This is a genomic window from Arthrobacter sp. Bi83 (genome assembly GCF_918698095.1).
GTDB lineage: Bacteria > Actinomycetota > Actinomycetes > Actinomycetales > Micrococcaceae > Arthrobacter.
In genome coordinates, this window is sequence record NZ_CAKKLY010000011.1 from 1 (window position 1) to 56,506 (window position 56,506).

Consider the following 56,506-nt stretch of genomic DNA (forward strand, 5'->3'; position numbering starts at 1 on the left):
GGCACACCAACGGCATGACCTTCACGGTGTCCGACGCGGACGGCGGGGTGCTGCACAGCGCCACCTTCTTCTCGGTGGGCGGCGGATTCATCGTCCGCGAGGGCGAGGAGGACGCGGCCCAGCAGGAACTTGAGGAGTCCAAGAAGGAGCTTCCGCTGCCGTTCCGGACCGCCGCGGAACTGCTGGGCCGGTGCCAGTCCAAGGGACTCTCGATCGGCGAGATCATGCTGGTCAACGAGCGCGCGTCCCGCCCCGAAGCTGAAATCCGCGAAGGGCTTCTTCACATCTACTCGGTGATGGAGGGCTGCGTGGAGACCAGCCTCAAGCGCGAGGGGCTGCTGCCCGGCGGGCTGAAGGTCCGCCGTCGTGCCCCTGACTGGCACGAGCGGCTCCTGAAGGAAAGCCGGGACCATGACCCCGGCTTCCGGGACCCGAAGTACTGGCAGGAATGGGTCAACCTGATTGCCCTGGCCGTGAACGAGGAAAACGCCTCCGGCGGCAGGGTGGTGACCGCGCCCACGAACGGGGCCGCGGGCATCATCCCGGCTGTGCTGTACTACGCGCTGCACTTCGCCCCGGGCATGGACCAGGCCACCCAGCAGGACCGCGACGACGTCGTGGTGAAGTTCCTGCTGACCGCCGGCGCCATCGGGGTGCTGTACAAGGAACAGGCCTCCATTTCCGGGGCGGAAGTGGGTTGCCAGGGCGAGGTGGGATCGGCGTCGTCGATGGCCGCCGCGGGCCTGGCCGAGGTCATGGGCGGCACGCCGGCGCAGGTGGAGAACGCCGCGGAAATCGCCATGGAGCACAACCTGGGCCTGACCTGCGACCCGATCGGCGGGCTCGTGCAGGTGCCCTGCATCGAGCGCAACGCGATCGCGGCAGCGAAGGCCATCAACGCCGCCAAGATGGCGCTCTGGGGCGACGGCTCGCACCGGGTGTCCCTCGACGAAGTGATCGTGACCATGCGGGAGACCGGCAAGGACATGAGCTCCAAATACAAGGAAACGGCCATGGGCGGCCTCGCCGTCAACGTGGTGGAGTGCTGAGCAGTTAGTTGTTGACGGCTGCCCAGAGGTTCAGGCTCGCGGCGAAGACTACCCACGACAGGTAGGGCAGCATCAGCAATCCGGCGGCGCGGCTGATCGGGCCGAAGCACAGCACTGTCGCGGCCACAGCCAGGGCGAGGGCGAGGATGATCGCCAGTGCCAGCCAGAGCGCGGCCGTGCCTAGCGCCGGATAGAGACCGAAGAACACGGGCGTCCATGCCAGGTTCAGGGCCAGCTGAACGCCGTACACGGTGAGCGCTGTCCGGGTTGCGGGGATCTGAGTTCCGGTTGACCGGGCCGGGGGAGCCTGGCGGCGCCAGACGAGCCACGCGGCCACCGCCATGGCGGTGTAGAGCAGCGTCCACACGGGTCCGAACACCCAGTTGGGTGGGGACCACGGCGCCTTGCTGGCCGAGGCGTACCAGCCGTCGACGTTGGTGATGGTGGCCTGTGAACCGAGGAGGGCCACCAGCGCGGAGCCAGCCAGGAACAGCAGGAGCGCGGCCAGCTGGACGGTTGTTCCCCTGCGGCCGTGCGGATCGCGGCGCTCGGGGGCAACCGGTCCGTGGTCTTTCGTCGCCATGGTTCAACACTTGCCACGGGAAGAGCCAGAGTCAAGGGAGCCTTCGCCCGAGGATTCGGCCGCACCAGCCGCACCCGCCGCATCCGGGCAGCGCCGCACCGTTCGAGCACTCCACAGTGTCAGTCCCGGGTGCCACCATTGAGCTATGTTGAGCACTGGCGGCGGCGGATATGTTCCCGACTTTCTGCGGGTCTCTGTCGAACTGCCCGCACCCGCCGGTTCCACCATCCTCCTGGACTACACGCACATCTCCATCCGGCTTCGAGCTGCGCGCAGACTGGCCGTAGTGGCCGCCGTCAATATCAACGGGAGCGAACTCGTGCCGCTGGCCCGTGAGGGAATCTGGCATTTTGACACCAGGGTTCCGCGGAACGTGCAGGCCGGCCCCGAGGTTTACCAGAATAATGACCTGGACCGCGGGCATCTGGTCCGGCGCCTTGACCCCGTGTGGGGCGATGAAACCACGGCGCGGACGGCCAACCAGGACACGTTCACCTACTCCAACGCCGCTCCCCAGGCCTCGGACTTCAACCAGGGAGTGGAACTGTGGCGGGGCCTTGAGGACCATGTGCTCAACCACGCGGAACAGTACGACGCCAGGATCAGCGTTTTCACCGGCCCGGTCCTGGCAGATGACGATCTGCCGTACAGGGGAGTGCAGATACCCCGTAAATTCTGGAAGATCGCCGTCTGGACCACGGAGGGACAGCTGGCCGCCGCGGGATTCCTGCTCGATCAGTCGCCCCTGCTGGGAAAGGAGGAGCTGGCCCGGGCCATCACGGAACGGCTGCTGGCGGACGAGCCCCCGCCCCTTGGGCCCTTCCGGACCTTCCAGGTGCCCGTGCGGCAGATTTCAGCGTTGTCCGGAATGCCGCTCACGCAGCTGGAAGACGCCGACCGCTTCATTGCCAGTCCGAATGGGCCACGCCCGGACAGCAATGCGATGTTGCTCACGGACACGGCGCAAATACGGCTCTGAGCAGGGCGGCGCCCGGGTGTATCAAGCCCGCAGCCAGACACGGCGGATAGACTTGAGGCTGCCTCACCGGGCACCAGCTGCAGACACGTACGCGAAGATTGGACACGGCACACTTGCGAGAATTCACTGCCCGCTTTGCCTCCTCCGAGGAGGTCGCCAACTGGGATTCCCACGTCACCGCGAATCCGAACGGCGGAAACCTGCTGCAGTCGGAGGCCTTCGCCGACGTCAAACAGCACTTCGGCTGGAAACCCCTCCACCTCGTCTACGAAACAGCCGACTACACGAGCTACAACCTGGTCCTGGAAAAGACCTTTCCGGTGCTGGGTAAACTCTGGTACCTCATCAAGGGGCCCGACGTGGCCGACGTCGAGGATATTTCCGGTATCGCCAGGGCCAACGCGGACTTCGTCAAGAGGGCGCGGCTCGGCGTTTTCGCCATCAAGATCGAACCGGACATCGTGCTCACCGACTCAGCCCGTCAGGCCATCGAAGGGGCGGGGCTGGTCAAGACCCACAACCTGCAGCCCAACGACTCCACCGCGCTCCTGGATATTTCCCCCGAAGAGAACCAGCTGCTCCGGAACCTGCACTCACGTGGCCGCAACGCGGTACGCCGCGCCCTGCGTGAGGGCGTCGAGGTGCGGAACGTGGAGCCCACCGAGGAGAATTTCCGCGCCATGTACGGGCTGATGACCACGACGGTCGAGGCGAAGTCCCAGGTCCGGGTCCGGGAGTACGAGTACTACAGCCAGTTCTGGACCAATTTCATCAAGCGCGGCCAGGGCAGGCTCCTGTTCGTCTACGAGAACGGCGCGCCCTCAGTGGGCGCCTTCGTGATCAACTACGGCCGCAAGGGCACCTACAAGGACGGCGGCTCCCTCCAGAAACGCAGCCAGTACGGCGATTCGCACCTGGTGCAGTGGACAGCGATCAATCAGGTCAAGGAACTTGGCTGCACGGAATACGACTTCTGCGGCACCCCGCCGAGTGACAAGCTCAAGGACAAGTCCAACCCGTTCCACGGACTCGGCCTGTTCAAGACCAGCTTCAGCAAGACCGTCACCGACTTCGTGGGCTGCTACGACCAGGTCATCAGCCCACTGAAATACAGGGCGTGGATGGCCGCGGGCGAGCGGGTGGCGCGGCAGGTGTATACCCGCCGGACCGGACAGCAATTTTACTAAGACAGCCAATTATGCCCAGATCAGCGGCACTGCACGGAGGGAGGCCGGAATGACCAAACAACCCCGCGGAGCCAACAGGCCGCATACCGACGGACTGCCCAAGACGGAACCGCTCTCGCCTTCCCAGCTGCACCAGAATGCGGCGGCCAAGCGCATGCTCCGCCGGCTGGTCCAGGGGGAAAACCCGCCGACGGCGCCGCTGAGCATCGTGGACCGGCTCGCCGGGAGCCCCTACGCCAACCCGATGATCCAGGTCAGCGGCGTTGACACCTCGGCCCGGAAGACCATGGACTTCGCCCTGCACCTGGCCGAATCAATGTTCCGGTATGGGGCCGGTGCCCTCGAAGTGGAGACCAGCATCATCGCGGTCACTGCGGCGCTGGGCCTGAAGAACATCGAAGTGGACATCACCAACCAGTCGGTGGCCATCAACTACGCGCCCAAGGAACAGACGCCCATCGCCCTTCTGCGGGTGGTCCGCTCGTGGACCAACAACTACGCGGGGCTGGCCAAGGTCCACCAGCTGGTGACTGACATCGTGGCCGGCGGCGTCGGCAGGGACGAGGCTATCCGCCGGCTCGACGAGATCATCCGCAGCCCCAAGCCTTTTCCCCGCTGGATGGTCACGGTGGCGTTCGGCGTCTTTTCCGCGGTTTTCGTCGGGGTGCTGGGCGGCGGACCGGGAGCGTCCGCCATTGCCTTCGGCTCGAACCTGCTGATCAGCCTGCTGGCACGGCAGCTGGGCCGGTGGCGGGTGCCTGACTTCTTCATCACGGCCGCCTGTTCCTTCGTGGTCACCTTTGTCGCGCTGCTCCTGTGGCGGTTCGGCCCCTTGGCAGGGATCCAGATCGCGCCGGCCATCGTGGTGGTGGGCGGCATCCTGCTGTTGCTGCCCACCGGGCGCCTCGTGTCTTCGGTCCAGGATGCGATCAATGGCTTCCCCGTCACGGCGGCCGGCCGGTTCCTGTCCACCATGCTGACTTTCGGCGCGCTTGTTGCCGGGATTGCCGTCGCGTTTGTGGTCGGTGACATGACCGGCATGGAGACGATCAATGTGACCGAGACGTTCCCTCCCGCGTATGTGTTGTGGGTACAGGTCGTCTTGGTGGCGATTGCCGTCGTGGCCATCGGCATCACGGAGCAGACGGCCTGGAAGCTGCTGCTCCCGACGGCGGCCGTGGGCGTGGTGGGCCACCTTGTCCTTATCTGGGGAGAAGCCATCGGCATTGGTCCCCGTTTTGCCCCGGCGCTGGCAGCCGTGGTCATTGGGCTGCTGGCCCGCGTGGTGGCGCTGAAAATGGGCGCACCCCAGCTGGTGGTCGCCGTTCCGGCGGCACTGATTCTCCTGCCCGGGCTCACCATCTTCCGCTCGATGTATGTGCTGACGATTGAGGAATCGGAGATCCTGCTCGGTGCCGGCGGCATGCTCAACGCCGGGGCGATTGTGCTCGGCGTTGCCGGCGGGATTGTGCTCGGCGACACCTTGGCCAGGCCGCTGACCCGGAGCCTGGCGAGCAACGAACGACGGCGGGCACGGCGCCGCTAGCGCCGCTAGATCTTCCCGATCGGCAGCTTTTTCTCGGCCTGGAAGTCGTCCTCCACCCGGCCCTTGGCCCAGTAGCCGGACAGAGACACCTGGCTGCGCTCCAGCCCGCGTTCCCGGAACAGCACCTCTCGCAGGCCCTTCATGTAGCCCCGTTCGCCGTGCGCAAAGACATCCACCCGGCCGTCGGGCCACTGGGCATTCCGCACGGCGTTGACCAGCAGTTCGCTGCCCCCGGCGGGGACGCCTTCGCGTGGAAGCCAGACCAGCTGGAGGGCCGCGGGGGCGGCAATCGCCTGGATGTCGGCGTCGGACTCCACCTCCAGGAACGCGAGCCCGCGGGCGTCCGACGGCAGGGATTCGATGACGGCGGCCACCGCGGGCAGAGCCGCCTCGTCGCCGGCCAGCAGATGCCAGTCGGCCGCGGGATCCGGGTTGTAGCCGCCTCCCGGGCCGGTGAAGATGATGCTGTCGCCGGACTGGGCGGAAGCGGCCCAGGGACCTGCCAGCCCTTCGTCACCGTGGATGACGAAGTCGATGGCCAGCTCACGTGCAGCCTCGTCCACCCACCGGACCGTGTAGGTCCGGGTGTGTGGCCACTGCTCCCGCGGCATCGTTTCGCGGACGGCCCACAGATCCAGCGGCTGCGGATATTCCACGCCCGGCTGCGGGAAGGCAATCTTGACGTACCTGTCCACGAAGCCGTTGTTCACATAATCCGCGAACCCGTCGCCGCCCGCCACAATCCGCACCATGTGCGCGGAAAGCTGCTCGCGCCTGATGACGGTCAGGTTGATCTGGGGGCGGGATTTCCGCGTGGCGGACGTCGCGGCTGGAACAGAAGTCATGAAAGTAAGCCTAGGCTAAGTAGCCTGCCCGGCTGCATCGGGGCGTCACAGAACGGGCAGTTCCCAGTCAACTCCGCCGTCGCCCTGCTCCTGCAATAATTCATTGGCCCGGCTGAAGGGCCTGGAGCCGAAAAACCCGCGGGATGCAGACAACGGGCTGGGGTGGACGCTGGCCACCACCGGGGTGTCGCCGAGCAGGGGGCGCACGCCTTCGGCGTCCTTTCCCCAAAGCACCGCTACCAGCGGGAGCCTGCCGCCATCAGCCGTCCGACGCGCAAGCACGGCGGTGACCGCCGCCGTCGTGATGGATTCCCAGCCTTTTCCGCGGTGTGAGCCGGCGGCGCCCCCGCGCACGCTCAGGACCCTGTTGAGCAGCAGCACGCCCTGGCCGGCCCACGCACCGAGGTCGCCGTGGACCCTTGCCGGAAGCCCCAGGTCGGATTCAAGTTCCTTGTAGATGTTCGCCAGGCTGCGGGGGATGGGCCGTGTCCGGCCGTCCACGGAGAAGGCCAGGCCCACTGCGTGGCCCGGCGTGGGGTACGGATCCTGGCCCACAATCAGCACCCGCACATCCGCCAGAGGCTGGCGGAAAGCCCTGAAGACGTTCGACGGCGTCGGCAGCACCGCATGCCCCGCCGCCACCTCACCGGCCAGGAAGGACAGCACCGACCTCAGCTCACCCTCCACCGCGGCCAGCGCCCCGGCCCAGTCAGGAGCCATAAGTTCAATCAGGGGCATCCCGGCCATCTCGGCGAAGCCAAGGGTCTCCGTCTCGGTTGCCCCCAGCTCAAACAAGGGTTCAGGTTCAGTCACAGCACCCATTCTCCCAGCAGCCGCCCTCTGCGCCACCCACGTCACACGGCGTAAATGACAACGCTGTTATTCGTCCGTAACATGGGTGGTGGACTTTTACCGGATTCAGCGAAGGAGGATGCAGTGGCGGAGCCGTTGCAGGACCATCTCGCAGAACAGCATGCGGCGCCGAACCCGCAGGCGGACCAGGCGCAGAACACCGGACCGCGGCGCGGCTCGCTGCTGGATGACTTCCAGTTACGGGACTCGCCGCTGAGTGAGCGTGAGCAGCAGATGCTGGCGCTGGAACGGCAGTGGTGGAAGTACGCCGGCGCCAAGGAACAGGCCATCCGCGAACTGTTCGACCTCTCAGCGACGCACTACTACCAGATCCTCAATGCACTGATCGATACTGAGACTGGGCTGGCCCACGACCCCATGCTGGTGAAGAGATTGCGTAGACTACGTACGTCACGTCAGCGGGCCCGCACTGCACGCCGCCTGGGGTCTGACGCGTAATCGTTAGTGCCGAACCGCCGGCAGAAGACCAACAAGGACGTCGCTTTACCATGACCAATTATGCTCGGGACGAATTCGACAGGGTCCCTGAAGCCTCTTCCCGGCAGGGCGTACACCGTGCCGTTTCGGCGCCGTCCCGCCCGCGTTTGTGGCCCATCCTGAGCGTGGGGATCGGCGCCCTTGCCGTCGGCCTGGTCGCGTTCCTCCTGCTGCCGCAACTTGGGTTCCAGGCCGCTGCTAGCCCGTCGTCAGCCAACGCCGCAGGCGCCCCGTCGTCGACGCCGTCAGCGACTTCCTCAGCCAAGCCGTCCACGGCGGTGAAGGCGTCCGGCGCCTCGAACGCCGCTTCGCCCTCCGCCACCCCGTCATCATCGCCCTCTGCCACAGCTCCTGCAGCGGCCCAGGCTCTCGGGTCAACTGTGGACAAAACCCTCCCCGTTTCGGTCTACAACGGCACGCTGACGTCCGGACTCGCGGGCCGGGTGGGCGCCACGGTCCAGGCCGACGGCTGGGCCCTGGGCCAGGTGGCCAACTGGCAGGGCGCGCCCCAGCAGCAGTCGGTCATCTTCTACTCAGATGCGGCGCACAAGGCCAGCGCCGAGGCCATCGGGGCCCTGCTGAACATCACGACGTTCGTGGAAAGTGCAGAGTTCCAGACCCCCGTTGCCGTGGTGCTCGGCCCCGGATTCCAGTGACGATTTGAGTTACGCCTGAATAACTATTGCCTCCGGTTCCGGCTGTATGCCTGCCTCCTGGCGGGCCCCAGTGGATAGAGTGATTTCAGGCTTCGAAGCGTAATTCATGGCACACGCTGAGGTGGGCCTTACGGAAGCAATCTGAAAGTGTGGAGATCATGGCATTGGGAACCGTGAAGTGGTTCAACGCCGAAAAGGGCTACGGCTTCATTACAGTTGACGGCTCGGGCGATGACGTCTTCGTGCACTGGTCTGCCATTCAGGGTGATGGCTACCGCGCGCTCGATGAGGGCCAGCGCGTTGAACTTGAGGTCGGCGAAGGCGAAAAAGGCCCCCAGGCGGAAAGCGTCCGGCCCGCATAGTGGTGTTCCCCGCCGCCCGCAGCCTTGCCCCCGTGACAGCCCGACGGCGGACCGGCAGCTGGCCATCCGCCCGCGCCGCCGCCTGGGGTGCTGCAGCCGTTGTGGCGCTGAGTGCGTGCTCCGGATCAGCCGGAAATGCCCGGACAGCATCTGTCGAGGCCAGCGGCGATGGCACCTTGCGGATCGGGCTGATCCTGGACAACACCGGCGGCCAGGCGTTCCTGAATGGTGCACAGCTGGCGGCCGCCAAACTCGCCATCCAAGAGATCAACGCCGCCGGCGGCCACAAGGGCAAGCCCGTGGAGCTGCTGCCGGAAAAAGTCAGCGCTGACACCGCCGCCCAGGCGCGGGAACTCGTGGACGCGAAAGCGGACGTGGCGATCGGCCCCACCGATTCGAGCCACGCTCCGGCCGCCATCGACGTGCTGTCCAAGGCAAAGGTGGCGCTCATTTCACCCGCCAACACTGCCTGGCAGCTGAACACCTACAAGAGCGGCGGATACTACTTCCGTACCGCGGCCGCCGACATTGCGCAGGCAGCCGTGCTGGTGAAGCTGGCCAAGGACGGCGGCGCCAAGAGCATCGCTGTGGTCCACGAGGACGGCGCCTATGGCACGGAAGTGTCGGCGGCCGTGGCGGCAGCCGCGAAGAGCGCAGGGCTGGATCCTGTGACAGTGGCTGGCTTCAAACCGGGCGACTCCCAGAAAGCGGCAGCGGCTGCCCGCGATGCCGCCCCGGACGCCGTCGTCGTGGTTGCCCGTGAAGATGCACAGGGCGCCATTGCCGAACTCAACAATGCCGGGCTGTCAGGAAAGAAGCTGGTCCTGGCCGACGGCGCCTTCAAGCAGTACGGTTCGGACCTTGCCTCCAAGGCGCTGGACGGGGCCCACGGGATCGTCCCCGGAGTCTTCCCCTCCGCGCACCTGCAGGGTGAACTCGTGGCGGTGGACGCAGGCCTCAAGGACATGACCTACGCCGCGGAAACCTACGACGCGGTGAACCTTGCGGCCCTTGCCGCTGCCGCCGCCGATGACGACGCCGGTGCATCGGTGGCCGCGAAGCTGATCTCCGTCTCGGGAGGCGCCTCCGGCGCGGCAACACAACCCGCCGGCAAGCCGTCCGCATGCAGGACGTACAAGGATTGCCTCGCCGCTGTCAAAGCCGGAACCGCGGTTGACTACGACGGCGAGTCGGGGCCGGTCCGGTTCGATGCGGACGGCGAGGTCACAGTGGCCAACTACATGGTGTTCACCTACGGCGCTGACAACAAGGCGAAACTCACCGGGAGTGAAACGGCCAGCCGGACCGCCGATTAATCGCTGGGAGCGAAGCGGGCACGCAAGCTCACGGAATTTCGCGCCTACTGCTTGCACTCTCCCCGGGGGAGTGCTAATTATTGATTAGCACTCCTGCGTATCGACTGCTAAGGCATCGCCCGGTTTAGGCCGTCAGCGAGGCCGGCGGCCGTGCATGGAGCGAAAGAAACACCTGGTTGGGGTGAGATCCGTACTGCCGGCATACAGAGGCCTGCAGGAAAGATCGTCCGTCGCGGGCACCGCAGCGAGGTTCATTCTTAACGACTGTCCCGAAAGGACTACTGCCGTTATGGCCAAGATCATTGCATTTGATGAAGAGGCACGCCGCGGTCTTGAGCGGGGTCTGAACATCCTCGCCGACGCCGTCAAGGTCACCCTCGGCCCGCGTGGACGCAACGTCGTCCTCGAAAAGAAGTGGGGCGCCCCCACGATCACCAACGATGGTGTTTCCATCGCCAAGGAGATCGAGCTGGACGATCCTTACGAGAAGATCGGCGCCGAGCTGGTCAAGGAAGTTGCCAAGAAGACGGATGACGTCGCTGGCGACGGCACCACCACGGCTACCGTGCTGGCACAGGCACTGGTCAAGGAAGGCCTGCGCAACGTCGCGGCCGGCGCTGACCCGCTGTCCCTCAAGCGCGGCATCGAGAAGGCAGTTGAAGCGGTAACCCGCGAACTGCTGGACAACGCCAAGGAAATCGAAACCAAGGAAGAGATCGCCGCTACGGCCTCCATCTCCGCCGGTGACGACGAAATCGGTGCTCTCATTGCCGAGGCCCTGGACAAGGTCGGCAAGGAAGGTGTCATCACCGTCGAGGAGTCCAACACCTTCGGCCTGGAGCTGGAGCTCACCGAAGGCATGCGCTTCGACAAGGGCTACATCTCCGCGTACTTCGTCACGGACACCGAACGCCAGGAAACGGTCCTGGAGGACCCCTACATCCTGATCGTCAACTCCAAGATCTCCAACGTCAAGGAACTGGTTGCTGTCCTCGAAAAGGTCATGCAGTCCAGCAAGCCGCTGCTGATCATCGCCGAAGACATCGAGGGCGAGGCCCTGGCCACGCTGATCGTCAACAAGATCCGCGGCACGTTCAAGTCCGTCGCCGTCAAGGCTCCGGGCTTCGGTGACCGCCGCAAGGCGCAGCTCGCCGACATCGCCATCCTCACCGGTGGCCAGGTCATCGCCGAGGAAGTCGGCCTGAAGCTGGAGACCGCTGGCCTCGAGCTCTTGGGCCGCGCCCGCAAGGTTGTTGTCACCAAGGACGAGACCACCATCGTCGAAGGTGCCGGCGACGCCGACCAGATCGCCGGACGCGTCTCCCAGATCCGCGCCGAGATCGAAAACTCCGACTCGGACTACGACCGCGAGAAGCTGCAGGAGCGCCTGGCCAAGCTGGCCGGCGGCGTTGCAGTCATCAAGGCCGGTGCCGCAACCGAGGTTGAGCTCAAGGAACGCAAGCACCGCATCGAGGACGCCGTCCGCAACGCGAAGGCTGCTGTTGAAGAGGGCATCGTCGCCGGCGGTGGCGTTGCGCTCATCCAGGCAGGCCTCAAGGCATTCGCCAACCTGAACCTGACCGGCGACGAGGCAACCGGTGCGAACATCGTCCGCGTTGCCATCGACGCTCCGCTGAAGCAGATCGCCTTCAACGCAGGCCTGGAGCCCGGCGTTGTGGTCGACAAGGTCCGCGGCCTGCCCGCAGGCCACGGCCTGAACGCTGCAACCGGCGAGTACGTCGACCTGCTGGCTGCCGGCATCAACGACCCGGTCAAGGTAACCCGCTCTGCCCTGCAGAACGCGGCTTCCATTGCCGGACTGTTCCTCACCACCGAGGCAGTAGTAGCCGACAAGCCGGAGAAGAACGCTCCGGCCATGGGCGGCGGCGACGACATGGGCGGCATGGGCGGTTTCTAACCCCCGGCCTTCCCATCGCTGAATAACGCGTAAGAGCAGCGGCGGCCCCACCTTCGGGTGGGGCCGCCGCTGTCGTTAACGCCGTTGACGGCGCAACGGCCCGGCAGCCCGCGAACGGTGCGTGAAATTCAGTGTCGGCAGGGTCTGGCAGGATGGATTCGTGACGATTACAGCAGCGGCCGACGGTTCGGCTTTAGGAAATCCCGGCCCGGCCGGATGGGCCTGGTACGTGAACGACGATTGCTGGCGCGCCGGAGGGTGGCCGCACGGAACGAACAACCAGGGCGAGCTGATGGCTGTGCTGGACCTTTTCCGCGCTACGGCCCACATTCCCCAGGAGGACCTCCGGATCCTGTGCGACAGCCAGTACGTCATCAACTCGGTGACCAAATGGATGCCGGGCTGGAAGCGCAAGGGATGGCGTAAGGCCGACGGAAAGCCGGTGCTGAACGTGGACCTCCTGAAGGAGATCGACAAGGAACTCGCAGGGCGGAAGTACACCTTCGAATGGGTCAAGGGCCACGCCGGCCATGACCTGAACGAAGCGGCCGACGAGCGCGCCCGGGCCGTGGCCGTGGCCTTCCAGCAGGGAGTGGCCGCACGCTCCGGGCCCGGCTTCCGCGGAGCGCCGGCGCTCGGCGCAGAGGAGGCCCGGGCAGGCGCCCAGCCGAACGCCGGCGCCCAGCCGAACGCCGGCGCCCAGCCGAACGTCGGCGCCAGCACCGACGGGTCCGCCAGCACGGAACCGGACCGCACGCGACCGGACCGTACCGGACCGGACGAGGCCGACGAACTGGACCTTTTCGGCGGCCAGGACATCTCCGGACCGGACCTCCGAAGGCAAGCCCGCGGCGACGTGGCTGGCATGGGTCTGTCCGCCGCCAGCGAGCCGGATCTCTTCAGTGAACTGGATGCGGATGCCTTTGCCGCGGCCCCCGGCAGCCCCAGCCCGGAGGAATCCGTGGAGGCGCTTGAGCGCGAACTCCTCCGCCCGGATGTGCGCAGCGACATTGGGCGGACCGGCGTTCTTCTGCATCCGGAGTTCACGGAGATCGGCAGCTCCGGCCGGATCTGGACCCGCGATGCCATGATGATGTCGCTCGAGGAAAGCCCGGGCGGTCCGACCGAGCTGGAGGTGATTAGTGCCGACCGGATCGGCGCGGACACCATCCTGCTCACCTACCGGAGCCACTCCCGCGCCGGCGCGGCCCTTCGCAGCTCCTTGTGGGTCCTCGATGGCGGACAATGGCGCCTCCGCTTCCACCAGGGCACCCCGGAGGCCTGACGGGTCCACGACGACCTGCCACGCCCTGACGGGCGTCTCAGCTGAAGCGCTGGGCGTTGCCCTGTTCGGCCTGGGCGTAGGTGGCAGCAGCGGACGAGAGCGCGAGGTTGATGGACGCCAAGGACGCCTCCACCTTTCCCTGCGTCAGGGTCCACTCGGTGACGAGCGCCTGGAAGTTCGTGGCGGCCGAACCGCGCCACGTGGCTTGGAGTTCATCCAGGCCACGCTTCATCGCCTGGACGTCGGCGCTGATGCGGTCAACTGTCGCTTTCACGTTGGCTGACTTCACCTGGAGGAGTTCGGTATCGACGGAAATGATGCTCATAGCTGTGGCCTCTCGACGTGCGCGGAACCGGGGTTCGCGGACCGGAATTGGAAGAAGCGGCCGGTCTCCCGGTCCGCTGAGTCGAGCCTACGAACATGACGGCAGCCCGCACCACAGCCGGTTCCTATATGTGGATAACCTGCCCGTCGTCCTGGCTGCCGCGGTCCTGCCCATCGTTATGGCTGCCCAGGTCCTCGCTGGCTCCGTCCCCGCGGTGGCCGTCCTCCGAGTCATCCCGGAGCGGGAGGCTGACCGCCAGGGTTGCGCCGCCGCCGTCGGTGGTTTCCACCCGCACAGAGCCGCCGTGCGAACCGATGATGGCCGCCACGATGGCAAGGCCAAGGCCGCTGCCGCCGGTTTCCCGCGTGCGTGAGGTGTCTGACCGGTAGAAGCGCTCGAAGACCTTCGGCGCTTCGCTTTCAGGAATACCGGGTCCGTGGTCCCGGACTTCGAGGACAGACAGCGGCGCACCGTCCTCGTCATTTCGCACACCCACGGCAAGCTCTATCGGCGTTCCCTCGGGCGTGTACCGCAGTGCATTTCCCACCAGGTTGCCCACCACCTGACGCAGCTTCAACTCGTCGCCGAGCACGGGTGCCGGCGCGGCGTTTCCACCGTCGAGCCCGGTCAGGGTGATCGTGCGGTCCCGGTCGCTCGCCTGCGTGTCCACCACGGCATCGTGGGCGATGAGCTGCAGGTCAACGGGCTTCTCCTGCAGGGGCCGCTGCTCGTCCAGCCGGGCAAGCAGGAGCAGGTCCTCCACCATGGAGCCCATCCGTTTGGCTTCGCTCTCGATCCTGCCCATGGCAGTCGACACGTCCTCGTCAGTTTGCAGCGCCCCGTGCCGGTAGAGCTCGGAATAGCCCCTGATGGTCACCAGCGGAGTGCGCAGCTCATGGGAAGCATCCGCCGCGAAGCGCCGCATCCGGTCCTCGGATGCCATCCGGGCGGCAAAGGCGGCCTCGATGTGGGCCAGCATGGCATTCAGCGAACGTCCGAGGCGGCCCACCTCCGTGGCCGGATTACCCACGGCCACACGGCGCGACAAGTCACCGGCCGCGATCGCGGCGGCAGTTTTCTCCACCCGGGCGAGTGGCCTGAACGACCTGGTTACCATCCAGGACGCGATGAAGAAGGCGAGGATCAGGGTCAACAGGCCAACGCCCACCACAACCAGCGTGGCATGGCGCAGCACTTCGTCCACCGGCGAAAGCGGCAGCCCCACAACCACCACTGCCCTCTGCTGGTTGCTGTCCAGGATGCTGACGGCGACCACCCGCCAGTTTGCACCGTCCGTACCGCGGACCTGGTACGGCTTGAACCCCCGCAGCCGGGCCTCATCAATTGTGATGTGGTCGATGTCCGGGCGCTCCTGAGTCTTTCCATCGAGGTTGCGCCCCGCGGCTCCCGGATAATAGACCGTGACCGTGTAATCGGTGGGGATCACCGGGTTGGGCACAATGAGCTGGCTGAAGGACCGCTGCTGCTCGGCGGACTCGACGGCGGCCCGGAGCTTGTCGTCCACCTGCCCCTCAAGAAAGCTGCGCAACAACGTCAGTGTGCCGACTCCGGTCACGGCGAGTGCCACCAGCATGAGAGCCATCATGATGGCCACCAGCTGGGACCGGAGGGTGGCGGACTTCCAACGTTCGAGCAAGATCAGCGCTTTTCTGCTGTCCGGAGCACGTACCCCACACCCCGCTTGGTCTGGATGAGGGCCGGGGCTTCGGGATCGATGTCCACCTTGCGGCGCAGGTACGAGATGTAGGACTCCACGATCGAGGCATCGCCGTTGAAGTCGTATTCCCAGACGTGGTCCAGGATCTGTGCCTTGGAGAGCACCCGGTTCGGATTGAGCATCAGGTACCGCAAAAGCTTGAACTCGGTGGGGGACAGCTCAATCACCGTCCCGCCGCGGCGCACCTCGTGGGCGTCGTCGTCGAGCTCGAGGTCGTCCACGCGGATGACAGCTTCGTCGTCGTCGAGCATCGGCTGGGTGCGGCGGAGCACTGCACGGATCCGGGCCACCACTTCGTCGAGGCTGAACGGCTTGGTGACGTAGTCGTCACCGCCCACCGTGAGTCCGGTGACTTTGTCCTCGGTGTCGTCTTTGGCGGTGAGGAACAGGACCGGGAAGTGTTTGCCCGCGGCACGGAGCCGGCGCGTCACGGTGAACCCGTCCATATCCGGAAGCATCACATCGAGCACCGCAAGGTCGGGGGTATGGGCTTCTGCTGCGGCCAGGGCGTCGCGCCCGTTGCCCGCAGACACCACCTCAAACCCTGCGAAGCGCAGCGACGTGGACAGCAGCTCGCGGATGTTCGGTTCATCATCGACCACGAGGAGCTTTGCTTCGGCACCGTTCTTTTTCATATCTCCCATGATGCTCCCAGAAACTGGGAGTTTTCTGAATGAAAGTTGTGTGTTGGTTGTGGCTAGCCCACCGCGCCCGCGTCCTTCGCGTCCATGATCCGGTAGGCATAGCCCTGTTCGGCCAGGAACCGCTGGCGTTTGGCGGCGAAGTCCTGGTCCAGGGTGTCCCTGGCCACCAGCGAATAGAAACGCGCCGCCCTGCCGTCCTGCTTGGGGCGCAGCAGCCGGCCGAGCCGCTGGGCCTCCTCCTGCCGCGACCCGAAGGAACCGGAGACCTGGATGGCCACTGACGCCTCCGGGAGATCGATGGAAAAGTTGGCCACCTTGGAGACCACGAGCGTCTGGACGTCGCCCGCGCGGAAAGCCGCGAAGAGCTTCTGGCGCTCCTTGACGGATGTCTCGCCCTTGATGACCGGAGCGCCCAGGCGCTCGCCGAGCTCATCCAGCTGGTCGATGTACTGGCCGATCACCAGCACCTGCTCGCCGCGGTGCTTTTCCACCAGCTGCTCCGCCACCTGGGTCTTCGTTTCGGACGTGGCGCACAGCCGGTACTTGTCCGCGTCGTCGGCCATGGCGTAGGCGACGCGTTCATCGCGGGGGAGGTCCACGCGGACCTCGACGCAGTCCGCCGGGGCAATATAGCCCTGGGCCTCGATGTCCTTCCACGGCGCGTCATAGCGCTTGGGGCCGATGAGGCTGAACACCTCGCCTTCACGGCCGTCCTCACGCACCAGCGTGGCAGTCAGCCCCAGCCGGCGGCGGGCCTGGAGGTCCGCCGTCATCCGGAAGATCGGTGCTGGGAGCAGATGGACTTCGTCGTAAATGATCAGACCCCAGTCGTGGCCGTCCACAAGCTCCAGATGCGGATAGAGGCCGCCGCGTTTCGTCGTCAGCACCTGGTACGTGGCGATCGTGACTGGCCGGACTTCCTTGACCGCCCCCGAATACTCGCCTATTTCATCTTCCGTGAGCGAGGTCCGCTTGAGGAGTTCGTCCTTCCACTGCCTCGCGGAGACGGTGTTGGTGACGAGGATGAGGGTGGTGGTGGAGCTCGTGGCCATCGCCGCGGCGCCCACCAGGGTTTTGCCGGCACCGCAGGGGAGCACCACAACACCGCTGCCGCCGGCCCAGAAGTTCTCCGCCGCCAGTTGCTGGTACGGCCGCAGCTTCCAGCCGGACTCGTTGAGCATGATGGGGTGGGGCGTGCCGTCGACGTACCCCGCCAGGTCCTCCGCCGGCCAGCCGATCTTAAGCAGGAGCTGTTTCAGCTGGCCGCGCTGCGAGGAGTGGACGACTACGGTCTCGCCGTCAATGCGCGGACCCAGCAGCGGCTGGATCTTCTTGGCCCGGCTGACCTCCTCGAGCACCGGGTAGTCGCTGGTGCGCATCACCAGCCCGTGTTGCGGATCCTTCTCAAGCCGGAGCCGGCCGTAGCGGGACATGGTTTCTTCGATGTCGATCAGGAGCGAGTGCGGCACTGGGAAGCGGGAGTACTTGAGCAGGGTGTCCAGCACCTTCTCGGCATCCAGCCCCGCAGCCCGTGCGTTCCAAAGCCCCAGCGGGGTCAGCCGGTAGCTGTGCATGTGCTCCGGCGCGCGCTCCAGCTCGGCAAAGGCCGCGATGGCGTGCCTGGCCTCGGTGGCCTGCTCGTGATCCACTTCGAGGAGGATGGTTTTGTCGCTTTGGACAATCAGCGGGCCGTCATTCATGCGGCGAAAACCTTCACTGGTGCATTTCCTCTGTAGCTTCGATGTCGATGATCCGGTGGATGGACAGCACTCGCTCGGTGTCCTTGGCAGGGTCGAAAACCCGGACCCGTCCGCCGGTTACAGACACCGGAACAACCGTTTCCAGCTTGGCATTCCCCAGGCTGTCCACCACGTTCATGGTCACGCGCTGCTTGAGTCGGATGGCCTTCCGCAGTGTTTCCAGTCCCAGCTGCGTTGCTTCCTCTCCGCCGTTGAGGGCCGCACTGGAATGGTGGCCGTTGGAGCCTGCCACGGCCGCGCGGCTGCGGAGCACCGCCAGCTGCGCCGCAATGTCGGCGTCCGGCGGCGCCGTCCGCGGCGCGCTGTACACCGGACGGGCGCCTGCGCCCGCAACCGGTGTGGTGCGGTTAAACCGGACGACGGCGGATTCCGGCTCTTCGACGGCGGGCGACAGTCCCAGCCCGCGCAACACCAAAGCGGTCTGCCGGGGCGATGCATGCGACACCAGGACCGTGGGGGCGATCCGGACCAGGTTCAGGGAGGCCGCCGCGGCTTCACCGGCCAGCTCCAAAAGGGCCGCTTCGTCGTCGCTCTGGATGAAGCTGGCGGCGGCGCCAACCCGCAGTTTGCCGTGCCGCTGGGCGGTATCCTCCACGAGGTACTCCAGCGGCTGCGGTACAGCGGTGGCCGAATGCCGGCGGAGAAATTCCAGGATGGCCGCGGCATCCTGCCCCGAGTCCAGGGCCCGCCGGATGGACTGCACCGAGAAGCGGTAGATGGTGGCCGGGCCCTGTCCCTCGGCATCTGCCATCCGCTGCAGCTGTTCGCTCAATTCGGGCGTCAGATACCCGGGAGCGACGGCGGTCAGGTCGGCCTGCAGCAGGACGTGGTTGAGCGCGGCAGGCAGGTGTTCGCCGAGGATGTCCATGGCGTCGTCCGGCGCGTCGGCTGCGATGGCGGCTCCCAGCTGGCTGAGGGCACCGGAACCGACCAGCCCGAGCATCTCCGCCTCTGCCAGGACTCCCCGGATCAGCGAGCTGAAGCGCCGCGCCATGCGGGGCTGGGACCATTCGGCGCGCTGCAGCACGGCATCGGCGTTAAGGACGGGAGCGGTGCCATCGGGCGCTTCGGCCTCGAGCGTCAGCTCCTGCAGTATTTCCAGGATTCGTTTGCGGACAACGGGCGCGTCGGACCGCTGCGCCTCAGCGGACAGTGCGTTGACTACGGTTCCAGTGGGCGTCCGGTGGTTTGGCGGGCCGGCCGGCGGGCCGCTGGTGGGCTGCCCCACCAGGGACGGAGCCCTTTCGCTGGCCAGCCACGCGTTGACAAGCCATAGCCACTGTTCCTGCCGGGGGAGGCTCAGCCATTCCAGCTGGGGCGGCTGCACCCAGCAGGAGCTGTCCACGTCCAGCCGGACCAGCCCCGACAGCGCACAGAACTCCAGCAGCACGGCGGCAATATGCTGGTCCACCCGCAACGAGTCGGCAAGCCTGCGCATTTCGCGGATGCCCACTCCGCCGCTCCGCAGCGTGGCCAGCGGCTGTTCCCTGATCGCGTGGAGCAGCTCTCCGGTAAGCCGCAGGGTTTCGGCGATCGCTCCCAGTGCGGCGTTTCGGCGTAGGGACCCAGTGGTTGTTCCCAGCGTCGGCCGGGGGGGAGTCAGCGAAAAATCATCAATCACCGCGCCGCCGCGGAGCGACATGCCGACGCTGTGCGGAAGTTCCACGTGCGCGGCATCCAGCGGCACCAGCAGACCCCGGGCCAGCAGCCAGTCAACAGGCCCGACGTCGGGACCCTCAGCGGTGACGGACGCTTTCCGCTGCGCCTGGGGGACGGCACCCATGGCCCAGTTGCTGAACCGGGCGAGCAACGCCGTCGTGCGTTCCGGTGCCTCGGCGAGGATGGCACGCAGGGCCTCCGGGGAGGATGTCCAGTGCTGCAGCGCCAGCGCGGCCTCCATCGGTGTGGTTGCCGGCTGGATTTCGGCGCCGCTGCGGTGCAGTTCGGCCACCAGATGGACCACGCGCTGGGCGAAGGCGGGCTGCAGCCGGACCAGCTCGGTGTAACTGCGGCCCAGCCCGGCCGGATAGATTCCAACCACGTCCTTCAGGCTGCCCACCGGCAGGTAGAACCGTTGCCGGTGCGCGGAGGGGCCGGCGCTGTGAGGGGGCTCGGCCCGGTGGACCAGGGCCAACTCCTGGAGCGAGAGCAGGATCCGCTCAACGGCGGCCACCGTTGAGCCGGCGATCAGTTTCCTGACGCCCGTGGCCGAGGCGCTGTGCCCGGTATCGGTGTTCGTGCACAGATGAAGGGTCTCCAGCACCTGCATCTGTGGCCGGTTCAGGCGCTCCAGCGCCCGCTGCACGCTGACCCGTGCGCTCGCGCGTGCTGCCAGGGCCGCAAAATCCGGAACACCGGGCGAAATCAAATCCGGCCGCGCAGCGAAAAGAGCCCGCAGCGACTCGTCGCTGCGTGCCTCCAGTTCCTTGCTTAGCGCACGAATAAGGGACATCAGTCCAACGTTACCGCCAGCCGCCGTTTCCTGCCCGGCGGCGGGCGGTAACTCCGTCGATCACCAGGACGAACATCAGGACGAAGGCCACCGGAAGTCCGTAAAGGGCGGCGGAAGTTATCCAGGGAGGGGCCGGCTGGCCGCCAAACGCCAACGCCATCACCATTCCCACGGCGGCCACGGAAAGCACTGCCAGGACCGCTGCGGCGATCATCAGGGGACGCCGGAAACGCGTGGGTATCATGCACGTAACGCTAACAGTCCGGCCGCGGCCGCGCCTCAAAGCAGGAATCCCAAGCCAGTCAGGATAACCTTGAGGCAACAGACCAACATGGACCAGGCAGTCACACCCTGAACCCGCACATCCGTGCGGATGCGCTGATGGCCGGACATGTCTTATATAACGCCAGAACGAAGAAGGTTGATTACGTGCCTACCGGCAAAGTCAAGTGGTATGACAAGGACAAGGGATTCGGATTCCTCGCAGGCGAGGACGGGCAGGAAGTGTTCCTGCCCAAGTCGGCGCTTCCCGAGGGCGTCACCGAACTGAAGGCCGGCACCCGTGTGGAGTTCGGCGTGGCCGACGGCCGCAAGGGCGCCCAGGCCCTCGGCCTGCGCGTCCTGGACAAGACGCCGTCCATCGCCAAGGCCAAGCGCCCCAGCGCCAGGGATCTCGCGCCGCTCGTTCAGGACCTCGTCACAGTGCTGGATAACCTGTCCGGAACCCTTTCTGCGGGCAAATACCCGGAGGGCAACAAGGGCAAGGCCATCGCGGCCGCCCTGCGCAAGGTTGCCGACGAGCTGGACGCTTAGGCATCCACATGAACCCGGAACCTGAACAGGGCGAATCCAAGGTGGAGCCAAAGGCGCCCAAGCGTCGCGCCGGCGTCCCCGCATGGCGCACCGGTAAGCCGGATGCCGTGCTGGCCGCTGCCGTGGACCTTGCACGGACCGCCATCGAAGGCATCGCGAAGGCATCCGAAATCGGCGAACACCTGGCGGCGCGCACCGAGGGCGACCGCCTTGTGACGCATCTCTTCGAGTCGCGGCTGCCCGGGTACCTCGGCTGGCAGTGGTATGCCGTGCTGACGCGGAACTCGCGGTCAAAGGTGATCACAGTGAATGAGCTGGGCTTGTTGCCCTCCGAGGATTCAATCCTGGCCCCGGAATGGGTTCCGTGGGCCGAGCGGGTACGTCCCGAGGACGCCCGCGAGGACGAGGCATCTGAAGAGGGCGCGCCCCAGGACGAGACTGCCCGCGAGGCGGATTCCGCGGACGGCCCTGCCGCATCTCCGGAGGATGAACCTGCCGAGGCTAACGGTGGGAATTCTGCGGAGGCTTCCGAGGCCGACCCGGACGACGCACCCACAGACGCCGAAGCCGGCTACGACGCCGAGAGCCGCGGACGGGGCTGATCGCACAGTTGGGATCATCCGGGACTGAGTACTCCGAAGGCAGGCAATGATGTCCACCTTCAGATCCCTGCATATCCTCAACTACCGCATCTGGTTCGTCGGCGCCCTCGTCTCCAACATCGGGACCTGGATGCAGCGGACCGCCCAGGACTGGCTCGTCTTTGACCATCTGACAGCCCATGACGCCGGCGCGATGGGTGTAACCATGGCGCTCCAGCTTGGTCCCCAGCTGTTCCTGGCGCCCGTGGCAGGGCTCGTCGCCGACCGGTACAACCGCAAGCAGCTGCTGGTCGTGACCCAGTCCGTCATGGCCTTGCTAAGTGCCGGCCTCGGCATCCTGGTGGTGCTGGGGGCGGCACAGCTCTGGCACGTCTACGCGTTCGCGCTCATGCTGGGAATGGTCTCCGCGCTGGACGCGCCCGTCCGCCAGACGTTCGTGTCCGAGCTGGTCAGGGACGACCTCCTGCCGAACGCCGTTGCATTGAACAGCGCCTCGTTCAATGCAGCCCGCATGATTGGCCCGGCCGTTGCCGGCATCCTGACAGTGGCGGTGGGGCCTGGATGGGTGTTCCTGATCAACACCTTCACCTTCCTTGCGCTGCTGGCCAGCCTGGCAAAAATCCCGACGGCGTCGCTCAGGTCCCTGCCCCGCGCCGGGGCCGGCAAAGGCCGGATCCGCGAGGGGCTGCGCTACGTGCGTTTCCGTCCTGACATCGTGGTGGTCCTGGTGGCCATCTTCATCGTGGGAACGCTGGGACTCAACTTCGTCCTGTTCATCGCTGCGATGGTTGGCACCGAATTCGGCCTGGACGCCAGCGCCTTCGGCCTCATGAACTCCATCATGGCCATCGGCTCGGTGGCAGGTGCCCTGCTGTCCGCCCGGCGCAGCAGGCCCAGGCTACGCATCATCTTCGGTGCTGCCGCCGCCTTCGGGGTCACGTCCGGGCTCGCCGCCCTCGCCCCGAGCTACTTCTGGTTCGGAGTTGCGCTGGTGCCCGTCGGGCTTTTCGCCCTGACCATGCTCACCAGCGCGAATGGCTATGTGCAGACCACCACGGACCCTGTGATGAGGGGACGCGTCATGGCCCTGTACATGGCGATCTTCATGGGCGGCACCCCCATCGGCGCACCGCTGGTGGGCTGGGTGGCCAACGTCGCCGGGGCCCGCTGGTCGCTGGCGGTGGCGGCGGCCTCCGGCCTGCTGGCGGCCGCGATCGGACTGGTGTGGATCATCCGCACCAGAATGCTGCGGATCCGTGTGAGCCGGCAGCCCCGCGGGCTGCCACAGATCCGGCTCGTCTCGCTGAACCAGGCCGGTCGCCCGACAGCCCGGACCGGCACTCAGACCGGTGAAGGTGGCGGAACGGCGGACGGCGCCGCCCGGGATACAAGCCCGGACGACGCCGTAGAACGCTGACGCTGTAAGCGTCACCGCGGTCTGGGGAGACTACTTCTTCAGTTCGCCCACCACGTAGTCGATGCATTCCAGCAGTGCGGAGACGTCAGCGGGCTCGATTGCCACGAAGGTGGCGATGCGGAGCTGGTTGCGTCCCAGCTTGCGGTAGGGCTCGGTGTCCACGATGCCGTTGGCGCGCAGCACCTTGGCGATGGCCGCGGCGTCGATGGAGTCGTCGAAATCGATCGTGGCGATGACGTTGGAACGCTCGGCGGCGTTGGCCACGAAGGGCGTGGCGACATCGGAAGCCTCGGCCCACTTGTAGATGCGGCTCGCGGAGTCCGCCGTCCGGCCGGCCGCGAAGTCGAGGCCGCCGCTGGCGTTGAGCCACTGCACCTGGGCATCGAGCGTCACCAGGGTGGCCAGCGCCGGGGTGTTGTACGTCTGGTTCAGCTTGGAGTTGTCAATCGCGGTCTGCAGGTCCAGGAAGTCCGGGATCCACCGGCCGCTGGCCTTGATCCGGGCGGCGCGCTCGAGGGCCGCCGGGGAGAAGAGGCCAAGCCACAGGCCGCCGTCGGAAGCGAAGTTCTTCTGCGGTGCGAAGTAGTACACATCGGTCTCGGCGACGTCCACGTCCAGCCCGCCTGCGGCGGAGGTCGCGTCCACCAGCACGAGGGCATCGGCGTCTGCCCCGTCCACGCGCTTGACCGGAGCCGCAACGCCTGTGGACGTCTCGTTCTGCGGCCACGCGTAGACGTCAACTCCCGCCTCGGCCTTCGGCGCCGGGCACGTTCCGGGCTCGGATTTGATGATGGAGGATTCGGAAAGGAACGGCGCCTTGTTGGTGGCGGAAGCGAACTTGGAACCGAACTCGCCGAAGGACAGGTGCTGGGCCTTCTGGTCCACCAGGCCGAAGCTCGCGACATCCCAGAACGCCGTCGAACCGCCCACGCCCAGAACCACTTCGTAGCCGTCGGGAGCGCGGAAGAAGGTGCTGAGGCCCTCGCGGACAGATCCCACCAGGTTCTTCACGGGCGCCTGGCGGTGGGATGTGCCGAGGATCGTTGTGGCGGCTGCGGAAAGCGCCTCGATCTGCTCGGGCCTGACCTTGGAGGGCCCGGCGCCGAACCGTCCGTCCTTGGGCAGGAGGTTTGCTGGGATAGTGATGCTGGTGTCGCTCACAGTGGCTCCAATTTTCGGCATGGACATGCAGTTCGGCGGGGACAAGAGGTGGCCGGCGGGCAGTCATGTCTGCCATGAAGGCCCCTTTTATTCTGCCCGAAGCCCGGAAATCCCGGGAAACGCTGCCGTCATAGTCCGGTCATTGAAACCGGTCGCCCGCTTCGTCCGAATTATCCGGAGTAATTCAAAATAGGCTAAGCTTTCACTGGACGTACGGGCGGAGAGCCGGTGTTGCTCCGTCGTCGAATTGCGGCCGCGGCAGCTTGACGCCGGGCCGCTGTGCGGTGGGCCCGCGGTACGGTGGGACGGACACAAGTACTGTGCTCGAGGAGCTGAGCTGAATGACGGATCTGATCGATACCACGGAGATGTATCTTCGGACCATTTTGGAGCTTGAAGAAGAGAACATCGTGGCGCTGCGAGCCCGCATCGCCGAACGCCTCCGCCATTCGGGCCCTACCGTCTCCCAGACCGTCGGCAGGATGGAACGGGACGGGCTCGTGGTAGTGTCCGGCGACCGTCACCTGGAGCTGACAGAAACAGGCCGCAAACGGGCCACGGAGGTCATGCGCAAGCACCGCCTGGCCGAGCGGCTGCTCGCCGACGTCATCGGCCTCGACTGGGCCTACGTCCACGACGAGGCCTGCCGGTGGGAGCACGTGATGAGCGAACGCGTGGAGCGCAGGATCTTTGAAATGCTTGGCCACCCCACCGAATCGCCCTACGGCAACCCGATTCCTGGGCTGGCTGCGCTCGGCGGCGAGCCTTCGCTGGCCTTCACCGACGGCGTGATGAACCTGCTGGACGCCATGCCCGGCTACGGTCCGGATTCGCGCGTTACCGTCAGCCGGCTGGCAGAACCCATCCAGGTGGAGCCGGAGCTGCTGGTCCAGCTCGATGAAGGCGGGATCCGCCCCGGTGCCGCCGTTTCCCTCGAACGCGTGGGGGAGTACATCTCGGTCCGTGTGCCGGGGATCGAAGGCGCCCTCGAACTGCCGCCGGAAGTCGCCGCCCACGTGTTTGTCCGTGTCAGCTGACGTGCTGGCCCGTGATTTGTCTGACATCAGGTGGCAGGATGCCCTACGACTTTTGCACAGCTTAGATAACGGAATTATTACTGCCCACTTTAATCACTTATAGTTAAACAGCAGCGCCGATACTAAAGCGTTACCTGATCTGGAGCCGAACTCTGCCAGCGGATCAGTCGCACGAGTCACCTTCTGGCAGAGGCGGGGGAACCACAACCGGCCGTTGAAAAACGGCCTTGGGGTGAAGTCCGCAGCAGCAAGCCACTTTCCGCAGATGGAATCTCCCGGGATACCCCTGTGCCGAAACGCTTGTCACGGCGGACCGGGTCGATGATCTCTCTGACCCGAATCCGACAGCTAACTTCGCAGGCTATCCAGAGAGGAACACTTCTTGACCATGCAGAATGCCCGGGGCCGCCGCCGCGCGGCCGGCCCCGCTGCGGAGCCGCGCGCCGCCGAAGTCTTCGCAGGGGAGCGTCCGCGGGATGCGCAGCGCGAAGCACGGAGGCACCGCAGTCCGTTCCGCCAGGTCACCGACTTCGCAGCCGCAAGCGGAGTGGGCCAGAAGGCCGGAGTCGCACTAGCTGCCACAGGCCTCCTGCTGACAGTCACGGTTCCTGCAACCAGTCCGGTCATGGCCACCGCTGACCAGGGCGGGGCCGCGGCGCTGTCCTCCCGTGTCCAGCCGCAGGTGTCCGCTGAGGCGGCCGCAAAGATCGACTTCAGCCGAACGTCCGTCTCCACCCAGGGTGACCCGGACAGCAAGCTCAAGCAGCTCCTCAGTGCACAGTCGGCCGGCAGCATCACCCGCGCCGCCTCGGCGGGCAGCCTTGGTGCGCCCCTGACCACCATGGTCAAATCGTCTCCGTTCGGATACCGCGTCAGCCCGATCACCGGGGGCTCCGGGGAATTTCACCGGGGCCAGGACTTTGCCGCCGAGTGCGGAACCCAGGTGTTCGCCGCGGCCAGCGGCACGGTCACCTTCGCCGGTTGGCACCCCTACGGGGGCGGCAACAGGGTTGTGATCAACCACGGCAACGGCCTCGAGACCACGTATAACCACCTGTCCTCTTCGAGTGTCCGCGTCGGCCAGAAGGTCAACCGCGGTGACGTAATCGCTCTCAGCGGGACCACCGGCGCCTCGACGGGCTGCCACCTCCACTTCGAGGTGATGGTCAACGGAGAAGTCGTTGACCCTCTGGGCTGGCTTTAAGTAAAACCGATGGAGAACTCTCGCATTCTTGTGACATGCCGTGACCTGAATGTGACATTCGCTCCGAACTGCTGTACCGTCTAAACCGCGTCAACTTTTCCGAAGTTGACGCCTTTGAGTGGATTGCCTAACTCTGCCACCGCTCAAGGTCCGTTCGCATGACATCGTCTGGCAGGGGCGGGGGAACCAATTTTGGTCTTCGCAAGAAGGCCTTGGGGTTAAGTCGCAAAGCTTCCCAGGAAGCGGCGCGGCCGGGTGACTCCCATCCGAATCCGACAGCTCACCTCGTAGGCATTGGGAGAGGCTACCTTCGTGTCTTCACGCCACAATTCTGCGCGCCACCGTGCGCAAACGGTTCGTACGAACCCGTTGGACTCAGTGTCCAAGGCAGTAAGCGCCAATGCCGGCACAGTAGGTCGCCAGGCAGCTGTTATCGCAGCTGCTTCAGGGCTCATCCTGAGCATTGGCATGCCGGCTAACGCAGCCGACACCAACATCGGTGTTTCCGCCTCCACGGAGTCCGGATCCCAGGCCACGCAGCTTGCTGTGACCGCCGCACCAACCGCAACTGTCTCCTTCGAGCGTCCTGCCGTCACCACCGAGGCAGCGCCGGTCATCGAGACTCTGGCCGCGCAGTCCAGCGACGACGCGGCCAATGGTGCGACTGATACTGCCGAAACCGTTACTGCCAAGGCGAGCAAGCTGGTGGATGCCGCAGGCTCCGCCGCCGCAACGTCAGGGCTGGCGGCCATTGCCTACACCGGTATCGGCCACCCGTACGTCTGGGGTGGCACCACTCCTAACGGCTGGGACTGCTCCGGCTTCACCCAGTGGGTTTACGCGCAGGCAGGCATCAGCATTCCCCGCGTCAACGCCTGGACTGCAATGAAGCCCACCTCGACACCCGCTCCGGGCGACCTGGTCATGCAGAACGGCGGCGCCCACGTGGGCATCTACGTTGGCAACGGCATGATGATCAGCGCCCTGAACCCTTCGGATGGAACGATCCTGCACGCTGCGTCCGCCACGGGCACGTCCTCCTTCTTCACCCTTCGCTAAAAATCCCGTTCGGGACGCGCCGGCTTACCCCCAAGATGCCGGCGCGTCGCTAAGCCACGTCCTGCTACCGCGGTCCGTGGAACACGAAAGAGAGAAACTTATGACTACACGTGCGACCATTGCACGCCACCGCGCCGAGGTCACCAAGACCAACTCGCTGGCTGTCATCGCCAAGGCTGTCGGCGACAACGCCGGTGGCATGGGCCGCCAGGCCGCAGTTATCGCTGCCGCGTCCGGCCTGGTCCTGACCAGCGGTATCGCTGCAAACGCTGCCGAGACCAACGTTCAGCGTGAATCGGTTCCTGTTTCCGCCCTGGAAGTGCAGTCCGTTGCTCCGGCAACCATTTCCGCTGCGTCCAGCATCGCCATCTCCTACGAGAAGCCGGCTGTTTCCACCACGGCCGCTCCCGTCGTCGAGGCACCCAAGCCCGTCGTTCAGGTGCAGGAAGCTGCTCCCGCCGTCGAGGCTGCTCCGGCAGTAAAGACCGCCGCTGCCGTTGAGGCTGCTCCGGCCGCTCCTGCCGCCGCCAAGACCGCTTCCGGAAGCGGCATGGGCGCTTCGATCGCCGCTGCTGCTTACGCGCAGCTGGGTGTTTCACAGGACTGCACCGCGCTGGCGACCAACTCCCTGGCCGCCGTGGGCATCAACTACCACGGCTGGCCGGCAGGCTACCTGTCCCTCGGCCGCACCGTCAGCGCTGCTGAAGCCCAGCCGGGCGACCTTGCCTACTACGAAAACGGCGGCATGGGCATGGCCCACATCGCTGTCTACGTCGGCAACGGCCAGGCTGTCCACGGCGGCTGGAACGGCGGAACCACCGCACTGTTCAGCGTAAACGTCGGCTCCGGCCCGGTCTTCATCCGCGTCGGCGGCTAAGACTACCAAGGCTTAGAAAGGGACCCCTGCCACTGCGGCAGGGGTCCTTTTGCATGCCCGTAGGCCCGGTTGCCATGCCGACACGGCGTCAGAGTGCATTCCGTCGATTCGCCGATCCGCCCCTTGAGTGTTTACTCTTGTGGTGTCGATCCATAGCCCGGACATGCAGAGGGCAGCCGGCCCTCGCGCCTCTGCCGGGTGCGGCCGTGAAGAGGTATGTGCATGCGCACTCTCGTTCTGAATGCTGGATATGAACCGCTGGCGGTTGTGACCTTCCGCCGGGCGCTGGTCCTTGTGCTCACTGGAAAAGCTAGCGTGGTGGCCGAAGGCGACGATCCTGTCGTCGGGCCGCAGGACATCATGGGCCGCCCGTCCGTGATCCTCCTTAACCGCTACATCCGGCCGCGCTACAACATGATCACCGCCGTCAGCCGGCGTGGCGTCCTTCGCAGGGACGGGCACCGGTGTGCCTACTGCGGCAAGGCAGCCCACACCATTGACCATGTCCAGCCAAAATCGCGGGGCGGTGCCGATTCATGGGAGAACCTCGTGGCGGCCTGCCTCCGCTGTAATAACGTCAAGGGAGACCACACGCCTGCTGAAATGGGCTGGAAGCTGCGGTTCGCCCCGGCGCCGCCCGTAGGCACCATCTGGCAGATCAAGGAACTGGAGAAGCCCACGCCGGCGTGGGATCCGTTCCTGCTTCCGGAGACCGCCGCGTAACCTGCCCGGCACTACGCTGGGGATGTGGAATTCGACGCAATAATCCTTGCCGGCGGCCGCTCCTCGCGGCTTGGCGGCTCGCCCAAGTCCGAGCTGACATACGACGGCGAGAGCCTCCTTAGCCGGTCCATCGCGGCTGCCCGTGGTGCCCGCCGGATTGTGGTGGTGGGGCCGGACACGAACCTTCCGTCCGGCGTGCTGAACTGCCGCGAGGATCCGCCCTTCGCCGGGCCTGCTGCGGCGATCGCCGCAGGCCTGGACCGGCTGCAGCGGCCGGACCCGGCACCGGACGCTGGAACCGCCGGAAGACTGGAAGGCACAGAGACACAGGCCGCAACACTGACCCTGGTCCTCGCGTGTGACATGCCGCGCGCGCAAGATGCCGTCCATGCTCTTCTGGACGCTCTCCGGGCTGCGGCCCCCGGAGATGCCGCGCGTGCCTCCCAGGGAAAAGATGGCGTCATGGCCGCATCCGGAGACGGACGCCGCCAGCCGCTGGCCGGCTTTTACAGCACGGCTGCGCTAAAACGCGCCGTGGACGATGCAGCCGCACGGAACACCCTGGATCACGGGTCAGTTTTCGCTCTCCTTGCTAGGCTTGACGTACAGGCTGTCACCGTCCCCGCCGGCTCCACAGATGATGTGGATACCTGGGATGATGCCGCCGCATTAGGAGTCGAAGGGCAGGGACGATGAGCCCGGCCCGGAACGTCGCAGCCGCAGTTTGAGTTTGGAGGCAGGCATGAAAAGCCAGGACGAAACGCTTGAGGAGTGGTGCCGGCTGCTGCTTCGGGCCTTCGAGCTCGAAGACGTGCAGGTGGATGTCAATGAAGTGCTGTCGCTTGCCGGAGTGGCCGCCCACTCGGTGGTGCGGCCAGCGGCGCCGCTGACCACATTCATAGCCGGGTTTGCTGCGGGTCTTGCGTCCGGTTCGGGCCAGGCCCCGGATTCCACCTCCATGAAAGCGGCAATGGACGTCGCCCGTTCCGTCACAAGGGTGTACGCGGCCGAAGAGCAAGGGGAGGACTCCGTCTCACCGGCGGTGGGCACCTCCACAGACGTTCCGGCTCCCAGCGGGACACCGGGGGAATGACCGCCGCCCCCGGACATCCAACTGCCGATGCCATGGAGCCGGCCGCCGCCCCCGCCGAGGACAGCGCCGCCGCCGGAAACGTAACTCCCTCCCGGGGGACTTCCGGGACTGGAACCCTGTCCCCGGACAATTCCGCCGAAAGCGGTGCCGAGGCCAAGGACGCCGCCCCCGGGAAACACCTGGCGCACACCTGGGAGGAAGCGCGGCAGGCCGCCTTTGATTGCGCCGCCCCGATCCCGGCTGCCCCGGTTCCCCTCCGTGAGGCACTGGGCCGGACACTGGCTGCCGACATCACGGCGCTGCAGGACATGCCCCATTACGCGTCCTCGGCCATGGACGGATGGGCCGTCAACGGCACCGGTCCCTGGATCCTTGCCGAACCCGGGCTTCGGCTGGCCCCGCACCAGGCCAGCGTCATCGTGACCGGCGGACTCCTTCCGCCCGGAGCCAAGGCTGTGCTGCGCAGTGAAAGCGGCGTCATATCCACGGATGACGAGGGTCTGCCCGTGCTGGCGGCGGGCGGAACCGCCCGTCCCGGGGAACCCCGGAACGGGCAGCACATCCGCAAGGCAGGGGAGGAAGCCACAGCCGACGAGGTGCTGGTCAAAGCCGGCATCCTGCTGAATCCCGCCCATCTGGCACTTGCCGCCCTCGCCGGCTACGACGACGTGCCGGTCTTGGGAAAACCCGTGGTGAAGCTGCTGCTGACGGGCTCCGAGGTGGTGGATCACGGCATCCCTGAACCGGGAAAGGTGCGCGACACCTTTGGCCCGCAACTGGCTTCAGTGGTGGGGATGCTGGGCGGCATCTGCGCCGCTCAGGTAAGAATTGGCGACAGTTACAGCGAATGGCTGGAGGCACTGGAGGACGAGGGTCCAGGTGCCGAGCCGGACGGCCTCCCCGGCGAGGCATCAGGGGCAGGCCTTCCCCCCGACGTCGTCATCACCACCGGAGGCACCGGGAAATCCGGAACCGACCACTTCAGGCGGGCGGTGGCTGAACTCGGCGGCCGGCTCGTGATCGACGGGGTGGCCATGCGTCCGGGCCACCCCGCTGTCCTGGCCGAGCTTCCGGACGGGCGCTTCGTGCTGGGGCTGCCCGGAAACCCGCTCGCTGCCATGATGGCGCTGTCTACGGTAGGGGCGCCGCTTCTCGCGGCCCTGGGCCACGGAGCCATTCCGCCTGTGCAGGAAGTGCCGTGTGGAGCGATGATCGATCCCGACCCCGGCCGGACCCGGCTCATGCCGTTCCGGCTCCTTTACGGCATGGCCTCGCCTGCGCCGCACACCGGCCCTGGCATGATGCGGGGCCTGGCCTCAGCGGACGGCGTCATGGTGGTTCCGCCCCACGGCGTGCAGTTGGGCGAGGCCGTCCCTGCGTTCGCGCTGCCATGGGGCCCAGCCATCCCTCAGCCCACGTCGGCCGGTTCCAAGCCTAAAACCCCGCCGCGCAAGACCGGAAACCGGTCCTCGGCCAAGCCGCCGGCGATTAGCGGCCCCGTGGACTGGAGCGCGCTCCTGGACTGAATTCCAAGCAGAACGGACGGCGTTGGTATCCCTGACCTTGACTTGCAATGATGGAGGCATGAACAGGCTGGCATACGGGGTGACCCGATGGGACGCGTGACGCAACGGCGCAAGATCCACCGGTACGTCCTGGACGGCTCGCCGGCTTCCCTCGAATTTCCGGTGCGGCACCGTGAGGATGTCCTGGCAGTGGAGGAACCGCTGGAGATCCGGCTCGGCAGTCTTTCCTTCTCCGTGACGATGCGGACGCCGGGGGACGACTTCGACCTCGTGGCAGGGTTCCTGGTGTCCGAGGGCGTCATCTGGAGCCCTGAGCAGCTGATCTCGCTGAGGTTCTGTGCCGGCGAGGATGAAAACGGCGTCCAGACCTTCAACGTGGTGGAAGCCCAGCTCCGGCCGGATGTGGTGCTGCCGGACACTGGACGCCATGTGTACACGTCCAGTTCCTGCGGGATCTGCGGGACCGACTCAATCGAGTCGGTCCGGAAGTCCTCGCACTTCAGCGCCGCTGAGGACCAGCTGACGGTCCCGGTAGGAACCCTCGCCTCCCTTCCGGACCTGCTGAGGAAAGCGCAGACGGTATTTGACGCCACCGGCGGAGTCCACGCGGCAGGTCTTTTCAGTGTCGACGACGACGGCGGTGCCAGGCTGCTGTGCCTGCGCGAGGACGTGGGCCGGCACAACGCAGTGGACAAGGTCGTCGGATGGGCGTTGCGCGAACGTCGCCTGCCACTGTCCGGAACGGTGCTCCAGGTATCCGGCCGTGCGTCCTTTGAGCTCGTGCAAAAAGCTGCCCTGGCGGGCATTCCGGTACTGGCCGCGGTCAGCGCCCCCTCCAGCCTTGCCGTCGAGCTCGCGGAGTCCAGCGGGGTGACCCTAGCCGGTTTCAGCCGGGGGAGCAGCCTTAACGTCTATGCCGGTGCCGAGCGGATTTCCCTGCCTGCGCCGCTGCCGCGGTAGTGGGTGCGGACCCTTGGTTATTTCCCTCTGACGCAGTAGATTTTATCCATCGAATGGACGCGATCCGCTCTTTCACGGCAGCGAACCTGCCCGGACATCAGCTGCGTGACGCCCAGGCCCGCGAGGAAGCCGGCACAGGACGCACCGGCTTAAAGCATTAAAGAGGAATACATTGCACGACGACCGCCGGATCACGGAAGTCCGCCTCGACCGCTTCCTGCGGGAGCGGATCACCCCCGCGATCTACTCGCGAAGTGTACCCCTGGCACTCAGCAGTTGGGACGTTCCGGATGAACCCGTCCCTGTGACGCAGGCCCTGCGCCAGGACTTCGTGCCACAGGAACACGGTGCCGCCTGGGGCCGCCCCTGGGGCACCAAATGGCTGCGGCTCCAAGGCGAGGTTCCCGACTCCTGGGGCACGGCACCAGAGACCGAGGTGGAGATGGTGGTGGACCTGGGGTTCACTACCGAGATCCCCGGATTCCAGTGCGAAGGAACCGCCTGGCGTCCTGACGGCAGCATCATTAAGGCAATTTCTCCACGCAACCAGTACGTTCCGCTCAAGCTCCTGGGCAGCGGGATGGCTGTGGACTTCTACGTGGAGGCAGCTGCCAACCCGGACGTGGCCCAGGGCTGGAGCTTCGCGGCCACGCCCTACGGGGACAAGGCCACCGCCGGGACGCGGCCACAGTACCGCCTGGGCAGCATTGCCATAGCCGAGCTGAACCGGCCCGTATGGGAGCTGCAACAGGACATCTGGACGCTCAGGGGCCTTATGCACGAACTGCCCATGGAGCTGCCCCGGCGGCACGAGATCCTCCGCGCGCTCGAGCGCATGCTGGACATCATGGATCCGGACGACGTCGCCGGAACCGCATCGGCAGGCCGGGCCGCACTCGCCGAAGTGTTGGCGAGGCCCGCCTACGCCTCCGCCCACCAGTTGCTCGCCACGGGCCATGCCCACATCGACTCCGCCTGGCTGTGGCCGGTCAGGGAGACCATCAGGAAATGTGCCCGGACGTTTTCGAACGTGGTTGCCCTCATGGATGATGATCCCGACTTCGTGTTCTCCTGCTCCTCAGCACAGCAACTGGCGTGGATCAAGGAGTTCTATCCAGAGCTGTTCGGTCGGATCCGGGAGAAGGTGAAGTCCGGCCAGTTCGTTCCCGTGGGCGGCATGTGGGTGGAATCCGACACCAACATGCCCGGCGGTGAGGCCATGGCCCGGCAGTTCCTCGAAGGTAAGAGCTTCTTCCTGGACGAGTTCGGCATCGAATGTCAGGAGGCCTGGCTTCCTGACTCCTTCGGCTACTCCGCGGCCCTGCCGCAGATCGTCAAGGCCGCCGGCAGCCAGTGGTTCCTGACGCAGAAGATCTCCTGGAACCAGATCAACCGGATGCCGCACCACACGTTTAACTGGGAGGGGATCGACGGCACCAGGCTGTTCACGCATTTCCCGCCCGTGGACACGTACAACTCGGAGCTCAGCGGCCGGGACCTCGCCCACGCCGAACGCAACTACCGGGACCATGGCCACGGCACCATCTCGCTGGTTCCCTTCGGCTACGGCGACGGCGGAGGCGGACCCACCCGGGAAATGCTTGCCGCCGCCCACCGCACCGAGGACCTGGAGGGCTCGCCCAAGGTCCGGATCGGAACGGCGCGGAGCTTCTTCGAGCAGGCCCAGGCCGAGTACACGGCGCTGCCGGTCTGGGTGGGCGAGATGTACCTGGAACTCCACCGCGGCACCTACACCAGCCAGGCCCGTACCAAACAGGGCAACCGGCGCAGCGAGCACCTGCTCCGCGAAGCGGAATTGTGGTGCGCCACTGCCGCGGTCCGCACCGGTGGCTCCTTTGCGTATCCTGCGGCTGAGCTGAAGCGGCTGTGGCGGCTGGTGCTCCTTCAGCAGTTCCACGACATCCTGCCCGGCAGCTCCATCGCCTGGGTGCACCAGGACGCCGAACGGAATTACGCCGCCGTGGCCAGGGGACTCGAGGCGGTCATCGCCAAGGCTGCGGCAGCTGCGCTGGGGGAGGGCAGCGAGGAGTTCCTACTCAACGCGAGCCCCCATGAGCGCAACGGGGTGCCGGCGCTCGCGGCCGCGCTGCCGGTTCAGCTGGGCACGCCCGTTCGGACTGCCGCCCGGGACGGCGGCTTCGTGCTGGACAACGGGATCATCAGCGCCGTGCTGGACGCCAACGGCCTGCTGACTTCGCTGCGGGACCACGCCAGCGGCAGGGAAGCCATCGCCCCGGGCCAGTTCGGCAACCACCTGGAGCTGCACCGCGACACCCCCAACGAATGGGACGCCTGGGACATCGACGAGTTCTACCGGCGGAATGTCACGTCACTGACCGACGCGGCCTCGGTGACGCTGGAGCAGCAAGGCGGGGACGCCGTCGTCGTCATTGAGCGCCTCACCGGAGCCTCGCGCATCACGCAGCGCATCACCCTGTCGCCCGGCGCCGGCGCGCTGGGCATTTCCACCGACGTGGACTGGCAGGAACGCGAGAAGCTGCTCAAGCTGGGCTTTCCCCTGGACCTCCGCGCGGACCGTTCAGCCGCCGAGACCCAGTTCGGGCACGTTTTCCGGCCCACCCACGTGAACACGTCCTGGGAGGCGGCGAAGTTCGAGATCTGCGCCCAGCGCTGGATCCACGTCGCCGAGCCCGGCTATGGCGTGGCCATCGCCAATGCCTCCACGTATGGGCACGATGTGGCCAGGAGCATCAGGGACGACGACGACGGCGGCACCACCACCACCGTCCGGCTCTCGCTGCTGCGCGCGGCCAAGTTCCCGGACCCCAATGCCGACCGGGGCCGGCATGTGCTGGACGTCTGGATCCGGCCCGGCGCAGGTATCGCCGAGGCCGTCGAGGAAGGATACCGCGCCAACCTAGCCCCTCGGAGAATGACGGGCGGCCATGCCGTTGAGCCACTGGTCACCGTGGACAACAGGGCACTGGTCGTTGAAGCGGTGAAGCTGGCGGAGGACGGCTCGGGAGATGTCATCGTTCGCCTTTACGAGTCGCTGGGTGAACGCTCCGCCGGACGGCTCACCGCCAACTTTCCGGCCAAAAGCGTCCGCGCCGTGGATCTGCTCGAGCGGGAAGTCGACGCACCAGGGGTGGTGGCCGGCAGGGAATCCGCGGAACTCACGCTGCGTCCGTTCCAGCTGGTCACGCTCAGGTTCGCCCGTTGACCCGGTAGCGGGGCGGCGCCGGCGGCGGTCACAAACGGGTCAGAATTCGTGGAGCAGGCGCCGCACGAACTGCCGGGTGCGGTCCTGGCGCGGCGCCCGCAGCACCTCTGCCGCCGGGCCCCGCTCCACCACCACTCCGCCGTCCATGAAGATGACTTCGTCGGCCACCTGACGGGCGAAGGCCAGCTCGTGCGTGACGATCACCATGGTCCAGCCCTCCTCGGCCAACTCCTGGATGACGCCCAAGACTTCGCCCACCAGTTCCGGGTCCAGGGCCGAGGTGGGTTCGTCGAACAGCAGAAGCTGGGGCTTCAGGGCCAGGGCACGCACAATGCCCACGCGCTGCTGCTGCCCGCCGGACAGCTCGAACGGGTAGGCATCACGCTTGTCAGCCAGCCCTACGCGGGCCAGCAGTTTCTCCGCCTCGGCGACGGCTTCCGCCCTCTTCCGCTTCTGCACCTGGACGGGGCCCTCAATGACATTCTGCAGCACCGTCATGTGCGGAAAGAGGTTGTAGTGCTGGAAGACCATGGCGCTGCGGTCGCGGAGGTCCGAGATGTCCTTCTTGGCAACCTTGGCGGAGAAGTCGAGCGCGAGGTCCGTGCCGGTGGCGGTGTCCGCGAAGGTGACGGTGCCGGCGTCGGGCGTTTCCAGTCCGTTCAGCGAACGGAGCACAGTGGTTTTGCCGGAACCCGAGGGCCCGATGAGGGCCACCACGTTGCCGCGGCGGACATCGAGGTCGATGTCCCGGAGCACCACGTTGCTGCCGAAGGCCTTGGCCAGGTTGCGGACCGACAGCACCGGTTTTGGCTGGGGCGCGCCTGCGCGGGCGGGCTGGCTAGTGGGCGACATAGCGGTCCAATCTCTTTTCGAGGGCGGACTGGCCGGTGGACAGCGCCAGGCAGATGACCCAGTAGACCAGTGCGGCCTCAAGGTACAGCGCCATGAACTCCTGGCTGAACGCAGCGATCTGCTGGGCATTCCGGAAGAGCTCAGTGACGAGGATCAGCGAGGCCAGCGAGGTGTCCTTGACCAGGGAGATGAAAGTGTTGGACAGCGGCGGCACGGACACCCTGGCTGCCTGGGGCAGGATGATGCGGCGCAATGCCTGCGCCCGTGACATGCCGATGGTGTGCCCGGCTTCCCACTGCCCCTTGGGGACCGAGAGGATGGCCGCCCGGATCACCTCGGCCGCATAGCCGCCCACGTTGAGTGAAAAGGCGATGATGGCGCTGGGCCAGGGATCGAGCTTTACGCCGAGGCTGGGCAGGCCGTAGAAGATCACGAAAAGCTGGACCAACAGCGGCGTCCCGCGGATCACCGAGACATAGAACCTCGCCGCCCCTGACGCCACCGGGTTCCGGCTGAGCCGCATGAGCGCTACAAGCAGAGCAAGGGCCAGGCCGAAGGCAAAGGAGGCCAGGGTCAGCGGGATGGTCCCGGTGATGGCCCCGGTGACAATCGGGCCGAAGGAGCTCCAGACAAGGTCCCAGTTAAACGGCATCTACTTGGTGACGTCCGCGCCGAAGTACTTCTCCGAGATCTTGGTCAGTGTGCCGTCGGCCCGGAGATCGGCAAGCGCCTTGTCCACGGCGGCGGTGAGTTCGGTGGATCCCTTGCGGAACGCGAAGGCGCTCTCCGACTTTTCCTTGGTTTCGGCGGCGATCTTCAGTCCGGCGTCCGGGTTGGTCTTGGCGTAGTCAAGGTAGGTGAGTTTGTCGTTGACGATCGCGTCCACCCGGCCCTGGCGGACCAGCGTCACGCCCTGGGCCCAGCCCTCCACGGACTGGACGTTGGCGCCGGCATCGACGGCCAGCTTGTAGAAGTTGCTGGTCAGCGACTGTGCGGTGGTCTTGCCCTTAAGGCTGTCGAAACCCGTGATGCTGTTGTTGTCCGCCTTGGTCACGATCACACCCGTGGAGACTGTGTACGGTGTGGAGAAGTCATACTTTGCCTTGCGCTCGGCATTGATGGAGATCTCGTTCGCGATGGTGTCGAAGCGCTTGGCATCAAGGCCGGCGAAGATGCCATCGAACTGGGTCTCCTCGAACTTTGCCTTCACACCCAGTTTCCCGGCGACCGCCTTGGCGATTTCGACGTCGAACCCGGTGAGCTCGCCTGCGCCCTCGGCGTGGAAGCTGAAGGGCTTGTAGGTGCCCTCGGTGGCAATGACGATCTCACCCTTGGACTTCACGTCACTCAGCGACGAATCCGAACTGCTGCTTGCTGCCGGCGCCTGTGAGCCGCCGCAGCCGGACAGCGCGAGCGCGAGAGTTGCGAGCGTGGCTGCGATTGCACTGCGGCGGGTGTGGAGGCGGTTCATGGCGGTTCCTTCTTCTTGCTGGCTGCGTAGGGCTTTGTCACGGCGGCCGGAGCCGGTCACACGCGACACTACCCCCCACAACGCACTTGGAAAGTTGTTTTATTTCGCCATCTTACGGGGGACAGCTACAGCCCTTAAACAGGCTGAGTGGGGGCGGTCCCCAACGTCCCGCCACCACTCATCCCCCCAATGTGCGCTCCGGCAGGCGCCACGGCCCCGTCTTCACGGAAGGCTAGGCAGCAACTGCTTTCACACATTCATGATTCTCTCACGGTCTAATGATTTTGTGAATCCCGCCGCCTTACCTTTCAGTAGATGACGTCCCCGGCGCACGGAAACCTGTGGCCCGGACCCGGGCCAGCCAGACCATTCCAAGCCCCAGCACATAGAACACGACGGCGCCGTTGTTGACCACGAGCCGCGGCAAGGTGAAGGCCGGCCCCGTGAACTCCAGCACGAGTCCTGCCGTTGTGGCCACGGCGCCTGCCGCCATCAGGGACGCCCCCGTGCGGACGAGGGAGGGCAGCCTGCTGTTGGCGGCCCGGAGCAGGCAAGGCAGAAGTGCCAGCGATACGTAGACCGGGTAACCACGTGCGACGGCCCAGTAGAAAGGCAGCAGGGCAGCGTTGCGGGCACTTGTCCCGCCGACCTCCGCAAGGCCCAGGGATGACCCGGAAGAGTCCATGGCCAGGAAGATCGTGACCAGGGCCGCGGAAAACAATCCCAGCATGGCGAGCCCGAATCGCCCGGAGATGAGGCGGTATGCGTCGGCGGCGCCAAATGCCCTGCTCACGCGGAGCGCCACCAGGAAAAGCGTGGCAAAAACGATAAGCCGCAGCAGGACGTTGGCAATGTTAATGCCGCCAACAGCGCGATCGATGGCCAGGTAGAACGGTCCCATGCTGAGTGCGGCGGCAGCCGTGGCCAAAAGGAAGATGACGAAGAGCGAGCGGTTCCGGCCCTGCAGGGTGCTCGGAATTCGGACCAGGGTGGCAACGGCGCAAACGATCAGGGTGGTCCATTGCAGGATCTCTGTCATCCGCGATTCCCCCAGATCTTTCGGTTTGTTTCCTGGTCTTGATTCTCGCGTCGTGGGATTGCCGGGCGCTCGACGGTGGTCCGGCATGCCCCGTCAGTCAGGGGCGGACAGCGCGCCGGTGACCTTCCTGCCCGCCCGGAGCTTGGCCAGCCAGATCAGCGTCAGCCCGACCACAAAGCACAGGATGGCGGTGTAGTTGATAACGAACGTGAGGTACCCCAATGCGGCTGGAATCACCGGGAAGAAGAGGCTGAGGATGGTGGCTATCCCCCCGATGGCAAGCAGCAGGGCACTGATGCGAAGCAGAGCGGGAAGGGTGCCGCGCACTGCCCGCAGCAGGCCGGGCAGGATGGCTAGGGAAACATAGGCCGGATAGGCGCGGCCGGCAGCGCCGTAGTACTCGACCAGCGCCCTGTTCCGCTCATCCTTGGCATATACGCCCACAAGGCCCACTGACGAACCCTCGCTGTCCATCAGGGCGAAGAAGACCAGCATTGCTGCGGAGATCAGTCCCAGGACCAAGGTGCCGCGGCGGCCGCGGATGAGCCGGAGGCCGGGCTGGTCGCCGAAACCCTTAGCGATGCGCATGCCCAGGACGTAGACGGCCGCGAAGATGATGAAGCGCAGGAGCAGGTTGGCCACGTTAGTGTTTCCGAGCAGGCTGTCAATGGCCATGTAGGGGCCCTTGATGCTGAGCAGGATGGCAACGGTCATCAGCGCCAGAATGTAGAACAGCGATCTGTTCTTCTTGCGGACCAGATTGGGGATCCGGGACAGCGCCGCAGCGCCGCATGCGATCAGGGTGGTCCACTGCAGGATCTCGATCATCCGAGGTTCTCCCAGATCTTTTCGGTTTGTTCTTGGTCTTGTTCCTGGCGCCGCAGTGTCTTCCCGACCGCCTGCAGCCGGTCTCCAGCCAGGACTGCCAGTTCGCCGTCGGACAGCCTGTCCAGCGCCGCTTGCCGGGCCCCTGGCTCCCACCCGGCTTCCGCTTCGGTGATCAGGCCGGTGGCCACCAGCCCTCCCGTCAGTCCGACGCCGGCAGCCCGGGAGGTGGCTATGGCCACCTCGGGTGCCAGCCGGTTTGCGGTGAGCTGGGCCGAATAGTTCTGCGGTGCGATGCCCGTGGCGGCGGAGACGCGGTGGCGGAGTTCGCCGTCGTCAATCGCGTCCACCCAGTTCTTCACGGAGGTGACGTGCGGCGCCGGGCCGAGTTCCGGCCGCTTGGCCTGCTGCGCGCCCGATCCGGGGTCGGCGCCGGATCCGGCTTCCGGTGCGGATCGTGCAATGACCGCCCGCAGCAGATCAACGGTGGCAATCTGGCTGACCAGCTCCTGCGGGGTAGGAGGGACCTGGGGTTCGGCAAGATCGCGGTAGGTCTCAAAATAGGCCAGCGCGGCGACCGGATTGACGTTGAAGGCCCGGCTGATGCTGACCACCGTCGCTTCGGCCACTTTGCCCCGGACGAGCTGCTGGGCCAGGGTGGTGCGCTTGACCTGCGACAGCCTGGAGACATCGGCCATGCTGGTGTCAGGTGCGATGCCGTGTAGCCAGCGCTGGAACGCTTTGGCGGGGAGTGGCATGGAACGCTCTCTGCTGAACGAATGATTGGCACGATAGTAGCTGCCGCCACTCTCGATTTTACGCAGCCCACAGCTTCAACTATGCTAGTTTCTCGAACCCGCTGGTCCGTACACCCCCCAAGTCCGGACCAGCGGGTTCTTTCATGCCCGCCGGAATTTCTCTGGCCGAAACGGGCAGCGGTGAGAGGATGGACTAATGACTGCAACCCTTGTTGCCAAAGACCTTGCGGGCGGTCATGATCACCGCACTCTCTTCTCAAAGCTTTCCCTGACGGTGGCCCCGGGGGACGTTGTTGGCGTGGTCGGTGCCAACGGAGCCGGCAAATCCACGCTGCTCCGCCTCCTTGCCGGCGTGGATTTGCCGCAGGAAGGAAGCGTGAGCCTCGCCCCGGCAGACGCCTTCGTGGGATGGCTCCCGCAGGAACACGAGCGGATGGCCGGTGAAACCGTGGCTGCCTACATCGCCCGCCGCACCGGCTGCGCCCAGGCCACCGCCGAGATGGAAGCCACCGCAGAGGCTCTCGGCGGAGGAGCGCCCGGCGCCGACGATGCGTATTCCCTGGCCTTCGACCGCTGGATGGCTTCCGGCGCCGCTGACCTTGACGAGCGCATTCCGCCCGTCCTCGCCGATCTCGGACTGGACATTGGGCCGGACGCCGAAATGACCGGCCTGTCGGGAGGCCAGGCAGCGCGGGTTGCGCTCGCCGCCCTGCTGCTGAGCCGCTTCGACATCGTACTGCTGGACGAGCCAACGAACGACCTTGACCTCGACGGACTCGCCAAGCTGGAATCGTTCGTCCAGGGGCTCCGCGGCGGCGCGGTGCTCGTGTCGCACGACCGCGAATTCCTGGCCCGCTGCGTGACCACCATCGTGGAGTTGGACCTCGCCCAGAATTCCGTGGCGGTGTACGACGGCGGTTACGAGGCGTTCCTCGAGGAGCGCGCCGTCGCCCGCCGGCACGCCCGCGAACGCTATGAGGAATTTGCCTCCACCAAGGCGGACCTGGTGTCCCGGGCGCGGACCCAGCGCGAGTGGAGCTCACAGGGCGTCCGGAACGCGATGAAGAAAAGCCCGGACAATGACAAGATCCGCCGCGCTGCGAGCACAGAGTCATCGGAAAAGCAGGCGCAGAAGGTCCGGCAAATGGAATCGCGCATCGCCCGGCTGGATGCGGTGGAGGAGCCGCGGAAGGAATGGCAGCTCCAGTTCAGCATCGGCCAGGCGCCGCGCTCCAGTTCCGTGGTGGCCACACTCCGCGACGCGGTGGTCCGGCAGGGAAGTTTCACACTGGGCCCCGTGAACCTGCAGCTCAACGCCGGCGAACGGATCGGCATCACCGGGCCAAACGGCGCGGGCAAGTCCACGCTGCTTCGCCTGCTGCTGGGAATCCAGGAGCCTCATTCCGGTGACGCTTCCAGGGGCGCTTCGGTGGCCGTCGGCGAAATCGACCAGGCCCGCGGCCTGCTGGCCGGCCACCTGAACCTCGGGACCGCCGTCGAAGCCGTGCTGACCGATCAGACTCCGGCGGAGGTCCGCACGCTGCTGGCCAAATTCGGACTCAAGGCGGACCACACGTCCCGCACTGTGGATTCACTGTCGCCCGGGGAACGCACCCGCGCCGCCCTGGCTCTCCTGCAGGCCCGCGGCGTAAACCTGCTGGTCCTGGACGAACCCACCAACCACCTGGATTTGCCCGCGATCGAACAGTTGGAGGAGGCGCTGGAAAGCTACGACGGTGCCCTGCTCCTGGTCACCCACGACCGCCGCCTGCTCGAAAACGTCAGGCTCGATGCGCGCTGGAATGTGGACAACGGCGTGGTCACTGAAGTTATGACAGGCAAGATGGAGCACAAACTATGAGCATGGACGGCGTGGCCTGGCGCTCGCTTTACAACATCACCCGCGCCAAGAGCGGTTCCAAGCCGTTCTCCAAGGAGACGCTGAAGCGCGTTCTTGGTTTCGCGCGGCCACACCGCGGCAAACTGATTGCCTTCGTGGCCGTGTCCATCGTCATGGCTTTCCTGGCGGTGGCAACGCCGGTCCTCGCCGGCCAGGTCGTCAACGCCATCGTCGCGTCCGCGGGCACGGATGAGGTGATCCGTCTGGCCGGGCTGATCGCCGGGGTTGCCGTTGCTGAAGCCGCGCTGGGAATGGTGAGCCGCTGGCTGTCTTCGACCATCGGGGAAGGTGTCATCGTTGACCTCCGCACCCGGGTGTTCGACCATGTGCAGAAAATGCCCATTGCCTTCTTCACGCGGACCCGCACCGGCGCCCTCGTCAGCAGGCTGAATAACGACGTCATCGGGGCGCAGTCCGCGTTTGCCGGAACGCTGTCCGGGGTGGTCAGCAACGTGGTGGCCCTCATTCTGACCCTCATCGTCATGCTCAACACTTCCTGGCTGGTCACCGTGCTGGCCATGGTCCTGCTGCCCATCTTCCTGATTCCGGCCCGCCGGATGGGCTCCAAGCTGGCCGATCTCCGCCGCGAAGCGGCGGAACACAATGCCGCCATGGGCACCCAGATGACGGAACGATTTTCTGCCCCCGGCGCCACGCTCGTGAAGCTCTTCGGCCGCCCGGCGGACGAATCCCGTGAGTTCGCGCTCCGTGCGGGCCGGGTCCGGGACATCGGTGTGCGGACCGCGATGCTGCAGTTCACCTTCGTGACGGCCCTGACGCTGGTTTCGGCGCTTGCGCTGGCCCTCGTCTACGGCCTCGGCGGCTGGCTCGCGATTGAACGCCAGCTCGCACCCGGCGACGTCGTTGTGCTGGCCCTGCTGCTCACCCGCCTTTATGCGCCGCTCACCGCGCTGTCCAACGCCCGCGTGGAAATCATGAGCGCCCTGGTCAGCTTCGAGCGCGTGTTCGAAATCCTGGACCTGAAGCCGCTCATCCAGGAAAAGCCCGACGCCGTTGCCGTCCCCCCTGGGCCTGTGGCCGTGGAGTTCGACGACGTCCGGTTCGCCTACCCGTCCGCGGACAAGGTCTCCCTTGCCTCGCTCGAGGAAGTCTCCACACTGGATACCCGCGGCGGCGAGGAAGTGCTGCACGGCATCAGTTTCCGCGTGGAACCCGGCCAGACCGTGGCGCTCGTGGGCTCGTCAGGGGCCGGAAAATCCACCGTCGCACAGCTGCTCTCACGGCTGTACGACGTCGACTCCGGCGCCGTGCGGCTCGGCGGCCGTGGTCCCGTAACCGGGCTGGACGTCCGCGACCTCACATTCGACTCCATGCGGGACACCCTTGGCATGGTCACCCAGGACGGGCACCTGTTCCACGAATCCGTCGCGTCCAACCTGCGGCTGGCCCGGCCCGACGCCACCGAGGAGGACATGTGGGACGTGCTGCGACAGGCACGGCTCGAATACATGATCCGCTCGCTGCCGGACGGGCTGGACACCGTGGTGGGGGAGCGCGGCTACCGCCTCTCCGGCGGCGAACGCCAGCGCCTCACCATCGCCCGGCTGCTGATCGCGCAGCCGCGGGTGGTCATTCTCGACGAAGCGACGGCGGCACTGGACTCCACCAACGAAGCCGCCGTGCAGGCGGCGCTCGGCGCGGCACTCGAGGGGCGTACCGCCGTCGTGATTGCCCACCGGCTTTCCACGATCCGTGCTGCGGACGTGATCCTCGTGGTGGAGGACGGCTCGATTGTGGAGCGCGGAACGCATACGGAACTGCTCGCCGCCGACGGCCGCTATGCAGAGCTGTACCGGACGCAGTTCGCCGAGGCCACCGCAGTGGCCGAGGAAGCGGTCCCAGAGCTCTGACCGTCATCGACGGGCGAGATCTCGGCGCTTAGGCACCGTCAAAGTGCCGAGATCTCACTACTCGGTGACGGTGTCGGCGGACGCCGGTGTCAGTGGACGCCGGGCCAGCGCCGGGAGGACGTGGTCCGTGAGCAGCGGCGCGAGGTCGGCGGGCAGCTCGGCTGCCAGGTCCAGCCAGCGGATTTCGGCGATCTCGGCCGAGGGGTGGGCAACCCAGGTCCCGGGGGCCGTGAATACGGTGGCCTCGATTTCCGTTGCAGCCTCGTTGGCGGCGTCGGCCAGCCAAACACCCATGGGCTTCAGCTCGCGCGGGTCAATGACGATCCCCACTTCTTCCGCGAGCTCCCGGGCGGCGGCCTGCACGGCGGTCTCGCCGGGCTCGGGCTTGCCACCGGGATGCATGTACTTGTCCGTGCCGCGCTTGCGGACGGTGAGGAGCCGGCCGGCGGCGTCATAGACACACACGGCGGAGACAATGATGCGCGGATTCACGCCCTCGAGCCTAGCTCCCCGGCGCCGTGCGTTGCGGTGATCCGCCGGAGCACGGATTCCAGCAGCAGGTCCTTGCGGGGGCCCGTGACGTCCCAGACATAGCCGAATTCATCCGGACCGCGCTGCGAGTACGTGACGCGGTAGGTGTCTGGATCGCACCAGTGCTGGTCCTGGCTCGCGTCCGTGGAGAAGCTCATCCGGTGGAACGGCCGGCCGTCGGGGAACGTCATGTCCAGGGCGTCGGGCGACTCCGTGGGCCTGAGGAGGTACTCCCTCGTGGCAGGGCCGGCGAAGATCCCCCCGCCCGAAGCAGGCCAGCGCACGGTGCCCTCTTCATGGAAACGCAGCCCGCCGCCGTCGGCCGTCTCAGAAAAAACCACGACGCCGGTAAAGGTGCCGCGGGTCCCGGCGGCGCGATCAAAAAGCGTCCGCTCCACGGACCAGCGTCCCTCACGGCCGGAGTCCGGAAGCGGAGGACCCAGCAGGTAGGCGCGGAGCCCGGATGTGTGCTGCGCTTTCAAGTGCCCTCGATTGGAATCGAACCAACGACACCGGCTTTAGGAGAGCCGTGCTCTATCCACTGAGCTACGAGGGCGGGCGTCCGTCGCAACCGGCACGGGGCCGGCCCGTTCGGACACGCTTACAAGCATACAAGGTGACGGCGCGTACTACGCTCTTGGCATGGCCGCCGCAGCTCACGCCCCGTCCGTCCGGGAAACCTTCCTGCCCGATACCGCCTCGACCAGGCACTACATCGGGGCCTGGGCGGTGCTCAGCGTCGTGCAGTATTTCGTCGCGGAGACCGCAGTGATCGGGGCCTGGGCCGGGCCTGAACCGTACAGCCGGCGGACGGGGCTCATCAGTGACCTGGGGGCTGTCCATTGCGGCATTTACGAGGACCGGAGCATCTGCTCGCCGCTGCACTTCCTCATGAACGCCTCGTTCGTGGTCCAGGGCCTGGGCATGCTGCTGGGCGCGCTCCTGCTGGGTTCGGCACTGCTGCGGATCGCTGCCCGGCCCGGAGTCCGCGTGGCGGCCAGCCACACCGGCGAGACGCCGTGGTTCGCGGCGGTGGGTGCCCGCGTCCTGACCGGAACGGCCGGCACCGGAACAGTCATTGTGGGTCTTGTGCCCGAGGACCTGGGCTCCGGCTGGCACGTCGCCGGGGCGGTGATGTACTTCAGCGCCGGAGCCCTCGCGCTGCTGCTGCTGGGCGGTCTGTGGCTGCGTCAGACCCCGCTGGGGTGGTTCATTCTCGCCTCGGGCGGCGTCTCCGCGGCGGCCGTGGTCACGTCGGGCGTCACCGGCCTTCATGTCCCCGAGCCGGGCACACTGGAGCGGCTGATGGGCTATCCCATCACCATTGGCCTGGCTGCAGCCGGGCTGGTCATTGCCCAGCGCGTCCGGCAGGAGCGGTCGGTGCGCAGGGCCCTGCGGGCCCGTGCCGTCCAAGGGACTGGGCCCACCTAGGTGGTCTTGGCGCCTTCCTTGGCAGCCCGGCGCCCGAGGAAGACGGCGGCGCCGCCGGCGGCCAGGCTCACCACCAGCAGCACCCAGCCGGCAACGGTGAGAAATGACGCCAAGGCGACCTGCCCGGCGTCGAGGGTGGGAGCGGACACCATCGCGTCAATGGCCACGTTGGCCCATAGCCTGGCCACCACGAAGAGCAGCGGGAGGGACCACAGTGCCCAACGGAGTGCCTTCTTCGCCACATTCGTGCCGATCAGGAGGAGCCAGGTGAAGCCGAAGATCAGCGGGAACAAGGTGCCCGCGGTCTTGTGGATGTAGTTGAGCTGCCCGCGGGCGTCGCCGTCCAGCGCCCTGCGCAGCTGCTCCGCGAAGCCCGGATCAAAGCCGCCGATGAGCGAATCGGGCATCGGCAGGCCGCCCGAAAGCTGGGTGAGCTGGTTCAGCGTGAGCAGGTGAACGTACCAGAACAGGAACAGGCTGGCCACGAGGCCGGCGATGAGGATCACGTTGCTGTTGTTCTGCGCCTTCTCCGGCGTGCGGGCCGTGGTGGGGTTGATCACCGGCGGCAGGTGGTGCTGGGGGACTGCGGCCTTTGCGCCGTGCTTCTTGATCCGCTGTGCAGGTGTCTTGGCCATGCGTCCATTATCGCCCGCGATTCACGACCGCTGCCCGCGTCCGCTCCGGCCGGCTGCGCCACCGCCACGTCCCCGGGCCGCCTGTTATGTGCCGCCTGGTCGGGGCCGCCTGTTCAGTGCCGGTGGCCGCCGATAGGCTGGGGACCGTGACAGAACTTGGAAGACACAAGCTGGGTAAACACAGTGCGGCCAACCTGAGCCCCGACCTTGACGATTTTGAGCTGGCATCCGGCCTGGTCCGCGAAGCGGGAATGCTGGCGCTGATGATGCGGCAGGGCGGCCTTGACGCCCAGCGCAAGACCTCGGTTTCCGACGTCGTCACCGCGGCAGACCATGCCGCCGAAGCCTACGTGCTGGAACAGCTGCAGCGCTGCCGGCCCAACGACGGCGTGCTCGGCGAGGAAGGAGCGGCCGTCCGTGGAAGCAGCGGCCGTACCTGGGTCATTGATCCCGTGGACGGCACCTACAACTTCCTGAACGGATCCACGTACTGGTGCTCGGCGATTGCCCTGAAAGATGAATCCGATGTGCTGCTCGGTGCCATCTTCCAGCCGGAGGAGGACAAACTGTGGCTGGGCGGCACGGGCCGCGCGGCCACGCTTAACGGCGCCCCCCTCACCACGTTCCAGCCGGCCGGCGCGGACCGCAGCGCGGCCCCGCTCGCCGACATCGGCGCCGCCACGTACATCCACCCCCGCTGGCTGGCGGACCCCATGTGCGCCATGCCCTGGCATGCTGCCGCCACTTCCGCGGCGACGCTGCGCATGCTCGGGTCCGGCTCCTGCGACCTCGGGCGCGTGGCCGACGGAGAGCTCGGCTGCTGGTTCCAGCACAGCTGCCCGGAGTGGGACTGGCTTCCGGGGAAAGCAATTGTGCTCGCCGCCGGCGGCGCCGCCGGAAGCGTCTCCGTGAACGGCCTTGAGTGGTTCATGGCAGGGGGCGCGACGGCGGTACACCAGTTGCGTGCGGCTCTTGAGTCAGGCTCTGTGGACTAGCTATTGCGGCGCGGCCCCGCTTCTCGGGGACCGGCTTCTCGGGGACAAGCGTTGCGACGCCGGATCCGGCGTCATCCACAGGCCGGAAATCAGTGTCAGCCCCACCGCCTAGACTTGTAGTCACCATGGATATGTTGTTTGACCCGTACGCTGACGGACCGTTCAAGGCAGGCGCGCAGGCGGCCGCCCTCACCAAGTCGCGCCCTGAATCCGGGCTGTCGCCGGCCGACTTCGGCGGCGGGGGCCCTCGCCGGGCGGAGCCTTCCGGAGGCCCGGCGGGTGACTGGGCGCGGCCCCAGCTGCCGGACGCCGGCGCCCTGCTGCAGGGGCTGAACCCGCAGCAGGAAGAGGCCGTCAAACACGCCGGCAGCGCTTTGCTGATCGTGGCTGGCGCTGGCTCAGGCAAGACCCGCGTCCTCAGTAACCGGATTGCCTACCTGATTGCCACCAAGCGCGCCCACCACGGCGAGATCCTCGCCATCACCTTCACCAACAAGGCCGCCGCCGAAATGCGGGAACGCATCCAAGCGCTGGTGGGCGGCCGGGCCAAGATCATGTGGATTTCTACCTTCCACTCGTCCTGCGTGCGCATCCTCCGGCAGGAAGCCGCCAACGTCGGGCTCAAGTCCAATTTCTCCATCTATGACTCCGCGGATTCCCTGCGGCTCGTCACGCAGGTGTCCAAAGCCCTGGACCTGGACCCCAAGAAGTTCGCCCCCAAGGCCATCCAGCACAAGATCTCGGCGCTCAAGAACGAGCTGATTGACGCTGACGCCTATGCGTCCTCGGCGAACCACAACGATCCCTTCGAGCAGGCCGTGGCGGATGTCTTCAAGGGCTACACCCAGCGTCTCCGCCAGGCCAACGCCATGGACTTCGACGACCTCATCGCCGAGACCGTCTACATGTTCAGGGCGTTCCCGGCGCTGGCTGATTCCTATCGGCGACGCTTCCGGCACGTGCTGGTAGACGAATACCAGGACACCAACCACGCGCAGTACGCGCTGGTCCGGGAAATCGTGGGTGAGGGGCCGGGAGCGGCCGAGCTCACCGTTGTGGGCGATTCCGATCAGTCCATCTACGCCTTCCGCGGGGCCGACATCCGCAACATCGTGGAGTTCGAGAAGGACTACCCCGACGCCCGCACGATCAAGCTCGAACAAAACTACCGCTCCACCCAGAACATCCTGAGCGCCGCGAACTCCGTCATCTCCCGCAATCCGAACCGGCCCGAGAAGCGCCTGTGGACGGCGGAGGGCGCGGGCCACAAGATCATCGGCTACGTGGGTGAAAACGAACACGACGAAGCCCAGTTCATCGCCAAGGAGATTGACCGGCTGCAGGACGAGGACAACCTCCGCCCCGGGGACGTCGCCATCTTCTACCGCACCAACGCCCAGTCGCGGTCCATCGAGGACGTCCTGGTGCGGGTGGGCCTGCCCTACAAGGTGGTGGGCGGCACGCGGTTCTACGAGCGCAAGGAAATCAAGGACGCCCTCGCCTACCTGCGCGTGCTGGTCAACCCGGACGACGACGTCAACCTCCGGCGCGTCCTTAACGAACCGAAGCGCGGGATCGGCGACCGTGCCGAGGGCGCCGTGGCTGCTCTCGCGGAACGCGAACGGACTTCCTTCATGGCGGCGGCCCGGCGCGCCGACCAGGCGCCCGGCATGGCCACCCGCTCGGTGAACGCCGTGCTCGGCTTCGTTAAGCTCCTCGACGACCTCGCCGAGGTCGCCGCCGGGTCCGGCGCCGCGGCGGCACTGGAAGCCGTGCTTGAACAGACCGGCTATCTCGCCGGGCTGCGCTCCAGCACCGATCCGCAGGACGAATCCCGGGTGGAGAACCTCGCGGAACTCGTCGCCGTCGTGCGGGAATACGAACAGGAGAATCCGGAGGGCTCCTTGGGCGCCTTCCTGGAGCAGGTCTCGCTCGTTGCGGATGCCGACCAGATTCCAGACGCCCCAGGGGCAGACATCGATGCCGCAGTTGCCGAGGCCAAGCGGCTGGGGGTCGTCACCCTGATGACGCTGCACACGGCCAAGGGCCTCGAATTCCCCGTGGTGTTCCTGACCGGCATGGAGCACGGACTCTTCCCCCACCAGCGCTCCGCCACCGACCCCAAGGAACTGGCCGAGGAGCGCCGGCTGGCCTATGTGGGTCTGACGCGTGCCCGGAAGCGGCTGTACGTCACCCGCTCCGAGGTGCGGAGCATGTGGGGCCAAAGCCAGTACAACCCCGCCAGCCAGTTCCTGGAAGAGATCCCCTCGGAGCTCGTCGAATGGAAACGCGAGGGCACCAGCAGGCAGACCGGCGGCTGGGGGAGCGGCGCATCCATCGGTTCCAGCCGGTATGGCGGATCGTTCTGGGGAGCAGGGACGGCCCGCGGCGCCAAGGCAGACGCCTCGGCAGGCTTCAACGCGGACGTTCCCGCCGCCGTCGCGAAGAACCGGGTACAGCCGCAAAAGGAAGTTGTAGCAGTCAGCGTGGGCGACAAAGTCAACCACACCAGCTTCGGTAACGGGACTGTTCTGGCAGTGGAAGGTGCGGGGGACAAGACTGTGGCGAAGGTGAAGTTCGACGTCGGCGAGAAACGGCTGCTGCTGCGCTACGCGCCGCTGACCAAGCTCGACGCCTGACCGTGGCGGGCCGCCTCGCCATGCCGTCGGGCAGGATCCCCGCGCTCCGCCGGATAGTGCGGCGGCAGCCAGCCCGCCGGATGGCATCCGGGATCGCGGCCCTCGCGCTGCTGGCGGCCACAGGCTGTTCCGTCGCGGTGCCGGATCCCGGGTACACGCCGCCGCCTCCTCCGCCGGCCCTCGAACAGCTGAAGCAGGCCCCGCTGGCCGACGCCGCCGGGTTCACCGCAGGTGAGGACGCCGTGGCCTTCGTTACTGCCGACCGGAACGTGGTGTGCGCCCTGACGTCTGCCCGCGGCGCCCACCTCAACCTGCCGTACGAACCGAACAGTTTCAATGACCCTGCCACCAGGAAACTGGACACCGTTCCCGTGGCACATTGCGAACTGGCCTTCTATCCCGCACCGGAAGCCCGGGATGTCAGGGATGACTGCACGGGGACAGGCCTGGGCTACCTTGGCGGGGCGGCCCTGCTCACCCCTGACCGGGCCACTTACGGCGAGTGCCGGTCCGGCGTCACCGAGATGGAATCCGAATACGGCCCCAAGGGCAGCCGGGGCGGGGTGATCGCCAAGCTGCCTGTCCTGCCCGACGGCGCAAACCTCGAACGCAACGGTCTGCGGTGCTCTTCGTACAACAACGGGGTGGCCTGCGGCAACGTCTCCGGCGGCGTTGCTTTCTTCGTCAGCCGCGATCATTACGAACTCATCTCCGACGCGGGCAAAAAGGCCTCCGCCGCACCGTCCAAGGCCCCAAAATCCCCGTAATCATGCGGTTTTTCTACGGTCAATAGAATAGTGTCCTTACTCACATAACAGGTACTCTGGAACGGGCCTGTCCCCATGAAGGACTAGAGTTCCGAGAGGAGCATTGCGCCGCGTGGCTCGTTTCCGGACATGCCGCAGGCGCGTTTATTCCGCAGCCCGGTCCACATCTGTGGTGTTTTCCGGCTGTACAGAAACTACTTCGACGTAGAAGAGGACACTAAACCGTGGACCTGTTTGAATATCAGGCGCGCGATATGTTCGAGGCGCACGGTGTACCCGTGCTTGCTGGCATCGTGGCGCATACCCCTGAAGAAGCAAAGGCAGCTGCCGAGAAGATCGGCGGCGTAACTGTCGTAAAGGCGCAGGTCAAGGCCGGTGGCCGCGGCAAAGCCGGCGGCGTCAAGGTCGCCAAGACCGCCGACGAGGCGTTTGAACACTCCACCAACATCCTCGGCATGGACATCAAGGGCCACACCGTCCACCGGGTCATGATCGCCCAGGGCGCGGACATCGCCGAGGAATACTACTTCTCCGTCCTCCTGGACCGGGCGAACCGCAACTACCTGGCCATGTGCTCGGTTGAAGGCGGCATGGAAATCGAGCAGCTCGCCGTTGAGCGGCCCGAGGCCCTTGCCAAGATCGCGATCGACCCGGCCGTAGGCATCGACCAGGCCAAGGCCGACGAAATCGTCGCCGCCGCAGGCTTCGCCGAGGAACTGCGCAGCAAGGTCGCCGGCGTCATCCTGAAGCTCTGGGACGTTTTCAAGAAGGAAGACGCCACTCTCGTGGAGGTCAACCCGCTGGTACTGACCGGCGCAGGCGACATTGTCGCCCTCGACGGCAAGGTCTCCCTTGACGAGAACGCCGACTTCCGCCACCCGAAGCACGCCGCCCTTGAAGACAAGGACGCTGCCGACCCGCTCGAGGCCAAGGCCAAGGCGCAGGACCTCAACTACGTCAAGCTCGACGGCGAAGTTGGCATCATCGGCAACGGCGCGGGCCTCGTCATGTCTACCCTCGACGTAGTCGCGTACGCCGGTGAGAACCACGGCAACGTCAAGCCCGCCAACTTCCTGGATATCGGCGGTGGAGCTTCCGCCGAGGTCATGGCTGCCGGCCTTGACGTCATCCTGGGCGACGAGCAGGTCAAGGCCGTGTTCGTAAACGTCTTCGGCGGCATCACCGCCTGTGACGCGGTGGCCAAGGGCATCGTGGGCGCACTGGCCGAACTGGGCCACTCCGCCAACAAGCCGCTGGTTGTCCGCCTCGACGGCAACAACGTTGAAGAAGGCCGCCGCATCCTGGCCGAGGCAAACCACCCGCTGGTTACCCTGGCCGCCACCATGGACGAGGGCGCCGACAAGGCCGCCGAGCTCGCCAACGCAGCCCGCTGATCGAGCCTGTCGAGATCTAGGAAAGAAAACATGTCTATTTATCTGAACAAGGACTCCAAGGTCATCGTCCAGGGCATCACCGGCGGCGAAGGCACCAAGCACACCGCCCTCATGCTCAAGGCAGGCACCAACATTGTTGGCGGCGTCAACGCCCGCAAGGCCGGCACCACCGTGCTGCACGGCGACAACGAGATCACGGTCTTCGGCACCGTCAAGGAAGCCATGGCAGAGACCGGCGCCGACGTCTCCATCGTCTTCGTCCCGCCGGCATTCACCAAGAACGCCGTTGTTGAAGCCATCGAGGCCGGCATCGGCTTGGTCGTTGTCATCACCGAAGGTGTTCCGGTCCAGGACTCCGCAGAGTTCTGGGCGCTGGCACAGTCCAAGGTGGACGCCGAGGGCAACCAGGTCACCCGCATCATCGGACCGAACTGCCCCGGCATCATCACCCCGGGTGAAGCCCTCGTCGGCATCACCCCGGCGAACATCACCGGCAAGGGCCCCATCGGCCTGGTATCCAAGTCCGGCACCCTGACCTACCAGATGATGTACGAACTGCGCGACCTTGGCTTCTCCACCGCCATCGGCATCGGCGGCGACCCTGTCATCGGCACCACGCACATCGACGCCCTGGCGGCGTTCGAAGCTGACCCGGAGACCAAGGCGATCGTCATGATCGGCGAAATCGGCGGCGACGCCGAAGAGCGTGCTGCGGACTTCATCAAGGCCAACGTCACCAAGCCGGTTGTCGGCTACGTGGCAGGCTTCACCGCGCCGGAAGGCAAGACCATGGGCCACGCAGGCGCCATCGTCTCCGGTTCGGCCGGTACTGCACAGGCCAAGAAGGAAGCCCTCGAGGCTGCCGGCGTGAAGGTCGGCAAGACGCCGTCCGAGACCGCGAAACTGCTGCGCGAAGTCTACGCAACGCTGTAACCCAGCCTAAAAACAGCGCGGGGTCACTCCCGGCCCAATCCACCCCCGGATTGGGCTGGGAGTGACCCCGCGTTTTTTGCTTAAGGGGTACCTCTTGCGCGGCATCGTGGGCGGGTCTAGGCTGGTTAACAACCGATAGGTTGATCAACTGATACGTTGATTACATTCAGAAAGAACCAGGCAAGAGAAGCAAAGGCAGTGGCAGCGGACACGGGCAGTGACGACGACCTCCTCGACTTGGCCTTCCTGGCCCTGTCCGATCCGGTCCGCCGCCGCCTCATCTCCCGGCTCAGCAAGGGCCCCGCCACCGTCAATGAACTGGCCGAACCCTTCGCGATCACCAAGCAGGCGATCTCGAAGCACATCCAGGTCCTCGAGCAGGCGCAGCTGGTAACGCGTACCCGTGATGCCCAGCGCCGGCCCGTCCACCTGAACCCCGCACGGCTCGAAGCGCTCACCGCGTGGATTGACCAGTACCGGTTGGTCCGTGAGGCGCAGTTCCGCAGCCTCGACGCCGTGCTCCGCACCAATGCCGCGCCAAGCGGCACCAGTCAAAAGGACAGACAATGAGCAACGCGCTTAAACTCACCGTCCCGGACGGCGTCCCGTTCATCGATTACGAGCGGGAGTTCGACTTCCCGGTCGCTGATGTGTTCCGCGCCCACAAGGAGCCGGAGCTGATCACCCAGTGGCTGGGCCCGCGCGGCACCAACGTGGACATCGACCACTATGACTTCCGCTCCGGCGGCAGCTACCTGTACAACCACACCGGCCCCGACGGGGTGTCTTACGAGTTCAGCGGCATCTTCCATACAGTCCGCGAGAACGACTTCGCCATCCAGACCTTCGAGTTCAGCGGCTACCCGGACGTAGTCAGCATCGAATTCATGAATTTCGAGGACCTCGGCGGCGGCCGCTGCCGGCTGAGGGGTCATTCTGTCTATCCCACCCAGGAGGCGCGCGACGGCATGGCCCAGTCCGGCATGGAGGGCGGCTTGAGCGACGGTTATGAACGGCTGGAGGAGTTGCTCGCCAAGTAGTTCCGCTTGCCGCAATACACCAAAAGTACGACGCCGGGCGGTCACCTTTATGGAGAAGGTGACCGCCCGGCGTCGTACTTCTTTCTGCGGCAGGTTTCTGCGCATCCGGGCGGGGGCGCGATGTGACGGCTCATGCCCGGTTCCTTGTCGAATAACTTTGATAGTATGTCAGGACAAACTATCAAAGGAGCAGAAGTGCCACTCGTGCGCATCGATGTCAATGCGGGCCGCAGTCCCGAAGAACTGCAGCAACTCAGCCGGGGGATCCATGACGCCATCCTGGCTGAGTATGGCCTCCCGGAGCGTGACTACTTCCATATCATGACCGAGCATCCTGCGGGCCAGATTGTCGCCCAGGACGCCGGGCTCGGTTTTGAGCGGACCCCGGAAGTGGTCATGATCCAGATCTTCACGCAGGCCGGCCGCAGCCAGGAAGCCAAGCAGGCCCTTTTTGCGGCGGTGGCAGCGAAACTGGGGAACCTTGGGGTTGCCGGCGAGAACGTATTTATCGGTTATGTGGAAAATGCAGCGGGGGACTGGTCGTTCGGATTTGGCCGCGCCCAGTACGTCACCGGTGAGTTGGCGGTCCCCCGGAAGTAGCATCGTCCGTCGTCCGCACGGGCCTGCATTGCCCGTGCTCCACGCGGGGCTTGTCCAACGTTTTGGGCTGCCAAATGCAGGTTGTAAATATGTCAGTACAAACCTTTGACAGGACATTAATTCTAGGGCAAAGTAGGTGATGTGGTCCCGCTCACGGGGGCCGCGACGCACCGGAGCCCTGGCTGTTCGGCTGCTTAGGTACAGAGTTTAAACAGAAAGGTCCGCGATCACCGTGACCCACGAACTGCTTACGATCGGGCGCATCAGCGTTGATATCTACCCGAACGACATTGGGGTGGACCTGGAGGACGTGATGTCCTTTGGTAAATACCTCGGGGGCTCCCCGTCAAACGTGGCCGTCGCCGCCGCCCGCCACGGCCGCCGCTCTGCGGTCATCACACGGACCGGCGACGACGCCTTCGGGACCTATCTGCACCGGGAACTGCGCAAGTTCGGCGTGGACGATTCCTTCGTTACGCCCGTGCGGGAATGGCCGACTGCGGTGACGTTCTGCGCGATCAAGCCGCCGGATGATTTCCCGCTGTACTTCTACGGCCGTTTTCCCACGGCCCCCGACCTGCAGATCAAGGCCGAAGAGCTGGACCTCGACGCCATCAAGAATGCGGTTATCTTCTGGTCCACCGTCACCGGCCTGTGCCAGGAGCCCAGCCGCGGGGCTCACCTCAAGGCCCACGAGGCGCGGCCCCGCACGGGGCTGAAGGACGGCCAGTACACCGTCCTGGATCTCGACTACCGGCCCATGTTCTGGGCCTCCGAGGAAGAAGCCCGCGCCGAAGTGGCCAAGGTCCTCCCGCACGTCACGGTCGCGATCGGCAACGACAAGGAATGTACCGTGGCGGTGGGGGAGGGAACCCCGGACGAACAGGCCGACCGGCTCCTGGACGCCGGCGTTGAAATCGCCGTCGTCAAGCTCGGCCCCGAAGGCGTCATGGCCAAGACCCGCACCGAACGCGTCGTCTCCGCCCCGGTGCCGGTGGAGACCGTCAACGGCCTGGGTGCCGGAGACTCCTTCGGCGGAGCGTTCTGCCACGGACTGCTGTCCGGCTGGCCGCTGGCCCAGGTCCTCGACTACGCCAACGCCGCCGGCGCGCTGGTGGCCTCCCGGCTCTCCTGCGCCGACGCGATGCCGACG

General features: G+C 66.1%; 54 protein-coding genes, 1 tRNA gene and 2 riboswitches (1 of these 57 cut by a window edge). Of the genes, 35 read left to right on the forward strand and 20 right to left on the reverse strand.

What is annotated here, in order from left to right; translation table 11 throughout:
• A partial coding sequence (locus tag LQ144_RS07280) for an L-serine ammonia-lyase (RefSeq protein ID WP_230117910.1) occupies positions 1-1,049 on the forward strand: 1,049 nt, incomplete at its 5' end.
• Positions 1,050-1,053: 4 nt separating this feature from the next.
• On the opposite strand, the gene LQ144_RS07285 is transcribed toward LQ144_RS07280, so the two are convergent.
• The gene (locus LQ144_RS07285; RefSeq protein WP_230117911.1) at positions 1,054-1,632 is read right to left on the reverse strand and encodes a TspO/MBR family protein; all 579 of its coding nucleotides are present in this window, start codon (positions 1,630-1,632) and stop codon (positions 1,054-1,056) included.
• A 145-nt stretch (positions 1,633-1,777) separates the two neighbouring features.
• Between LQ144_RS07285 and LQ144_RS07290 the strand changes: the two genes are divergently transcribed.
• The 3 genes from LQ144_RS07290 to LQ144_RS07300 all read left to right on the forward strand — a co-directional run bounded on the left by LQ144_RS07290 (position 1,778) and on the right by LQ144_RS07300 (position 5,344).
• Positions 1,778-2,611, forward strand: coding sequence for a DNA/RNA non-specific endonuclease (locus LQ144_RS07290; protein WP_230117912.1), 834 nt, complete (start codon positions 1,778-1,780; stop codon positions 2,609-2,611).
• A 113-nt stretch (positions 2,612-2,724) separates the two neighbouring features.
• On the forward strand, positions 2,725-3,798 hold the full coding sequence (locus LQ144_RS07295; protein WP_230117913.1) for a peptidoglycan bridge formation glycyltransferase FemA/FemB family protein: 1,074 nt from the start codon (positions 2,725-2,727) through the stop codon (positions 3,796-3,798).
• A 49-nt stretch (positions 3,799-3,847) separates the two neighbouring features.
• Positions 3,848-5,344, forward strand: coding sequence for a threonine/serine exporter family protein (locus LQ144_RS07300; RefSeq protein ID WP_230117914.1), 1,497 nt, complete (start codon positions 3,848-3,850; stop codon positions 5,342-5,344).
• 5 nt (positions 5,345-5,349) lie between these two features.
• On the opposite strand, the gene LQ144_RS07305 is transcribed toward LQ144_RS07300, so the two are convergent.
• Together LQ144_RS07305 and LQ144_RS07310 are read right to left on the reverse strand one after the other, a co-directional pair.
• On the reverse strand, positions 5,350-6,189 hold the full coding sequence (locus LQ144_RS07305; RefSeq protein WP_230117915.1) for a siderophore-interacting protein: 840 nt from the start codon (positions 6,187-6,189) through the stop codon (positions 5,350-5,352).
• 45 nt (positions 6,190-6,234) lie between these two features.
• A complete protein-coding gene (locus LQ144_RS07310) occupies positions 6,235-6,936 on the reverse strand; it encodes a uracil-DNA glycosylase (protein ID WP_230117990.1) in 702 nt (233 codons plus the stop codon).
• Between the two features lie 189 nt (positions 6,937-7,125).
• On the opposite strand from LQ144_RS07310, the gene LQ144_RS07315 reads away from it, so the two are divergent.
• The 6 genes from LQ144_RS07315 (at position 7,126) to LQ144_RS07340 (ending at position 13,076) form a co-directional block, all read left to right on the forward strand.
• Positions 7,126-7,500 (forward strand): DUF3263 domain-containing protein, encoded by a 375-nt coding sequence (locus LQ144_RS07315; protein ID WP_230117916.1) that lies wholly within the window; start codon positions 7,126-7,128, stop codon positions 7,498-7,500.
• A 50-nt stretch (positions 7,501-7,550) separates the two neighbouring features.
• Positions 7,551-8,195, forward strand: coding sequence for a LytR C-terminal domain-containing protein (locus LQ144_RS07320; RefSeq protein WP_230117917.1), 645 nt, complete (start codon positions 7,551-7,553; stop codon positions 8,193-8,195).
• Positions 8,196-8,353: 158 nt separating this feature from the next.
• On the forward strand, positions 8,354-8,557 hold the full coding sequence (locus LQ144_RS07325) for a cold-shock protein (RefSeq protein WP_230117918.1): 204 nt from the start codon (positions 8,354-8,356) through the stop codon (positions 8,555-8,557).
• Between the two features lie 32 nt (positions 8,558-8,589).
• Entirely contained in the window at positions 8,590-9,873 is a 1,284-nt protein-coding gene (locus tag LQ144_RS07330) for an ABC transporter substrate-binding protein (protein ID WP_230117919.1), read from the forward strand.
• 289 nt (positions 9,874-10,162) lie between these two features.
• Positions 10,163-11,791 carry a chaperonin GroEL gene (gene groL, locus LQ144_RS07335; protein WP_230117920.1) on the forward strand — a complete coding sequence of 543 codons (1,629 nt, stop codon included), beginning with the start codon at positions 10,163-10,165 and terminating at the stop codon, positions 11,789-11,791.
• 160 nt (positions 11,792-11,951) lie between these two features.
• Positions 11,952-13,076, forward strand: a complete 1,125-nt coding sequence (locus LQ144_RS07340; RefSeq protein WP_230117921.1) for a ribonuclease HI family protein — start codon at positions 11,952-11,954, stop codon at positions 13,074-13,076.
• Between the two features lie 37 nt (positions 13,077-13,113).
• Here the strand turns inward: LQ144_RS07340 and LQ144_RS07345 are convergent, their stop codons facing one another.
• The 6 genes from LQ144_RS07345 to LQ144_RS07370 all read right to left on the reverse strand — a co-directional run bounded on the left by LQ144_RS07345 (position 13,114) and on the right by LQ144_RS07370 (position 20,239).
• The gene (locus LQ144_RS07345; RefSeq protein WP_230117922.1) at positions 13,114-13,401 is read right to left on the reverse strand and encodes a WXG100 family type VII secretion target; all 288 of its coding nucleotides are present in this window, start codon (positions 13,399-13,401) and stop codon (positions 13,114-13,116) included.
• 124 nt (positions 13,402-13,525) lie between these two features.
• On the reverse strand, positions 13,526-15,058 hold the full coding sequence (locus tag LQ144_RS07350; protein WP_230117923.1) for a HAMP domain-containing sensor histidine kinase: 1,533 nt from the start codon (positions 15,056-15,058) through the stop codon (positions 13,526-13,528).
• A 2-nt stretch (positions 15,059-15,060) separates the two neighbouring features.
• Positions 15,061-15,774 (reverse strand): response regulator transcription factor, encoded by a 714-nt coding sequence (locus tag LQ144_RS07355; protein ID WP_230117991.1) that lies wholly within the window; start codon positions 15,772-15,774, stop codon positions 15,061-15,063.
• 62 nt (positions 15,775-15,836) lie between these two features.
• A complete protein-coding gene (locus tag LQ144_RS07360; protein ID WP_230117924.1) occupies positions 15,837-17,483 on the reverse strand; it encodes a DNA repair helicase XPB in 1,647 nt (548 codons plus the stop codon).
• Positions 17,484-17,496: 13 nt separating this feature from the next.
• A complete protein-coding gene (locus LQ144_RS07365; RefSeq protein ID WP_230117925.1) occupies positions 17,497-19,995 on the reverse strand; it encodes a helicase-associated domain-containing protein in 2,499 nt (832 codons plus the stop codon).
• 10 nt (positions 19,996-20,005) lie between these two features.
• A complete protein-coding gene (locus LQ144_RS07370) occupies positions 20,006-20,239 on the reverse strand; it encodes a hypothetical protein (RefSeq protein WP_230117926.1) in 234 nt (77 codons plus the stop codon).
• Between the two features lie 185 nt (positions 20,240-20,424).
• Here LQ144_RS07370 and LQ144_RS07375 point away from each other — a divergent pair, with 185 nt between their 5' ends.
• From LQ144_RS07375 to LQ144_RS07385, 3 genes are read left to right on the forward strand one after another with little or no spacing between them, the layout of a single operon-like run.
• The gene (locus tag LQ144_RS07375; protein WP_230117927.1) at positions 20,425-20,808 is read left to right on the forward strand and encodes a cold shock domain-containing protein; all 384 of its coding nucleotides are present in this window, start codon (positions 20,425-20,427) and stop codon (positions 20,806-20,808) included.
• Between the two features lie 8 nt (positions 20,809-20,816).
• Complete coding sequence (locus LQ144_RS07380; RefSeq protein WP_230117928.1) at positions 20,817-21,410, forward strand: DUF3027 domain-containing protein; 594 nt, start codon at positions 20,817-20,819, stop codon at positions 21,408-21,410.
• 49 nt (positions 21,411-21,459) lie between these two features.
• Positions 21,460-22,827 carry an MFS transporter gene (locus LQ144_RS07385; RefSeq protein ID WP_230117929.1) on the forward strand — a complete coding sequence of 456 codons (1,368 nt, stop codon included), beginning with the start codon at positions 21,460-21,462 and terminating at the stop codon, positions 22,825-22,827.
• A gap of 30 nt (positions 22,828-22,857) precedes the next feature.
• Here the strand turns inward: LQ144_RS07385 and serC are convergent, their stop codons facing one another.
• Positions 22,858-23,988, reverse strand: coding sequence for a phosphoserine transaminase (serC, locus tag LQ144_RS07390; protein ID WP_230117930.1), 1,131 nt, complete (start codon positions 23,986-23,988; stop codon positions 22,858-22,860).
• Positions 23,989-24,329: 341 nt separating this feature from the next.
• On the opposite strand from serC, the gene LQ144_RS07395 reads away from it, so the two are divergent.
• From LQ144_RS07395 to LQ144_RS07440, 10 genes are all read left to right on the forward strand, one after another.
• On the forward strand, positions 24,330-25,025 hold the full coding sequence (locus tag LQ144_RS07395; protein ID WP_230117931.1) for a metal-dependent transcriptional regulator: 696 nt from the start codon (positions 24,330-24,332) through the stop codon (positions 25,023-25,025).
• Positions 25,026-25,158: 133 nt separating this feature from the next.
• A riboswitch (cyclic di-AMP (ydaO/yuaA leader) is annotated at positions 25,159-25,403 on the forward strand.
• A 4-nt stretch (positions 25,404-25,407) separates the two neighbouring features.
• Positions 25,408-26,229 carry a M23 family metallopeptidase gene (locus LQ144_RS07400; RefSeq protein WP_230117932.1) on the forward strand — a complete coding sequence of 274 codons (822 nt, stop codon included), beginning with the start codon at positions 25,408-25,410 and terminating at the stop codon, positions 26,227-26,229.
• A gap of 114 nt (positions 26,230-26,343) precedes the next feature.
• Positions 26,344-26,537: riboswitch (cyclic di-AMP (ydaO/yuaA leader) on the forward strand.
• A 70-nt stretch (positions 26,538-26,607) separates the two neighbouring features.
• Entirely contained in the window at positions 26,608-27,288 is a 681-nt protein-coding gene (locus LQ144_RS07405; protein WP_230117933.1) for a C40 family peptidase, read from the forward strand.
• Between the two features lie 100 nt (positions 27,289-27,388).
• Positions 27,389-28,165 carry an NlpC/P60 family protein gene (locus LQ144_RS07410; RefSeq protein ID WP_230117934.1) on the forward strand — a complete coding sequence of 259 codons (777 nt, stop codon included), beginning with the start codon at positions 27,389-27,391 and terminating at the stop codon, positions 28,163-28,165.
• 222 nt (positions 28,166-28,387) lie between these two features.
• Positions 28,388-28,888 carry an HNH endonuclease gene (locus LQ144_RS07415; RefSeq protein WP_230117935.1) on the forward strand — a complete coding sequence of 167 codons (501 nt, stop codon included), beginning with the start codon at positions 28,388-28,390 and terminating at the stop codon, positions 28,886-28,888.
• Between the two features lie 24 nt (positions 28,889-28,912).
• Positions 28,913-29,584 (forward strand): NTP transferase domain-containing protein, encoded by a 672-nt coding sequence (locus LQ144_RS07420; RefSeq protein WP_230117936.1) that lies wholly within the window; start codon positions 28,913-28,915, stop codon positions 29,582-29,584.
• A gap of 46 nt (positions 29,585-29,630) precedes the next feature.
• Positions 29,631-29,981 (forward strand): DUF6457 domain-containing protein, encoded by a 351-nt coding sequence (locus LQ144_RS07425; protein WP_230117937.1) that lies wholly within the window; start codon positions 29,631-29,633, stop codon positions 29,979-29,981.
• Positions 29,978-31,507, forward strand: coding sequence for a molybdopterin-binding protein (locus LQ144_RS07430; protein ID WP_230117938.1), 1,530 nt, complete (start codon positions 29,978-29,980; stop codon positions 31,505-31,507). Before LQ144_RS07425 ends, LQ144_RS07430 begins: the two co-directional genes overlap by 4 nt.
• Positions 31,508-31,594: 87 nt before the next feature.
• Complete coding sequence (gene fdhD, locus LQ144_RS07435; protein WP_230117939.1) at positions 31,595-32,467, forward strand: formate dehydrogenase accessory sulfurtransferase FdhD; 873 nt, start codon at positions 31,595-31,597, stop codon at positions 32,465-32,467.
• A gap of 172 nt (positions 32,468-32,639) precedes the next feature.
• Positions 32,640-35,672 carry a glycoside hydrolase family 38 C-terminal domain-containing protein gene (locus LQ144_RS07440; RefSeq protein WP_230117940.1) on the forward strand — a complete coding sequence of 1,011 codons (3,033 nt, stop codon included), beginning with the start codon at positions 32,640-32,642 and terminating at the stop codon, positions 35,670-35,672.
• 39 nt (positions 35,673-35,711) lie between these two features.
• Here LQ144_RS07440 and LQ144_RS07445 read toward each other — a convergent pair whose 3' ends face one another.
• The 6 genes from LQ144_RS07445 to LQ144_RS07470 form a co-directional block, all read right to left on the reverse strand.
• Entirely contained in the window at positions 35,712-36,524 is an 813-nt protein-coding gene (locus LQ144_RS07445; protein ID WP_290369728.1) for an amino acid ABC transporter ATP-binding protein, read from the reverse strand.
• Positions 36,511-37,176: an amino acid ABC transporter permease gene (locus tag LQ144_RS07450; RefSeq protein WP_230117941.1), complete on the reverse strand. Its 666-nt coding sequence runs from the start codon at positions 37,174-37,176 to the stop codon at positions 36,511-36,513. Before LQ144_RS07450 ends, LQ144_RS07445 begins: the two co-directional genes overlap by 14 nt.
• Positions 37,177-37,995, reverse strand: a complete 819-nt coding sequence (locus LQ144_RS07455) for an amino acid ABC transporter substrate-binding protein (protein ID WP_230117942.1) — start codon at positions 37,993-37,995, stop codon at positions 37,177-37,179.
• Positions 37,996-38,296: 301 nt separating this feature from the next.
• A complete protein-coding gene (locus LQ144_RS07460; protein ID WP_230117943.1) occupies positions 38,297-39,034 on the reverse strand; it encodes a hypothetical protein in 738 nt (245 codons plus the stop codon).
• A 93-nt stretch (positions 39,035-39,127) separates the two neighbouring features.
• Positions 39,128-39,862, reverse strand: a complete 735-nt coding sequence (locus LQ144_RS07465) for a hypothetical protein (protein ID WP_230117944.1) — start codon at positions 39,860-39,862, stop codon at positions 39,128-39,130.
• Positions 39,859-40,617, reverse strand: coding sequence for a hypothetical protein (locus LQ144_RS07470; RefSeq protein ID WP_230117945.1), 759 nt, complete (start codon positions 40,615-40,617; stop codon positions 39,859-39,861). The genes LQ144_RS07465 and LQ144_RS07470 overlap by 4 nt, the downstream gene beginning before the upstream one ends.
• Before the next feature lie 196 nt (positions 40,618-40,813).
• Between LQ144_RS07470 and LQ144_RS07475 the strand changes: the two genes are divergently transcribed.
• Both LQ144_RS07475 and LQ144_RS07480 read left to right on the forward strand, forming a co-directional pair.
• Complete coding sequence (locus LQ144_RS07475; protein WP_230117946.1) at positions 40,814-42,478, forward strand: ABC-F family ATP-binding cassette domain-containing protein; 1,665 nt, start codon at positions 40,814-40,816, stop codon at positions 42,476-42,478.
• The gene (locus LQ144_RS07480; RefSeq protein WP_230117947.1) at positions 42,475-44,388 is read left to right on the forward strand and encodes an ABC transporter ATP-binding protein; all 1,914 of its coding nucleotides are present in this window, start codon (positions 42,475-42,477) and stop codon (positions 44,386-44,388) included. Before LQ144_RS07475 ends, LQ144_RS07480 begins: the two co-directional genes overlap by 4 nt.
• Positions 44,389-44,445: 57 nt before the next feature.
• On the opposite strand, the gene LQ144_RS07485 is transcribed toward LQ144_RS07480, so the two are convergent.
• The 3 genes from LQ144_RS07485 to LQ144_RS07495 all read right to left on the reverse strand — a co-directional run bounded on the left by LQ144_RS07485 (position 44,446) and on the right by LQ144_RS07495 (position 45,475).
• A complete protein-coding gene (locus LQ144_RS07485; protein WP_230117948.1) occupies positions 44,446-44,880 on the reverse strand; it encodes an NUDIX domain-containing protein in 435 nt (144 codons plus the stop codon).
• Positions 44,877-45,401: a DUF6314 family protein gene (locus LQ144_RS07490; protein ID WP_230117949.1), complete on the reverse strand. Its 525-nt coding sequence runs from the start codon at positions 45,399-45,401 to the stop codon at positions 44,877-44,879. Before LQ144_RS07490 ends, LQ144_RS07485 begins: the two co-directional genes overlap by 4 nt.
• A gap of 1 nt (position 45,402) precedes the next feature.
• A tRNA-Arg gene (locus LQ144_RS07495) sits at positions 45,403-45,475 on the reverse strand.
• 86 nt (positions 45,476-45,561) lie between these two features.
• On the opposite strand from LQ144_RS07495, the gene LQ144_RS07500 reads away from it, so the two are divergent.
• Positions 45,562-46,350, forward strand: a complete 789-nt coding sequence (locus LQ144_RS07500) for a hypothetical protein (RefSeq protein ID WP_230117950.1) — start codon at positions 45,562-45,564, stop codon at positions 46,348-46,350.
• Here LQ144_RS07500 and LQ144_RS07505 read toward each other — a convergent pair.
• On the reverse strand, positions 46,347-46,985 hold the full coding sequence (locus LQ144_RS07505) for a hypothetical protein (protein ID WP_230117951.1): 639 nt from the start codon (positions 46,983-46,985) through the stop codon (positions 46,347-46,349). The genes LQ144_RS07500 and LQ144_RS07505 overlap by 4 nt on opposite strands.
• 146 nt (positions 46,986-47,131) lie before the next feature.
• On the opposite strand from LQ144_RS07505, the gene LQ144_RS07510 reads away from it, so the two are divergent.
• The 9 genes from LQ144_RS07510 to iolC form a co-directional block, all read left to right on the forward strand.
• Positions 47,132-47,980: an inositol monophosphatase family protein gene (locus LQ144_RS07510; RefSeq protein ID WP_230117952.1), complete on the forward strand. Its 849-nt coding sequence runs from the start codon at positions 47,132-47,134 to the stop codon at positions 47,978-47,980.
• Between the two features lie 125 nt (positions 47,981-48,105).
• Positions 48,106-50,619 carry a DNA helicase PcrA gene (gene pcrA, locus LQ144_RS07515; protein ID WP_230117953.1) on the forward strand — a complete coding sequence of 838 codons (2,514 nt, stop codon included), beginning with the start codon at positions 48,106-48,108 and terminating at the stop codon, positions 50,617-50,619.
• 80 nt (positions 50,620-50,699) lie between these two features.
• Entirely contained in the window at positions 50,700-51,386 is a 687-nt protein-coding gene (locus tag LQ144_RS07520) for a hypothetical protein (RefSeq protein ID WP_230117993.1), read from the forward strand.
• Positions 51,387-51,610: 224 nt separating this feature from the next.
• On the forward strand, positions 51,611-52,780 hold the full coding sequence (gene sucC, locus LQ144_RS07525) for an ADP-forming succinate--CoA ligase subunit beta (RefSeq protein ID WP_230117954.1): 1,170 nt from the start codon (positions 51,611-51,613) through the stop codon (positions 52,778-52,780).
• Between the two features lie 30 nt (positions 52,781-52,810).
• A complete protein-coding gene (sucD, locus tag LQ144_RS07530) occupies positions 52,811-53,713 on the forward strand; it encodes a succinate--CoA ligase subunit alpha (protein WP_230117955.1) in 903 nt (300 codons plus the stop codon).
• A 198-nt stretch (positions 53,714-53,911) separates the two neighbouring features.
• Complete coding sequence (locus LQ144_RS07535; RefSeq protein WP_230117994.1) at positions 53,912-54,283, forward strand: metalloregulator ArsR/SmtB family transcription factor; 372 nt, start codon at positions 53,912-53,914, stop codon at positions 54,281-54,283.
• Positions 54,280-54,753: an SRPBCC family protein gene (locus tag LQ144_RS07540; protein WP_230117956.1), complete on the forward strand. Its 474-nt coding sequence runs from the start codon at positions 54,280-54,282 to the stop codon at positions 54,751-54,753. The genes LQ144_RS07535 and LQ144_RS07540 overlap by 4 nt, the downstream gene beginning before the upstream one ends.
• A 195-nt stretch (positions 54,754-54,948) precedes the next feature.
• Positions 54,949-55,353 (forward strand): tautomerase family protein, encoded by a 405-nt coding sequence (locus LQ144_RS07545; RefSeq protein ID WP_230117957.1) that lies wholly within the window; start codon positions 54,949-54,951, stop codon positions 55,351-55,353.
• A gap of 232 nt (positions 55,354-55,585) precedes the next feature.
• Positions 55,586-56,506, forward strand: partial view of a 5-dehydro-2-deoxygluconokinase gene (iolC, locus tag LQ144_RS07550; RefSeq protein WP_230117958.1) — the 5' portion only. Its footprint extends 81 nt past the window's final position; the window shows 921 of its 1,002 coding nt (coding positions 1-921); the start codon lies at positions 55,586-55,588; the stop codon falls past the right edge of the window.

What these genes read in the sequence shown, in the direction of transcription:
- LQ144_RS07285 (WP_230117911.1), bottom strand. Translation starts at nt 1,632, where the DNA reads ATGGCGACGAAAGACCACGGACCGGTTGCCCCCGAGCGCCGCGATCCG.
- LQ144_RS07290 (WP_230117912.1), top strand. Translation starts at nt 1,778, where the DNA reads ATGTTGAGCACTGGCGGCGGCGGATATGTTCCCGACTTTCTGCGGGTC.
- LQ144_RS07300 (WP_230117914.1), top strand. Translation starts at nt 3,848, where the DNA reads ATGACCAAACAACCCCGCGGAGCCAACAGGCCGCATACCGACGGACTG.
- LQ144_RS07305 (WP_230117915.1), bottom strand. Translation starts at nt 6,189, where the DNA reads ATGACTTCTGTTCCAGCCGCGACGTCCGCCACGCGGAAATCCCGCCCC.
- LQ144_RS07310 (WP_230117990.1), bottom strand. Translation starts at nt 6,936, where the DNA reads ATGGCCGGGATGCCCCTGATTGAACTTATGGCTCCTGACTGGGCCGGG.
- LQ144_RS07320 (WP_230117917.1), top strand. Translation starts at nt 7,551, where the DNA reads ATGACCAATTATGCTCGGGACGAATTCGACAGGGTCCCTGAAGCCTCT.
- LQ144_RS07325 (WP_230117918.1), top strand. Translation starts at nt 8,354, where the DNA reads ATGGCATTGGGAACCGTGAAGTGGTTCAACGCCGAAAAGGGCTACGGC.
- groL (WP_230117920.1), top strand. Translation starts at nt 10,163, where the DNA reads ATGGCCAAGATCATTGCATTTGATGAAGAGGCACGCCGCGGTCTTGAG.
- LQ144_RS07345 (WP_230117922.1), bottom strand. Translation starts at nt 13,401, where the DNA reads ATGAGCATCATTTCCGTCGATACCGAACTCCTCCAGGTGAAGTCAGCC.
- LQ144_RS07355 (WP_230117991.1), bottom strand. Translation starts at nt 15,774, where the DNA reads ATGAAAAAGAACGGTGCCGAAGCAAAGCTCCTCGTGGTCGATGATGAA.
- LQ144_RS07360 (WP_230117924.1), bottom strand. Translation starts at nt 17,483, where the DNA reads ATGAATGACGGCCCGCTGATTGTCCAAAGCGACAAAACCATCCTCCTC.
- LQ144_RS07365 (WP_230117925.1), bottom strand. Translation starts at nt 19,995, where the DNA reads ATGTCCCTTATTCGTGCGCTAAGCAAGGAACTGGAGGCACGCAGCGAC.
- LQ144_RS07370 (WP_230117926.1), bottom strand. Translation starts at nt 20,239, where the DNA reads ATGATACCCACGCGTTTCCGGCGTCCCCTGATGATCGCCGCAGCGGTC.
- LQ144_RS07380 (WP_230117928.1), top strand. Translation starts at nt 20,817, where the DNA reads ATGAACCCGGAACCTGAACAGGGCGAATCCAAGGTGGAGCCAAAGGCG.
- LQ144_RS07385 (WP_230117929.1), top strand. Translation starts at nt 21,460, where the DNA reads ATGTCCACCTTCAGATCCCTGCATATCCTCAACTACCGCATCTGGTTC.
- LQ144_RS07395 (WP_230117931.1), top strand. Translation starts at nt 24,330, where the DNA reads ATGACGGATCTGATCGATACCACGGAGATGTATCTTCGGACCATTTTG.
- LQ144_RS07410 (WP_230117934.1), top strand. Translation starts at nt 27,389, where the DNA reads ATGACTACACGTGCGACCATTGCACGCCACCGCGCCGAGGTCACCAAG.
- LQ144_RS07415 (WP_230117935.1), top strand. Translation starts at nt 28,388, where the DNA reads ATGCGCACTCTCGTTCTGAATGCTGGATATGAACCGCTGGCGGTTGTG.
- LQ144_RS07425 (WP_230117937.1), top strand. Translation starts at nt 29,631, where the DNA reads ATGAAAAGCCAGGACGAAACGCTTGAGGAGTGGTGCCGGCTGCTGCTT.
- LQ144_RS07430 (WP_230117938.1), top strand. Translation starts at nt 29,978, where the DNA reads ATGACCGCCGCCCCCGGACATCCAACTGCCGATGCCATGGAGCCGGCC.
- fdhD (WP_230117939.1), top strand. Translation starts at nt 31,595, where the DNA reads ATGGGACGCGTGACGCAACGGCGCAAGATCCACCGGTACGTCCTGGAC.
- LQ144_RS07445 (WP_290369728.1), bottom strand. Translation starts at nt 36,524, where the DNA reads ATGTCGCCCACTAGCCAGCCCGCCCGCGCAGGCGCGCCCCAGCCAAAA.
- LQ144_RS07450 (WP_230117941.1), bottom strand. Translation starts at nt 37,176, where the DNA reads ATGCCGTTTAACTGGGACCTTGTCTGGAGCTCCTTCGGCCCGATTGTC.
- LQ144_RS07455 (WP_230117942.1), bottom strand. Translation starts at nt 37,995, where the DNA reads ATGAACCGCCTCCACACCCGCCGCAGTGCAATCGCAGCCACGCTCGCA.
- LQ144_RS07460 (WP_230117943.1), bottom strand. Translation starts at nt 39,034, where the DNA reads ATGACAGAGATCCTGCAATGGACCACCCTGATCGTTTGCGCCGTTGCC.
- LQ144_RS07465 (WP_230117944.1), bottom strand. Translation starts at nt 39,862, where the DNA reads ATGATCGAGATCCTGCAGTGGACCACCCTGATCGCATGCGGCGCTGCG.
- LQ144_RS07470 (WP_230117945.1), bottom strand. Translation starts at nt 40,617, where the DNA reads ATGCCACTCCCCGCCAAAGCGTTCCAGCGCTGGCTACACGGCATCGCA.
- LQ144_RS07475 (WP_230117946.1), top strand. Translation starts at nt 40,814, where the DNA reads ATGACTGCAACCCTTGTTGCCAAAGACCTTGCGGGCGGTCATGATCAC.
- LQ144_RS07480 (WP_230117947.1), top strand. Translation starts at nt 42,475, where the DNA reads ATGAGCATGGACGGCGTGGCCTGGCGCTCGCTTTACAACATCACCCGC.
- LQ144_RS07500 (WP_230117950.1), top strand. Translation starts at nt 45,562, where the DNA reads ATGGCCGCCGCAGCTCACGCCCCGTCCGTCCGGGAAACCTTCCTGCCC.
- LQ144_RS07505 (WP_230117951.1), bottom strand. Translation starts at nt 46,985, where the DNA reads ATGGCCAAGACACCTGCACAGCGGATCAAGAAGCACGGCGCAAAGGCC.
- pcrA (WP_230117953.1), top strand. Translation starts at nt 48,106, where the DNA reads ATGGATATGTTGTTTGACCCGTACGCTGACGGACCGTTCAAGGCAGGC.
- LQ144_RS07520 (WP_230117993.1), top strand. Translation starts at nt 50,700, where the DNA reads ATGGCATCCGGGATCGCGGCCCTCGCGCTGCTGGCGGCCACAGGCTGT.
- sucD (WP_230117955.1), top strand. Translation starts at nt 52,811, where the DNA reads ATGTCTATTTATCTGAACAAGGACTCCAAGGTCATCGTCCAGGGCATC.
- LQ144_RS07540 (WP_230117956.1), top strand. Translation starts at nt 54,280, where the DNA reads ATGAGCAACGCGCTTAAACTCACCGTCCCGGACGGCGTCCCGTTCATC.